This is a genomic window from Burkholderia sp. BCC1985 (genome assembly GCF_905339915.1).
In the GTDB taxonomy this organism is placed as follows: Bacteria; Pseudomonadota; Gammaproteobacteria; order Burkholderiales; family Burkholderiaceae; genus Burkholderia.
Genome location: NZ_CAJPGY010000028.1, coordinates 1 through 56,757 on the forward strand (window position 1 = coordinate 1; position 56,757 = coordinate 56,757).

Annotated in this window: 49 protein-coding genes and 2 pseudogenes (1 of these 51 only partly in view); 38 read left to right on the plus strand and 13 right to left on the minus strand. The window is 68.6% G+C overall.

Annotated elements, in window-relative coordinates; genetic code table 11:
* The first annotated feature begins 296 nt into the window (after positions 1-296).
* Both U4Z31_RS25245 and U4Z31_RS25250 read left to right on the plus strand, forming a co-directional pair.
* Positions 297-1,190, plus strand: a complete 894-nt coding sequence (locus U4Z31_RS25245) for a LysR substrate-binding domain-containing protein (RefSeq protein WP_044843906.1) — start codon at positions 297-299, stop codon at positions 1,188-1,190.
* Positions 1,191-1,454: 264 nt separating this feature from the next.
* Positions 1,455-3,704: a putative bifunctional diguanylate cyclase/phosphodiesterase gene (locus U4Z31_RS25250; protein WP_044843907.1), complete on the plus strand. Its 2,250-nt coding sequence runs from the start codon at positions 1,455-1,457 to the stop codon at positions 3,702-3,704.
* 4 nt (positions 3,705-3,708) lie between these two features.
* On the opposite strand, the gene U4Z31_RS25255 is transcribed toward U4Z31_RS25250, so the two are convergent.
* The 3 genes from U4Z31_RS25255 to U4Z31_RS25265 all read right to left on the minus strand — a co-directional run bounded on the left by U4Z31_RS25255 (position 3,709) and on the right by U4Z31_RS25265 (position 6,468).
* The gene (locus tag U4Z31_RS25255; RefSeq protein WP_124488875.1) at positions 3,709-4,800 is read right to left on the minus strand and encodes a diguanylate cyclase domain-containing protein; all 1,092 of its coding nucleotides are present in this window, start codon (positions 4,798-4,800) and stop codon (positions 3,709-3,711) included.
* Between the two features lie 55 nt (positions 4,801-4,855).
* Positions 4,856-5,860, minus strand: coding sequence for a chemotaxis response regulator protein-glutamate methylesterase (locus tag U4Z31_RS25260; protein ID WP_044843909.1), 1,005 nt, complete (start codon positions 5,858-5,860; stop codon positions 4,856-4,858).
* A gap of 383 nt (positions 5,861-6,243) precedes the next feature.
* Entirely contained in the window at positions 6,244-6,468 is a 225-nt protein-coding gene (locus tag U4Z31_RS25265) for a hypothetical protein (RefSeq protein ID WP_039357299.1), read from the minus strand.
* Positions 6,469-6,876: 408 nt separating this feature from the next.
* On the opposite strand from U4Z31_RS25265, the pseudogene U4Z31_RS25270 reads away from it, so the two are divergent.
* The 4 genes and pseudogenes from U4Z31_RS25270 to U4Z31_RS25285 form a co-directional block, all read left to right on the plus strand.
* Positions 6,877-6,987 (plus strand): annotated as a pseudogene (locus U4Z31_RS25270) (5-oxoproline transporter, DUF969 family subunit); the annotation flags it as partial.
* Positions 6,978-7,187: pseudogene (locus U4Z31_RS25275) on the plus strand (5-oxoproline transporter, DUF979 family subunit); the annotation flags it as partial. The pseudogenes U4Z31_RS25270 and U4Z31_RS25275, both read left to right, overlap by 10 nt.
* A 10-nt stretch (positions 7,188-7,197) precedes the next feature.
* The gene (locus tag U4Z31_RS25280; RefSeq protein WP_321811688.1) at positions 7,198-8,229 is read left to right on the plus strand and encodes a DUF2891 domain-containing protein; all 1,032 of its coding nucleotides are present in this window, start codon (positions 7,198-7,200) and stop codon (positions 8,227-8,229) included.
* Positions 8,230-8,383: 154 nt separating this feature from the next.
* Positions 8,384-9,448 (plus strand): asparaginase, encoded by a 1,065-nt coding sequence (locus U4Z31_RS25285; protein ID WP_321811689.1) that lies wholly within the window; start codon positions 8,384-8,386, stop codon positions 9,446-9,448.
* Between the two features lie 82 nt (positions 9,449-9,530).
* Here the strand turns inward: U4Z31_RS25285 and U4Z31_RS25290 are convergent, their stop codons facing one another.
* A complete protein-coding gene (locus tag U4Z31_RS25290) occupies positions 9,531-10,505 on the minus strand; it encodes a LysR family transcriptional regulator (protein ID WP_321811690.1) in 975 nt (324 codons plus the stop codon).
* A 156-nt stretch (positions 10,506-10,661) separates the two neighbouring features.
* On the opposite strand from U4Z31_RS25290, the gene aspA reads away from it, so the two are divergent.
* Both aspA and U4Z31_RS25300 read left to right on the plus strand, forming a co-directional pair.
* Entirely contained in the window at positions 10,662-12,068 is a 1,407-nt protein-coding gene (aspA, locus tag U4Z31_RS25295; RefSeq protein WP_321811691.1) for an aspartate ammonia-lyase, read from the plus strand.
* A 101-nt stretch (positions 12,069-12,169) separates the two neighbouring features.
* Positions 12,170-13,669, plus strand: coding sequence for an amino acid permease (locus U4Z31_RS25300; RefSeq protein WP_321811692.1), 1,500 nt, complete (start codon positions 12,170-12,172; stop codon positions 13,667-13,669).
* A gap of 33 nt (positions 13,670-13,702) precedes the next feature.
* Here U4Z31_RS25300 and U4Z31_RS25305 read toward each other — a convergent pair whose 3' ends face one another.
* Positions 13,703-14,392 carry a phospholipase gene (locus U4Z31_RS25305; protein ID WP_321811693.1) on the minus strand — a complete coding sequence of 230 codons (690 nt, stop codon included), beginning with the start codon at positions 14,390-14,392 and terminating at the stop codon, positions 13,703-13,705.
* A gap of 262 nt (positions 14,393-14,654) precedes the next feature.
* On the opposite strand from U4Z31_RS25305, the gene U4Z31_RS25310 reads away from it, so the two are divergent.
* A complete protein-coding gene (locus tag U4Z31_RS25310; protein WP_321811694.1) occupies positions 14,655-14,897 on the plus strand; it encodes an AbrB/MazE/SpoVT family DNA-binding domain-containing protein in 243 nt (80 codons plus the stop codon).
* Positions 14,898-14,912: 15 nt separating this feature from the next.
* Here the strand turns inward: U4Z31_RS25310 and U4Z31_RS25315 are convergent, their stop codons facing one another.
* Positions 14,913-16,400, minus strand: a complete 1,488-nt coding sequence (locus U4Z31_RS25315; RefSeq protein ID WP_044843918.1) for an aldehyde dehydrogenase — start codon at positions 16,398-16,400, stop codon at positions 14,913-14,915.
* Between the two features lie 28 nt (positions 16,401-16,428).
* Positions 16,429-17,025, minus strand: a complete 597-nt coding sequence (locus tag U4Z31_RS25320; RefSeq protein WP_321811695.1) for a thioesterase family protein — start codon at positions 17,023-17,025, stop codon at positions 16,429-16,431.
* 261 nt (positions 17,026-17,286) lie between these two features.
* On the opposite strand from U4Z31_RS25320, the gene U4Z31_RS25325 reads away from it, so the two are divergent.
* Together U4Z31_RS25325 and U4Z31_RS25330 are read left to right on the plus strand one after the other, a co-directional pair.
* Entirely contained in the window at positions 17,287-18,417 is a 1,131-nt protein-coding gene (locus U4Z31_RS25325; RefSeq protein ID WP_321811696.1) for a porin, read from the plus strand.
* A 43-nt stretch (positions 18,418-18,460) separates the two neighbouring features.
* Positions 18,461-19,852: an FAD-binding oxidoreductase gene (locus U4Z31_RS25330; protein WP_321811697.1), complete on the plus strand. Its 1,392-nt coding sequence runs from the start codon at positions 18,461-18,463 to the stop codon at positions 19,850-19,852.
* A gap of 97 nt (positions 19,853-19,949) precedes the next feature.
* Here U4Z31_RS25330 and U4Z31_RS25335 read toward each other — a convergent pair whose 3' ends face one another.
* Genes U4Z31_RS25335 through U4Z31_RS25345 form a run of 3 tightly spaced genes read right to left on the minus strand, consistent with a single transcriptional unit; the run spans position 19,950 to position 24,079 of the window.
* Entirely contained in the window at positions 19,950-22,079 is a 2,130-nt protein-coding gene (locus tag U4Z31_RS25335) for an acetate--CoA ligase family protein (RefSeq protein WP_321811698.1), read from the minus strand.
* 50 nt (positions 22,080-22,129) lie between these two features.
* Positions 22,130-23,287 carry an acyl-CoA dehydrogenase family protein gene (locus U4Z31_RS25340; protein ID WP_044843923.1) on the minus strand — a complete coding sequence of 386 codons (1,158 nt, stop codon included), beginning with the start codon at positions 23,285-23,287 and terminating at the stop codon, positions 22,130-22,132.
* A 3-nt stretch (positions 23,288-23,290) separates the two neighbouring features.
* Positions 23,291-24,079 (minus strand): enoyl-CoA hydratase/isomerase family protein, encoded by a 789-nt coding sequence (locus U4Z31_RS25345; protein ID WP_321811699.1) that lies wholly within the window; start codon positions 24,077-24,079, stop codon positions 23,291-23,293.
* A gap of 146 nt (positions 24,080-24,225) precedes the next feature.
* On the opposite strand from U4Z31_RS25345, the gene U4Z31_RS25350 reads away from it, so the two are divergent.
* The 7 genes from U4Z31_RS25350 (at position 24,226) to U4Z31_RS25380 (ending at position 31,486) form a co-directional block, all read left to right on the plus strand.
* Positions 24,226-25,392 carry an ABC transporter ATP-binding protein gene (locus U4Z31_RS25350; protein ID WP_321811700.1) on the plus strand — a complete coding sequence of 389 codons (1,167 nt, stop codon included), beginning with the start codon at positions 24,226-24,228 and terminating at the stop codon, positions 25,390-25,392.
* 138 nt (positions 25,393-25,530) lie between these two features.
* Positions 25,531-26,640 carry an ABC transporter substrate-binding protein gene (locus U4Z31_RS25355; RefSeq protein ID WP_044843926.1) on the plus strand — a complete coding sequence of 370 codons (1,110 nt, stop codon included), beginning with the start codon at positions 25,531-25,533 and terminating at the stop codon, positions 26,638-26,640.
* Positions 26,641-26,662: 22 nt separating this feature from the next.
* The gene (locus tag U4Z31_RS25360; protein ID WP_321811701.1) at positions 26,663-27,538 is read left to right on the plus strand and encodes an ABC transporter permease; all 876 of its coding nucleotides are present in this window, start codon (positions 26,663-26,665) and stop codon (positions 27,536-27,538) included.
* Between the two features lie 20 nt (positions 27,539-27,558).
* On the plus strand, positions 27,559-28,353 hold the full coding sequence (locus tag U4Z31_RS25365; protein WP_124488859.1) for an ABC transporter permease: 795 nt from the start codon (positions 27,559-27,561) through the stop codon (positions 28,351-28,353).
* Positions 28,354-28,394: 41 nt separating this feature from the next.
* Positions 28,395-29,123: an NAD(P)H-dependent oxidoreductase gene (locus U4Z31_RS25370; protein WP_321811702.1), complete on the plus strand. Its 729-nt coding sequence runs from the start codon at positions 28,395-28,397 to the stop codon at positions 29,121-29,123.
* A gap of 61 nt (positions 29,124-29,184) precedes the next feature.
* Positions 29,185-29,823, plus strand: a complete 639-nt coding sequence (locus tag U4Z31_RS25375; protein ID WP_124523801.1) for a MarC family protein — start codon at positions 29,185-29,187, stop codon at positions 29,821-29,823.
* Between the two features lie 55 nt (positions 29,824-29,878).
* Complete coding sequence (locus U4Z31_RS25380; protein ID WP_321811703.1) at positions 29,879-31,486, plus strand: 5-guanidino-2-oxopentanoate decarboxylase; 1,608 nt, start codon at positions 29,879-29,881, stop codon at positions 31,484-31,486.
* A gap of 84 nt (positions 31,487-31,570) precedes the next feature.
* Here the strand turns inward: U4Z31_RS25380 and U4Z31_RS25385 are convergent, their stop codons facing one another.
* The gene (locus U4Z31_RS25385) at positions 31,571-32,227 is read right to left on the minus strand and encodes a TetR family transcriptional regulator C-terminal domain-containing protein (protein WP_321803863.1); all 657 of its coding nucleotides are present in this window, start codon (positions 32,225-32,227) and stop codon (positions 31,571-31,573) included.
* 227 nt (positions 32,228-32,454) lie between these two features.
* On the opposite strand from U4Z31_RS25385, the gene U4Z31_RS25390 reads away from it, so the two are divergent.
* The 12 genes from U4Z31_RS25390 to U4Z31_RS25445 all read left to right on the plus strand — a co-directional run bounded on the left by U4Z31_RS25390 (position 32,455) and on the right by U4Z31_RS25445 (position 44,666).
* The gene (locus tag U4Z31_RS25390; protein WP_044843932.1) at positions 32,455-33,261 is read left to right on the plus strand and encodes an ABC transporter ATP-binding protein; all 807 of its coding nucleotides are present in this window, start codon (positions 32,455-32,457) and stop codon (positions 33,259-33,261) included.
* A gap of 109 nt (positions 33,262-33,370) precedes the next feature.
* Positions 33,371-34,168, plus strand: a complete 798-nt coding sequence (locus U4Z31_RS25395) for a transporter substrate-binding domain-containing protein (RefSeq protein ID WP_321811704.1) — start codon at positions 33,371-33,373, stop codon at positions 34,166-34,168.
* A gap of 48 nt (positions 34,169-34,216) precedes the next feature.
* The gene (locus U4Z31_RS25400) at positions 34,217-34,933 is read left to right on the plus strand and encodes an ABC transporter permease (RefSeq protein ID WP_044843934.1); all 717 of its coding nucleotides are present in this window, start codon (positions 34,217-34,219) and stop codon (positions 34,931-34,933) included.
* Between the two features lie 49 nt (positions 34,934-34,982).
* On the plus strand, positions 34,983-35,678 hold the full coding sequence (locus tag U4Z31_RS25405) for an ABC transporter permease (protein ID WP_044843935.1): 696 nt from the start codon (positions 34,983-34,985) through the stop codon (positions 35,676-35,678).
* A gap of 52 nt (positions 35,679-35,730) precedes the next feature.
* On the plus strand, positions 35,731-36,924 hold the full coding sequence (locus U4Z31_RS25410; protein ID WP_321811705.1) for a pyridoxal phosphate-dependent aminotransferase: 1,194 nt from the start codon (positions 35,731-35,733) through the stop codon (positions 36,922-36,924).
* Positions 36,925-36,955: 31 nt separating this feature from the next.
* On the plus strand, positions 36,956-37,966 hold the full coding sequence (locus tag U4Z31_RS25415; RefSeq protein ID WP_321811706.1) for a succinylglutamate desuccinylase/aspartoacylase domain-containing protein: 1,011 nt from the start codon (positions 36,956-36,958) through the stop codon (positions 37,964-37,966).
* Between the two features lie 398 nt (positions 37,967-38,364).
* Positions 38,365-40,773 carry an ATP-binding protein gene (locus U4Z31_RS25420; protein ID WP_321811707.1) on the plus strand — a complete coding sequence of 803 codons (2,409 nt, stop codon included), beginning with the start codon at positions 38,365-38,367 and terminating at the stop codon, positions 40,771-40,773.
* A gap of 2 nt (positions 40,774-40,775) precedes the next feature.
* Positions 40,776-41,516 carry a methyl-accepting chemotaxis protein gene (locus U4Z31_RS25425; protein WP_321811708.1) on the plus strand — a complete coding sequence of 247 codons (741 nt, stop codon included), beginning with the start codon at positions 40,776-40,778 and terminating at the stop codon, positions 41,514-41,516.
* On the plus strand, positions 41,513-42,097 hold the full coding sequence (locus U4Z31_RS25430) for a hypothetical protein (protein WP_321811709.1): 585 nt from the start codon (positions 41,513-41,515) through the stop codon (positions 42,095-42,097). Before U4Z31_RS25425 ends, U4Z31_RS25430 begins: the two co-directional genes overlap by 4 nt.
* 22 nt (positions 42,098-42,119) lie before the next feature.
* Entirely contained in the window at positions 42,120-43,088 is a 969-nt protein-coding gene (locus U4Z31_RS25435; RefSeq protein WP_321811710.1) for a chemotaxis protein CheX, read from the plus strand.
* A 36-nt stretch (positions 43,089-43,124) separates the two neighbouring features.
* A complete protein-coding gene (locus tag U4Z31_RS25440) occupies positions 43,125-43,490 on the plus strand; it encodes a response regulator (RefSeq protein ID WP_006765703.1) in 366 nt (121 codons plus the stop codon).
* 381 nt (positions 43,491-43,871) lie between these two features.
* Positions 43,872-44,666: an enoyl-CoA hydratase gene (locus tag U4Z31_RS25445; RefSeq protein ID WP_321811711.1), complete on the plus strand. Its 795-nt coding sequence runs from the start codon at positions 43,872-43,874 to the stop codon at positions 44,664-44,666.
* A gap of 202 nt (positions 44,667-44,868) precedes the next feature.
* Here U4Z31_RS25445 and alr read toward each other — a convergent pair whose 3' ends face one another.
* A complete protein-coding gene (gene alr, locus U4Z31_RS25450; RefSeq protein WP_257775344.1) occupies positions 44,869-45,990 on the minus strand; it encodes an alanine racemase in 1,122 nt (373 codons plus the stop codon).
* A gap of 299 nt (positions 45,991-46,289) precedes the next feature.
* Between alr and U4Z31_RS25455 the strand changes: the two genes are divergently transcribed.
* Positions 46,290-46,661: an MAPEG family protein gene (locus tag U4Z31_RS25455; protein WP_044843943.1), complete on the plus strand. Its 372-nt coding sequence runs from the start codon at positions 46,290-46,292 to the stop codon at positions 46,659-46,661.
* Positions 46,662-46,709: 48 nt separating this feature from the next.
* On the opposite strand, the gene U4Z31_RS25460 is transcribed toward U4Z31_RS25455, so the two are convergent.
* Positions 46,710-47,663, minus strand: a complete 954-nt coding sequence (locus U4Z31_RS25460) for a LysR family transcriptional regulator (RefSeq protein ID WP_321811712.1) — start codon at positions 47,661-47,663, stop codon at positions 46,710-46,712.
* A gap of 120 nt (positions 47,664-47,783) precedes the next feature.
* Here U4Z31_RS25460 and U4Z31_RS25465 point away from each other — a divergent pair, with 120 nt between their 5' ends.
* From U4Z31_RS25465 to U4Z31_RS25495, 7 genes are all read left to right on the plus strand, one after another.
* The gene (locus U4Z31_RS25465) at positions 47,784-51,326 is read left to right on the plus strand and encodes an ABC transporter ATP-binding protein (RefSeq protein WP_321811713.1); all 3,543 of its coding nucleotides are present in this window, start codon (positions 47,784-47,786) and stop codon (positions 51,324-51,326) included.
* Between the two features lie 355 nt (positions 51,327-51,681).
* Positions 51,682-52,434, plus strand: a complete 753-nt coding sequence (gene glnH / locus U4Z31_RS25470) for a glutamine ABC transporter substrate-binding protein GlnH (RefSeq protein WP_044843946.1) — start codon at positions 51,682-51,684, stop codon at positions 52,432-52,434.
* A gap of 66 nt (positions 52,435-52,500) precedes the next feature.
* On the plus strand, positions 52,501-53,157 hold the full coding sequence (gene glnP / locus U4Z31_RS25475; protein ID WP_044843947.1) for a glutamine ABC transporter permease GlnP: 657 nt from the start codon (positions 52,501-52,503) through the stop codon (positions 53,155-53,157).
* Complete coding sequence (gene glnQ, locus U4Z31_RS25480; RefSeq protein ID WP_014899691.1) at positions 53,154-53,882, plus strand: glutamine ABC transporter ATP-binding protein GlnQ; 729 nt, start codon at positions 53,154-53,156, stop codon at positions 53,880-53,882. Before glnP ends, glnQ begins: the two co-directional genes overlap by 4 nt.
* Positions 53,883-53,902: 20 nt before the next feature.
* Complete coding sequence (locus U4Z31_RS25485) at positions 53,903-54,952, plus strand: C45 family peptidase (protein ID WP_321811714.1); 1,050 nt, start codon at positions 53,903-53,905, stop codon at positions 54,950-54,952.
* A gap of 14 nt (positions 54,953-54,966) precedes the next feature.
* The gene (locus U4Z31_RS25490; protein ID WP_044844010.1) at positions 54,967-56,301 is read left to right on the plus strand and encodes an aspartate aminotransferase family protein; all 1,335 of its coding nucleotides are present in this window, start codon (positions 54,967-54,969) and stop codon (positions 56,299-56,301) included.
* A 25-nt stretch (positions 56,302-56,326) separates the two neighbouring features.
* Positions 56,327-56,757 carry the 5' portion of a carboxymuconolactone decarboxylase family protein gene (locus U4Z31_RS25495; protein WP_044843949.1) on the plus strand. The gene runs 124 nt beyond the window's last position, so 431 of the gene's 555 nt are visible here — the first part of the coding sequence; the start codon lies at positions 56,327-56,329; the stop codon falls past the right edge of the window.

Below are 56,757 nucleotides of genomic sequence, written 5' to 3' on the forward strand. Positions count from 1 at the left end.
GCCTCCAGAAACAGGACAGGAAGTGAGAGAAATCCCGAGGATCCAGGGTGGGCGGGCGCGGCGTCGGGATCGTCGTCGCGGCGGGGCGCCCGTGCTGTCGCACACGTCCGATACGGTGCGCGCGGCGGGCGAATGCTCCAAGCTTAGTCAATCGATTCGGCGCGCGAGGCACCCGTCAGGGAAAATCTCCGGTCGCGTTCGCGCAATCGATCCCCATCGAAGAACGATGCTATGCGCGCAACAACCGGGTTTCCAGTCCCGTAGAATGCCGTCAGTGTTCTATGGGTGGAACAATCATGGATGACCTGAACGACCTCTACTATTTCGTGAAGGTGGTCGAGCACGGCGGCTTCACGCAAGCGGGGCGGGCGCTGGATGTCCCGAAGTCGACGCTGAGCCGGCGCATCGCCGCGCTGGAAGCGCACTACGACGTGCGGCTGCTGCAGCGGACGACGCGTCATTTCACGGTCACGGAAACCGGCCGCGAATTCTACGAACGCTGCCTCGCGGTGCTGGTCGAGGCCGACGCGGCGCGCGAGGTGATCGAGCGCCGGCACGCGGAGCCGCGCGGGATCGTCCGCGTGAGCTGCCCGACCGCGCTGCTCGAATATCGCGTGAGCGAGCTCGTCGCGCGCTTCATGGCGATCCATCCGGCGGTACACGTGCATCTCGAAGCGACGAACCGCCGGGTCGACCTGCTGAGCGAAGGCTTCGACCTGGCGCTGCGCGTGCGTTTCCCGCCACTGGAGGACAGCGACCTCGTGATGCGGATTCTCGGCGACAGCCCGCAGCGGCTGGTGGCCGCGCCGCAGTGGCTGGCCGGACGCACGGTCCCGGCCGACCCGGCCGAGCTGGCCGGCGAGCCGAGCCTCGACTGGGGGCCGCCGCGGCAGCACGTGTGGCAGCTGGTCGGGCCGAACGGCGAGCAGGCGCAGCTGCGCCATCATCCGCGCTACATCTCCGACGACATGCACGCGTTGCGCGACGCGGCGATTCATGGCGTCGGCATCGTGCAGTTGCCGTGCATGGTCATCGAGGACGACCTGCGCGACGGCACGCTGATCGACGTGCTGCCGGGGTGGGCGCCGAAGGGCGGCGTGATTCACGCGGTGTTCCCGTCCCGGCGCGGGCTCCTGCCGCGCGTGCGGCTGCTGATCGACTTCCTCGCCGAACATATTCGCAAGGACTGACGGCGGCCGGCGGGGGCGGTGCGCTATAAGTAATCGTCTGACAAATAGCGGCGGCGTCCCGCCGGCCGCGACCACGCGTATACCCTCGATGCGCGCGGGTACGCCAGCGGGCGCGGATTGGTGTTAAATATATTTTGGCGCGCCGTGACCGGCGTGCAATGGGGGCGCACCGGGGGGGCGAGTCGACTCGGGGCGATATACGGCACGAAGAATCGCTACGAATCGGGCGCATCAGACCCGGTCGAACTGACGGCAGGATTCATCTTGAATACCGAACCGCAAAGTTCTCGCTACAGTCTCGGCCTCGCAGCGGAAGTGCTCGCATCCGAGCAAAGCGTGCTGAGGCTGATCACACGCAATACACCACTGCCGGAACTGCTCGTCGAGGTCTGCCGGCGCGCCGAGGCGCTGCTCGGCGACGGCGCGTCGTGCACGATCCTGCTGCTCGACGCGGACGGCGTGCACGTGCACGTCGGTGCCGCGCCGTCGCTGCCCGTGCAGTACAGCGCGGCGATCGACGGCGCATCGATCGGGCCCGCCGCGGGCTCGTGCGGCACGGCGATGTTCGAGCGCCGGATGATCGCCGTCGAAGACATCGAAACCGATCCGCTGTGGGCTGCCTACCGTTCGTTCGCGTTGCCGCACGGCCTGCGCGCGTGCTGGTCGGTGCCGTTCCTGGACGATACGGGCACCGTGCTCGGCGCATTCGCCGTCTATCACCGTACGCCGCGGCGGCCCACCGACACCGAAACCGACCTGCTGCGCGATATCGGCAACAGCGTCGGCCTCGCGGTGCACCAGGACTGGATCGCGCGGCAGCTCGCGCGCAGCGAGGAACATCACCGCCTGGTCGTCAACAGCCTGAACGAAGGGATTCTCGTCGTGTCGCGCGACGGCATCGTGATCGCGAGCAATCCGAGCGCGAACCGGATGATGCGTGCGAAGGGCGACCTCGTCGGCCGCCGGCTGTCGACGGTGATCCTGTACAAGCTGCGCGAGGACGGCACACCGCTCGCCCCCGACGACTGGCCGAGCCGGCTCGCGTTCACCACGGCCATGCCGCAGCTCGACTACTCGGTCGGCTTCGGGCTCGCCGACGGCGACGTCATCTGGGTGCGCGGCAACGCGGTGCCGATCGTGAAACCGGGCGAGACGCAGCCCGAATCGGTGCTCGTGTCGTTTCACGACATCGGCCCCGTGCGCGAAGCGCAGCAGCAACTGCGCTACCTGGCGACGCGCGACGCGCTGACGGGCCTCTACAACCGGCGCTGGCTCTCCGAACGGATGCGCGAGCTGTTCGGCGCGCGCGAGGCGGCGGCCGGGCCTGCGCATGTCGCGATCCTGTTCCTCGATCTCGTCGGCTTCAAGAAGGTCAACGACACGGCTGGCCACGAGGCCGGCGACGCGCTCTTGCGCAGCGTCGCGGCGCGCCTCGCGGCCTGCGCGGGCGGGCGCCACGCGCTCACGCGCGTCGGCGGCGACGAGTTCGTGATCCTCGTCGACCACTGCGACGATCCCGACGAGCTGGCCGTGCTCGCGCGCGAGGTGATCGACACGATCGCGCAGCCGTTCGAGATCGCGAACAACGAATACTGGCTCGGCGTGTCGATCGGCATCAGCGTCGCGCCGCGCGATGGAGACGATTCGGTCACGCTGATGCGCAACGCCGACTCCGCGATGTACGACGCGAAGCAGCGCGGCCGCAACCACTTCACGTTCTTCACCGCGCAGCTGAACCAGCGCCTCCAACGCCGCTTCGCGATCGAGCAGTCGCTGCGGCGCGCGTTCTCGTCGGACATGCTGCGGCTCGCGTACCAGCCGGTCGTCGACGCGCGCAGCGGCCGCACGGTCGGCGCCGAAGCGTTGCTGCGCTGGACGAGCCCCGAACTCGGGCCGATGTCGCCGGCGGAATTCATTCCGGTCGCGGAAGATACCGGGCTGATCGTCGCGATCGGCCAGTGGGTGCTCGAAACGGCCTGCCGGCAGGCCGCCGAATGGCGCCGCACGATCGCGCCCGACCTGACGCTCGCGGTCAACCTGTCGCCGCGGCAGTTCCACGAGGGGCTCGTCGAGTCGGTCTACCACTGCCTCGCGCAGACGCAGCTCGATCCGGGGGCGCTCGAACTGGAGATTACCGAAGGACTACTGATGAACGACACGGACACCGTGCTGCCGATGCTCGAAGCGCTCACGGACATGAACGTGCGGATCTCGGTCGACGATTTCGGCACCGGCTACTCGTCGCTCGCCTACCTGAAGCGTTTCCCGCTGCACAACCTGAAGGTCGACCGTTCGTTCGTATCGGGCGTGCCCGATCATCGCGACTCGGTCGCGATCACGCAGGCCGTCGTCGCGATGGCGCATTCCCTCGGGATGAAGGTCACCGCGGAAGGCGTCGAGACCCAGGCGCAGTCGTGGTTCCTGCAGCAGATCGGCTGCGACATGCAGCAGGGCTACCTGTTCGGCCGGCCGCTCGATCCGACCGATTACGCGCGCCGGCTCGTCACCGTGTAGGCGTTCAGGCGAAACCGCCGCCGGCGGGCGGAACCGGGGGCGCCGGCGGCGCGTCGATCTCGACGCGATTCTTGCCGTCGTGCTTCGCGCGATACAGCGCGCGATCGGCCGCCTCGATCAGAGCGGTGGTCGGCAGGCCGGGGGCCGGCACGATGCTCGCGCCGCCGATGCTGATCGTCACGTAGCGACCCGTCGACGCGTGCACATGCTCGAGCCGCAGCGACTCGACCGCGAGGCGGATCTTCTCGCCGAGCAGCCGCGCGGCGCCCGGCGACGTGGCCGGCATCACGACCGCGAACTCCTCGCCGCCGAAACGCGCGGCGAGATCGCCGGACTGCCCGAGACAGCGTTCGATGGTCGTCGCGACCTGCTTGAGCACGCTGTCGCCCGACACGTGGCCGTACGTGTCGTTGTACAGCTTGAAGTTGTCGACGTCGATCATCAGCAGCGACAGCTCGCTGCGCTCGCGCGTGCCGCGCCGCCATTCGGCGGCCAGGTATTCGTCGAGATAGCGGCGGTTCGACAGCCCGGTCAGGCCGTCCGAATGCGTGAGGCGCCGCAGTTCGAGATTGGCCTCGAGCAGTTGCTGCTGCGATTGCCGCAGCGCGCGGTAGGCCTCGTCGCGCTGCAGCAGGTTCATGTACGAGCGCGAGTGATAGCGGATCCGCGCGACCAGCTCGATGCGGTCGGGCAGTTTCACGAGATAGTCGTTCGCGCCGGCCGCGAACGCGGCGCTCTTGATCACCGGCTCTTCCTGCGTCGACAGCACGATGATCGGCACGTCACGCGTCGCCGGATTCGCGCGGTATGCCTTCACGAGGCTCAGCCCGTCGATGCCGGGCATCACGAGATCCTGCAGGATCACGGTCGGCCGCGTCTCGATCGCGGTCGCCAGCGCGTCGTCCGAGCGCGGGCAGTAGTGGAAGTCGATGCCGTCCTCGTCGACGAGCGCGCGCCGGATGGCTTCCGCGACGATCGTCTGGTCGTCGACGAGCAGGACCATCGCGGGGGTGTCGGCGTGCGGCGTGGGCGGCACGTGCAAGGCGTCGAACGCCGCCTGCAGGCTGCCGGGCGGGCGGGTGAGGTCGCTGGTCATGATTGATGCAGGGTCGCGCCATGGCTGCGACGGGTGTGACAGGGTTTCATTGGGTTCAGATTCGCGCGAGTGCCGCCAGCTCGCCCGCGATGCGCTCGAGCGGCAGGATCGCGCGGGCCGCGCCGAGCGTCGCGGCCGCCTTCGGCATGCCGTAGACGGCGCTGGTCGCCTCGTCCTGCGCGATCGTGTGATAGCCCTTCATCCGCAGGGCCTTCAGGCCGATCGCGCCGTCGCGTCCCATGCCGGTCAGCAGCACGCCGATCACGCGGCCCGGCCAGTGCTCGGTCAGGCTGTTGAAGAACACGTCGACCGACGGCCGGTACGGCGTGGCGGCCGGTTCGCGCGTGTATTCGAGCGTGCCGGTGCGCGTGATGCGCAGGTGATCGTCGGTCGCCGCGAGCAGCGCGACGCCCGGCTGCGGGCGGTCGCCTTCGTGCGCGACGCGCACGGTCAGCGGCGTCTGGCCGTCGAGCCATTGCGCCATGCCTTCGGCGAACGCGCGATCGACGTGCTGGACGATCACGATCGGCGCGCTGAAGTCGGCCGGCAGGCTGCCGAGGATCGACGCGAGCGCGCCGGGGCCGCCGGCGGACGCGCCGATCGCGATCAGCGGGCCGCCGCCCGTGCGCGAGGCCGTGCCGGCCGCGCGGACACCGCCGGGCGCGTCGAGCAGGCGGCCGATCTGGTCGATCTTGGCGAGCAGCAGCCGCGCGGTGTCGCCGGCCGCGTCTTCGCCGAGGCGAGGCGTATCGACCGCGTCGAGCGCGCCGGCACCCATCGCTTCGAACACGCGCCATGCGTTCGCGCCGATGCAGCTCGTCACGATCAGGATCGCGCACGGGCGGGCGGAACGCATGATCCGCCGCGTCGCCTCGATCCCGTCGCACTTCGGCATGACCAGGTCCATCAGCACGACATCGGGCGGTTGCGCGGCGCACAGTTCGACGGCTTGCGCGCCGTCGGTCGCGACCCACAGCACGCGATGCTCGGGCCGGCGCGCGAGCGCGCGGCGCATCGCCTCGACGGCAAGCGGGAGGTCGTTGACGATGCCGATATTCACAAGCGGGATGCTCCGGTCGGTTCGTAGTGTTGGGTATGGGCCGGGTTCATGAAAGGCAGTGCCGGTTCGGCGCCGCCGAACGGCATCGGCGGGCGCGCGGCACGGAATTCTTTTCGATTGGCGACGTCCGCATGCTGTCATGCGGCGCGAGCGGCGGCAATCGAAAAAATTGCGCATTGCGTCGTTTCAGCCCCTTTTCTCTATTCCGGGGCGACATTTTTTGCCGCCCGCGAAGGCGGACGGCCATCTGCGGGACGATGCGGCAGTGCGGAAACCCGTTGCCGGCGCGTTCGTTTCGGCGGGAAACGGGCGGGCGCATGCGCGGGCGTCGGCGAGCCGGCCGCGCAGGCCGGCGCACCGCGCCCGGGGGCGCGTTCAGTCGATCAATGGCTGCGCGCGTACCCCTGGATCAGCGCGCGCATCATCCCTTCGACGGTTGCGTCGAGCAGGTCGGCCTCCTGCTCCGATTCCTCGACGAGCGCGGCATAGGCGGTCGCGAGCGTCACGCGGTCGACTTCGTGGCGTTGTTCCATCAGCGTCACCATCCCGTCCTTCGCCAGATGAGCGGAGAACGCGCGGCTGCCGATGGTCTGGAATACGTCAATCATGGCGGCTCTCCCGAACGTTGCCGATGCCTTCCAGTTTAGTCGGCGCACCGGCGCTCCGCCATGCGCGGCGGCCGCGCGGGCCGCCCGCGGTTCGCGCGGCGCAAGCGTGCATGCCGCGCGCGCCGCCGTTGCCGCCCGCTGCCGCCCGCTGCCGCCCGCTGCCGCCCGCTGCCGCCCGCTCGGGCCGCACACGGTCGAAACACCGCTGACACACGGCTGGCACACGGCTGACATACGGCAGGCACAAGGCCGGCGCACGGTAGTACAGGTTTCAAGGTTTAGTCGAAGCCTTAAATTGTCGACTTTTTATCGATAAAATCTGGTGTTGGATTTTGCGGCCTGAACCCGGTCGAAACCGGGCGGACAGCACGTCGTCACGGCGCCGCGCATCCAACACAAGGAGGAGCAATGCTGGTGCTGATTGGCGTGCCGATCGTCGTGATCGGTTTCGCGCTGCGCTTCAACGCGCTGCTGGTGGCGACGATCGCGGGCCTCGCGACGGGGCTGGCGGGCGGGATGCGATCCTCGGCGCGATCGGGATGCCGAGCGGCTTCTGCGATACGCTGATGACGCCGATGGCCGCGAACTTCAACATCGTGCCGGCCGCGCTGCTCGAACTGAAGGACAAGAACGGCGTGATCAAGGCGCAGTGGCCGACCGCCGTGCTGCTGCTGGCCGTCAACACGCTGCTGATGTACGCGTTCGTATTCCGCTTCTGACGAGATGCCCATGACCGACCGACTGACCCCCGAACTCGCCTCGAAATTCGCGTCGCTCGCGCTCGCGCACCTGACCCGCGAATATCCGAACAGGCTCACTCATTCGCTCGAAGGCCCGCACGACGTGCAGGGGCCGCGCGCATTGCACCCGATCTTCTACGGCAGCTACGACTGGCATTCGTGCGTGCACGGCTACTGGCTCGTGCTGCGCGTGCTCGAACGCTATCCGGCGCTGGCGGAAGCCGAGCGGATCATCGCCGTCGTCGACGCGCATTTCACCGACGCGAACGTCGCCGGCGAACGCGCGTATCTCGCGCTGCCGCACAACAGCGGCTTCGAGCGGCCGTACGGATGGGCGTGGCTGCTGGCGCTGTCCGCGCAGCTGGAGCGGCTCGCGCTGAAGGGCGTGGTGCCGCAGGCCGCCCGCTGGGCGAAGACGATCGCGCCGCTCGCCGACCTGTTCGTCGCGCGCTTCGAGACCTTCCTGCCGAAGGCGACCTATCCGCTGCGGGTCGGCACGCACTTCAACACCGCGTTCGCACTGGCGCTCGCACTCGACTTCGCGCGCGCGACGCAGCGCGACGGGCTCGCGGCGCTGATCGTCGATACCGCGAAACGCTGGCACCTGAACGATGTCGCGTGCCAGGCGTGGGAGCCGTCGGGCGACGAGTTCCTGTCGCCCGCGCTGATGGAGGCGGAGCTGATGCGGCGCGTGCTGCCGGCCGCCGAATTCGACGGCTGGTTCGCGCGTTTCCTGCCGGATCTCGCGCGCGGCGAGCCGGCGACGCTGTTCGTGCCGGCGACGGTCAGCGACCGCAGCGACGGCAAGATCGCGCATCTGGACGGCTTGAACCTGAGCCGCGCGTGGTGCCAGCGCGCGCTGGCCGGCGCGCTGCCGGACGGCGATGCGCGGCGCGCGAGGCTGCTCGATGCGGCCGACCGGCATCTCGCGAGCGCGCTCGCGCACGTGGCCGGCGATTACATGGGCGAGCACTGGCTCGCGACGTTCGCGCTGCTGGCGATCGAAGGCTCCGTGTACTGAATCCATCAGGTTTTCGTAGGGGCCGACGGCTTTGCATCCGGCGCAATACCACTTTCCACCGGCCGACCGGCTCGACCCGGCGGCAGACTCGATACACTGCCGTACCGGTTGCACGGGCCCCGGCATTCAGGCCCCGACGAAGGAGACAAGACAGATGGACACCCAACGCGCAGCGGTCGTGACGTACCGCGGCAAGGCGATCGAGAATGAACACGTCGCCGACGTGGCGGTGGTGGATGCCGGCGGCAAGCTGCTGTTCCGGCTCGGCGATCCGTACCGGATGACGCTCGCGCGCTCGGCGGCGAAGCCGGCCCAGGCGCTGTCCGTGATCGAGACGGGCGCGCCTGAGCGGTTCGGTTTCGACGACGCGGACATCGCGTTGATGTGCGCGTCGCACAGCAGCGAGGAGCGGCACATCGCGCGCACGCGGGCGATGCTGGAGAAGGTCGACGCGCAGGAGTCGGATCTGCGGTGCGGCGGGCATGCGCCGCTGTCGGACGCGGTGTACCGGTCGTGGATCAAGCGCGACTACACGCCGACCGGCGTCTGCAGCAACTGTTCGGGCAAGCATGTCGGGATGCTGGCCGGTGCGCGGGCGATCGGCGCCGCGATCGCCGACTATCATCTGCCGGAGCATCCGATGCAGGTGCGCGTGAAGCAGGTGGTCGCCAACGCGTGCGGCCTGCCCGACGACGAGGTCGACTGGGCGATCGACGGCTGCAACCTGCCGACGCCGGCGTTCCCGCTCGATCGCCTCGCGCGTCTTTACGCGTCGCTGGCCGACGGCGCGGATACGGTGGCAGCCGGCGGCGCCGCGGCGAGCGGTCGCGTGCGCGCGCTGGCGCGCATTCATCATGCGATGACGGCCCATCCGGAGCTGGTCGCCGGAGAAGGGCGCTACTGCACGGTGCTGATGGATGCGTTCGACGGGCAGGTCGTCGGCAAGCTCGGTGCGGATGCGTGCTACGGGATCGGCGTGCGCGCATCGGCGCGCACGCGGGCGCTCGGCGCCGACGGCGCGCTCGGCCTCTCGGTGAAGATCGAGGACGGCAACATCGACGTGCTGTACATGATGGTCAGCGAACTGCTCGAGCGTCTGCAGATCGGCACGGACGCGCAGCGCGCGCGGCTCGCCGCGTTCCACCGGCCGCAGATGCTGAACACGCAGGGTGTCGAGATCGGGCACGCGACGTTCCCGTTCGAATTGCAGCCGGCCTGACGGGCGTCGGCGCACCGGTGCCGCGGGCCGCGGGCCGCGGTGCGCAGCGGCGCCGCGTTGCCGGCCGGCGCGACGGCAGCCGCTACGCGCCCGCGTTGCGAATCTTCGCCAGCTCGACTTCCGACAGCTCGCCGATGTGCGCGAGATGCTCCATGAGGAAGTCCTTCAGCACGCGCAGCTTCGCCGAGCTGCGCCGGTTCGACAGATACGCGATGTAGATGTAGTCGCCCGTCAGCTTGTTCTGCAGCCGGTAGCGCGGCAGCACGGCTTCGAGCCGGCCGCTCGCGAGCAGGTCGCGCACCAGCCAGATCTCGAATTCGGCGATGCCGAGCCCCGCGCAGGTCGCATCCAGCAGCAGTTCCGAGTGATCGGTGACGAGGTTGCCGGCCGGCAGCACGCTGTGCCGCGCGTCGCCGCGCACGAGCTCCCAGCGCGGATCGCCTTCCGGGTGCACGTAGCGCAGGCAGTTGTGATGCCGCAGGTCGTCCGGCGTCGCGGGGCGCCCGCAGCGGTTGAGATAGCCGGGCGTCGCGCACAGGATGCTGTCGTTGCGCGACAACCGGTGGACGACCAGGTTGTCCAGGTAGTTCTCGCCCTCGTGAATGTCGAGGTCGAAGCCGCCGGCGACGAGGTCGTTGTGGTTGTCGGTGAGCCGCACGTCGAGCTGGATCGTCGGGTAGCGTGCGAGAAACGGCGCGATCAGCGGCGCGAGGTGGCGGCGGCCGAATGCGACCGGCGCGGTGAGCTTCAGCGGGCCGCTCGGCTGCGAATTGAGCTCGGCGACGACGCGCAGCGTGTCGTCGAGATCGGCGATCAGCGTGACCGCGCGTTCCAGGTAGATGTGGCCGGCCTCGGTCAGCGTCACGCTGTGCGTCGAGCGATGCAGCAGCGCGACGCCCAGTGCGTCCTCGATCGCCGTGATCTTGCGCGCGACGGTGGACGTCGACACGTGCATCTCCTTCGCGACCGCGGAAAAACTCCCCATTTCGACGACCCGCACGAACGCGCGCATCGCGCCGAGGTGATCGATGCCGGTGTCTCTTGCCATTGTTTTCATTCGTCTCTCGTTGTTGCATCCCACGCAAAACCGCTTTCGATAATACAGAGGCGAGCTTCTTTATGCAAAGGCATAGAATGCGATCCCGTCGCACGGGGAAGCGGTGAACGCAGCCGCCTGGCCGCGGCGGCACGAGACATTTCAGGAGGGGCACCCATGACGGAAAACGGCTTCCGCGTCGAAGCGGATCTCTTAGGGAAACGAAGCATTCCGGAGTCGGCGTACTACGGCGTCCATACGCTGCGCGCGAAGGAGAACTTCGACATTTCGGGGCGCACGATCGCGTCGCTGCCGTACCTCGTCATGGCGCTCGCGGCGGTGAAGGAAGCCGCGGCCGACGCGAACTGCGAGCTCGGGCTGCTGCCGCACGCGTATCGCGACGCGATCGCCGCCGCCTGTGTCGAGATCCGCGAAGGCCGCCTGCACGACCAGTTCGTGGTCGACATCATCCAGGGCGGGGCCGGCACGTCGACCAACATGAACGCCAACGAGGTGATCTGCAACCGCGCGCTCGAGATCATGGGGCACGCACGCGGGCAGTACGAATACCTGCATCCCAACGAGCACGTCAATCTCGCGCAGAGCACGAACGACGTCTATCCGACCGCGATCCGGATCGCGACCTGCTTCGCGGTCGAGCATCTGCTCGACGCGATGGCGCGCCTGCGCGATGCGTTCGCGGAGAAGGCCGACGCGTTCTCGGATCTGTTGAAGCTCGGCCGCACGCAGTTGCAGGACGCCGTGCCGATGACGCTCGGCCAGGAGTTCTCGACCTACGCGGTGATGGTGACGGAAGACATCGCGCGCCTGCAGGAAGCCGGCTTGCTGATGCGCGAGATCAATCTCGGCGCGACCGCGATCGGCACCGGCATCACCGCCCATCCGCAGTACGCGGAGAAGGCGCTGGCCGCGCTGCGCCGCATCACCGGCCTGGACCTGAGCACCGCGCCGAACCTGATCGAGGCGACGCAGGACTGCGGCGCGTTCGTGCAGGTCTCCGGCGTGCTGAAGCGGATCGCGGTCAAGCTGTCGAAGATCTGCAACGACCTGCGGCTGCTGTCGAGCGGCCCGCGTGCCGGCTTCGGCGAAATCAACCTGCCGCCGGTGCAGGCCGGCTCGTCGATCATGCCGGGCAAGGTGAACCCGGTGATTCCGGAAGTCGTGAACCAGGTCGCGTTCGAAGTGTTCGGCAACGACCTGACTGTGACCTTCGCCGCCGAGGCCGGCCAGCTTCAGCTCAACGCGTTCGAGCCGGTGATCGCGAGCGCGCTGTTCCGCAGCTTCGGCCATCTGACGGCCGCCTGCACGACGCTCGCGGACCGCTGCGTGAGCGGAATCACCGCGAACCCCGAGCGCTTGCGCGAAACGATGGAGCGGTCGGTCGCGCTCGCGACCGCGCTGAACCCGTACATCGGCTACAAGCGCGCGACCGCCGTGGCCGCCGAGGCGCACGCGAGCGGCAAGTCGATCCGCGAAGTCGTGCTCGATCGCGAGCTGATGACCGCCGCGCAACTGGACGAGGCGCTGCAGCCCGAAGCGCTGATCCGTCCGCGCGCGTACTGATTCCGGCCGCGCGGCGCCGGCGCCTGCCGCCGGCGGCCCGCGCGCGGCCGTTCCCGAGCGCCCGTCGACGGGCGCGACACATCAAGAAACGGAGACACACCATGAAGCACGCCAGCGAGCGCGCGGCCGACCCGGCCGGCGGCGCGGACCCCCGTCACGCCGATCGCGATGCGATGTTCGCGTCGCACGAAGCCGGCTATGCGCAGCACCTGAAGCCCCGACACGTGCAGATGATCGCGATGGGCGGTGCGATCGGCACCGGCCTCTTTCTCGGCGCGGGCGGCCGCCTGCAGAGCGCGGGGCCCGCGCTGGCCGTCGTGTATCTCGTGTGCGGCGCATTCGCCTTCCTGATCATGCGCGCACTCGGCGAGCTCGTGATGCACCGGCCGACCAGCGGCTCGTTCGTGTCGTACGCACGGGAGTTCATGGGCGAGCGCGCGTCGTTCGTCGCGGGCTGGATGTACTACCTGAACTGGGCGACCACCGGCATCGTCGACATCACCGCGGTGGCGATCTACATGAAGTACTGGGCCGTGTTCACCGACGTGCCGCAGTGGGTGTTCGCGCTCGGCGCGCTGGGGATCGTGTCGGTGATGAACATGATCGGCGTGAAGGTGTTCGGCGAGATGGAGTTCTGGTTCTCGATCGTCAAGGTGGGGACGCTCGCGCTGTTCCTCGCGGTCGGCGCCGTGTTTCTCGCGAGCGGCCATCCGGTTGCCGGGCAGATGCCGGGGCTGCACCTGATCGCGGATCACGGCGGGATCTTCCCGCACGGGATCCTGCCGGCGGTGCTGATCGTGCAGGGCGTCGTGTTCGCGTATGCGAGCATCGAGCTCGTCGGCGTCGCGGCCGGCGAGACCGCCGATGCGCGCAAGGTGCTGCCGAAGGCGATCAACAGCGTGATGTGGCGCATCGCGCTGTTCTACGTCGGCTCCGTCGTGCTGCTGACGATGCTGCTGCCGTGGACCGCGTACAGCGCGCACGAAAGCCCGTTCGTCACGTTCTTCAGCAAGCTCGGCGTGCCGTACGTCGGCACGGTGATGAACATCGTGGTGCTGACCGCCGCGCTGTCGAGCCTGAACTCCGGCCTCTATTCGACCGGGCGCGTGCTGCGTTCGCTCGCGATGGGCGGCTCGGCGCCGCGCTTCGTGTCGCGGATGAACGCGCGCGGCGTGCCGTACGGCGGGATCCTGGTCACGGTCGCGGTCAATGCGATCGGCGTGCCGCTGAATTACATCGTGCCGGCGCAGGCGTTCGAGATCGTGCTGAACATGGCGTCGCTCGGGATCATCACGACCTGGGGCTTCATCGTGATGTGCCAGATCCTGTTCCGCCGTGCGGTCAATCGCGGCGAACTGAGCCCCGTGTCGTTCCGGATGCCCGGCGCGCCGTTCACGTCGTGGCTCACGCTCGGGTTCCTGGTCAGCGTGCTGGTGCTGATGGCGTTCGATTACCCGGGCGGCACGTGGACCGTCGCGATGATTCCGGTGGTCGTGCTCGCGCTGGTGGTCGGCTGGAAGCTGGCAAAACGCGGTGCCGCGCGAGAGGCTGCTGCCGAGGCTGGCGTGCCGATCGTTGCCGATCCGGCGAGCAACGTCTGACGGCAGGCCCGGGCGGGCGACCGCCCGGTGCGATCAGTTCAACCCGGCGCGTGCGCCGACCCAGCGGCTGAAGTCGCCGGCCATCTGCGCGGTCAGCTCGTGGCCGGCGTCATAGAGCTGCGTGTCGTGCGCGACGCCGAGCGCCGTCAGTTTCGCGTCGGCCGTGTTCGCCCACGCGACCGGCAGCTTGTCGTCGAAGCGGCCGTGCATCACCAGCGCGTGCAGCGGGCTCAATGCATCGCGCGACGGGATCAGCGGATCGATCTCCGGCAGGATGCGCCCGCACAGCACCGCGAACGCGGCGACGTCGGCCGGCGAGGTGAGACCGACGCTCGCGCTCATGATGCCGCCCTGGCTGAAGCCGGCGATCACGGTCGGCAAGGCGGCGGGTTCGTTCCCGGTGTCCCGCGCGCGCAACGCGCGCAGCAGCGCGATCAACTGCACACGGCTCGCCTCCGCGCGGGCCGCATCGATTTCCGGGCCGTTCGGGCCGAAGCGCACCGGAAACCACGCGTGCTGGCCGGGGCCGAACGTCAGCGGCCCGCGCACGAACGCGATTTCGACGCGCGGATCGATCGTGGCGGCCAGGTTCAGCAGGTTGGTTTCGTTGCCGCCGACGCCGTGCAGCAGCAACAGGCGGCCCGCGGGGCGGCCGGCGGCCGGGCGCAGCCGGTACTGGAGGCCGGATTCGGGGTCGGTGGTCAGCGGCAGGACATCGGTCATTGCGTGGGTCCGGTGGGGGAGTGATCCGATAGTCTAGAACGCGCGGACGGGGAGATGAATCGCCGGATGGTGATTGATTGTTTCCTGTTGGGAATGAATGTGGAGCCGGAATGTCCGATATTGGGTACGGCTACGTGTGTCCCGTCGCGAGCAGATTTGCCGAGAGGCGACCGTTCATCACCAATATGTCGACCGCACGACCCGCCGCCGCGACCCACAGTCGGCAAAATATCCACGCTTTGTCGATGCATGGAGTGCCGAGATGGAGACCGCCAGGATTTTCGAGCATGATGGATCGCAGGCTGTTTGCTTGCCGAAGGATTTCCGCGTCGATACCACGGAGGTCCGGATTCGGCGGCACGGCGCGTCTGTCATCCTCGAGCCCGTGCCGCAAGGCTGGGCGTGGTTGACGCCACTGATCGGCCCGGTTGATGCCGATTTCGAGGAAGCTGCGACAACCGAGCCCGCCGCTCATGAACGCTCCGGGCCGGACGTGTTCGAATGAAGATTCTGCTGGATATCACCGCAACCGGATCACCGTCGACTTCAACTCCGTGTACTTCTCCAGCGCGTGCAATGAGTTGTCGCGCCCGTTGCCCGATTCCTTGAAGCCGCCGAACGGGAAGTTCATGTCGTCGGTTTCCTCGTAGCCGTTCACCCACACCGTGCCGGCCCGCAGCCGCCGCGCGGTTTCGTGCGCGGTCGTCAGGTTCGCGGTCCACACCGACGCCGCGAGCCCATAACGCGTGTCGTTCGCGAGCGCGACGGCCGTATCGAGATCGTCGAACGCCGTCACCGCCAGCACCGGCCCGAAAATCTCCTCGCGCACGATCCGCGCATCGGCCCGCGGACAGTCGAACACGGTCGGCTCGACGTACTGGCCGCCGCTCGCGGCGCGCGCGCGCCGGCCGCCCGCGAGCAGCGTCGCCTCGTCGCGGCCGGCGTCGACGTAGCCGAGCACGCGCTCGACCTGGGCGGCGTCGATCAGGCTGCCCATCCGCGTGTCGGGCGACAGCGGATCGCCGGGCGCATACTCGGGCGCGATCGCGAGCACGCGCGCGACCAGTTCGTCGCGGATCGCGCGATGGACGAGCAGGCGCGAACCCGCCGTGCACATCTGCCCGGTGTTGTAGAACACCGCATGCGCGACGGTGCGCGCCGCGCGTTCGAGATCGGGGCAATCGGGCAGCACGATCTGCGGCGACTTGCCGCCGAGTTCGAGCCATACGCGCTTCAGGTTCGAATCGGCCGCGCAGCGCGCGACTTTATGGCCGACCGCGGTCGAGCCGGTAAACGCGATGCAGTCGACGTCCGGATGCCGCGCGAGCGCTTCGCCTGCATCGCCGAACCCCGGCAGCACGTTCAGCACGCCGGCCGGCAGCCCGGCCTGCACGGCCAGCGCGGCGAGCCGCAGCGCGCTCAGCGGCGACTTCTCGGACGGCTTGAGCACGACGCTGTTGCCCGCCGCGAGCGCGGGCGCGCATTTCCACATCGCGATCATCGCGGGGAAATTCCACGGCACGACAGCCGCGACCACGCCGATCGGCTCGCGCGTGACGAGCCCGACGAGATGCGCGTCGGCCGGAGCGACTTCGCCGCCGGTCTTGTCGATCGCCTCGGCGAACCACTCGGCGCAATACGCGGTGGACGGGATGTCGATCGTGGTCGTATCGCCGATCGGCTTGCCGGTGTCGAGCGTTTCGAGCAGCGCGAGATCGTTCGCGTGCTCGCGGATCAACGCGGCCCAGCGCAGCAGCACGCGCTTGCGTTCGCGCGGCGATGCGTCGCGCCAGATGCCGCTTTCGAACGCGCGCCGCGCGGCGGCGACCGCGAGGTCGGCGTCGGCCGCGCGGCAATGCGCGACCTGCGCGAGCACGCGGCCGTCGATCGGGCTCGTGCATGTGAAGGTGGCGCCGTCGTGCGCGTCGCGGAACGTGCCGTCCACGAACGCGCGGGAAGCGATGTCGAGCTGGCCGGCGCGGCTGCGCCAGGCGTCGTGCGTCTGCATGGGAAAACTCCGTCGTGGTTCGGCTTGGTCAGCTGGAAGTGGAAGCAGCGGAAGCAGCAGGGGCCGCGCGGCGGATCGCGATCGCACGGCCCGCGTGCGGCTCGCGCGGCGCGCGCGCATGCTCGGCGTGAATCGCGTCGAGATGCCGGCGGATCGCGTCCGGAAACGGCGCCGAGCGTTTCGCGCGCATGTCCACGTGCGTGAGCAGCTGTTCGCCGGTCGCGAGTTGCGCGCCGGTCGTCGCGTGATGCATCGAATGGAACACGTGCAGCCGGCGATCGTCGAGGTCGAGCAGCCGCACCGTGAGCCGCAGCGGCTCGCCGAGCATCGCTTCGCGCAGGTGGCGGATGTGCGTTTCCGCGGAATAGATCGAGCAGCCGGCGTCGCGATAGTCGTCGTCGATGCCGAAGTAGCGGAAGAACGCATCGCTGCTGTCGCCGAACACGAGCAGGTAGCACGACTCGCTCATGTGGCCGTTGTAGTCGACCCACTCGGGCTGCACGATGCAGCGATGCAGTTCGAGCGGCGTCGCGATCGGCGCGGCCGGGTCGTACGGGCGCGACTTCTGTCCTTCGTAGGCCGAGCGCAGGCGCGGCTCGGCGGCGGGGCTGAGGGTGGTCGTCATCCAGTGCACTCCGAGGTTCGGAACGGGCCCGCACGTCGTCCGCGGGGCTGCCGGTCGATGTTATGACGGGTTGAACGTTTTTTCAATAATGAAATCGCCGATGGGTGTAAACACCGGTGCATCCGATCTCGTCAATCGATTGAACATTCATTCAGCAAAACCTATACTCGCCAGCGCCGCGGTGCCGAAGCGAAGCAGGCGGGCGGCGTTCACGCACAACGAAAATCGAGCCGCCGTGCGCGGCAACCGGAGACACCGAAAATGAAGAAGCGCTTCCTGCTGGCCGGCATGATGTCGGTGATGGTCCACGGCTACGCCCATGCCCAGAGCAGCGTGTCGCTGTACGGGATCATCGACGGCGGCATCACCTACGTGAACAACACGGGCGGCGCGCATGCGTACCTGTTCGACGACGGCGTGTCGTACGGCAACCGCGTCGGCCTGATGGGCACCGAGGATCTCGGCGGCGGCAACAAGGCGGTGTTCAAGCTCGAGAGCGGCTTCCGGCTCGGCACCGGCAGGCTGAACCAGGGTGGCGCGATGTTCGGGCGGCAAGCGTACGTCGGGCTCGGCAACGACTGGGGCACGCTGACGTTCGGTAATCAGTACGACTTCGCATTCGACTTCACGGCCGCGTACAACGTCAGCGCGTTCGGCAGCGGCTACGGCGTGCATCTCGGCGATTTCGACCGCCAGAGCGGGGACCGGCTGCAGAACGCGGTGAAATTCGTCAGCAACAGCTTCCACGGGCTCGTGGTCGGCGGCATGTATTCGTTCAGCAACGACGCGGGCAGCTTCCATGACGGGAGCGCATGGAGCGTGGGCGCGAGCTACACGCACGGCGATTTCTCGGCGGGCGGCAACTACACGCGGCTCAACGCGCCACGCCGGCTTGCCGCGCTCGATCCGTATGCGCAGATGGGCGTACGGACGATGCTCGGGCAGACGGTCGCGACGGTCGACCCGGCGACGGGCGCCGTCACCGACCTGCACGATTCGACGCCGTTCTCGATCGATTCGCAATCGATCTTCGGTGTCGGCGCGTCGTACATGTTCGGCAAGCTGACGCTGAACGCGGACTTCAGCAACACGACGTTCAAGGGCTACGGACAATCGTCGACGATGCGCGTGTACGAAGCGGGCGGCCTGTACCAGGCGACCGTGCCGCTGTCGCTCGTCGCCGGCTATCAGTACACGACGTTCGAAGGTCATCACTGGCACGAAGTCGCGCTCGGTGCGCATTACGCGCTGTCGAAGCGCACCGACGTGTATGCGGCGGTCGACTGGATGCGTGCATCGAACGGCGTCGACGCGGTGATCGGCTACAGCTTCACGCCGTCGACGAGCCGCACGCAGGCCGCCGCGCGCATCGGCATGCGGCACAATTTCTGATCCTCACTCGTTCCCGGGCCGGGTTCGGCCGGCCCCGTCGATCATGTCCGATCCTTCCTTGAACGGCGACGTCGTCGCCGCATTGCGCGACGCACTCGGCGCCGATTGCATCGGCGTGGGCGACGCGATCGGCGCGCGTCATTTCACGAACTACGGCGAAGCGGCCGGCCCGCGGCCGCGTGCGTTGGTGCGGCCGCGCAGCGTCGACGACGTGAGCCGCGCGCTCGCGATCTGCACCGCGTATCGTCAGACGGTCGTGCCGCAGGGCGGAATGACGGGGCTCGCGGCAGGCGCCGGACCCGGTGAGCAGGACGTCGTGCTGTCGCTCGAACGCATGAAGGGGATCGTCGAGATCGATGCGGACGCGGCCACCGTCACCGCATGGGCCGGCACAACGCTGCAGGAGCTGCAGCAGGCAGTGGACGACGCGGGATTCGCACTCGGTATCGATCTCGGCGCGCGCGGCTCGTGCCAGATCGGCGGCAACGTCGCGACCAATGCGGGCGGCAATCGCGTGATCCGCTACGGTACGACCCGCGAGCAGGTACTCGGCCTCGAGGTCGTGCTGGCCGACGGCACCGTGCTCAGTTCGCTGAACAAGATGCTGAAGAACAACGCGGGTTACGACCTGCGGCAGATTTTCGTCGGCAGCGAAGGCACGCTCGGCGTCATCACGCGCGTCGTGCTGCGGCTCCATCCGCGGCTCGCCGCGCCGTCCACCGCGTTGTGCGCGGTGCGCGATACGGCCGCGGCGCTCGCGCTGCTGCGCGACGCGCGTGCCGCATGCGCGGACTTGCTGAGCTTCGAGGCGATGTGGCCGGCGTTCTACGGCTACGTGTGCGCGCATACGCCCGGCACGCGCGCGCCGCTGCCGGCGGACGGCGGCGTCAAGGTGCTGATCGAATGCGCGAGCGGCGATGCCGCGCAGACGGCCGAACGGTTCGAAGCGGTGCTGGCCGACTGGCTCGAACGCGGGCTGATCGACGATGCGGCGCTCGCGCAGACCGCGGCCGATGCGCAGGCATTCTGGACGGTGCGCGAAGGGCTCGCGATCGACGATCTCCCTGGTCTCGTCAATTTCGACGTCGGCATTCCGCCGCGCGCGACGGAGAAGTTCATCGACGCGTGCGAGCGCGCGCTGAACGCACGCTGGCCCGGGGCGCACGTGTTCTTCTTCGGCCACCTCGGCGACAGCAACCTGCATGTGTGCGTTTCCACGCCGTATGCGACGGGCGAGGGCGCGCACGACGTCGACGCGGTGTTGTATCCGCTCGTGCGCGATGCGGGCGGCTCGGTGTCGGCCGAGCACGGGATTGGCCGCTACAAGCGCGACTGGCTCGGTTGTTCGCGCAGCGACGCCGAGATCGTCGCGATGCGACATCTCAAGCATGCATTCGATCCGTTCGGACTTCTGAATCCCGGCAAGGTGATCTGAACGGCAGGGCGTTCTTCGTTTTCGATGGGCGACTCGACAATCAGGCAGCGGCCCGCTCGCGCATCACGCGAGCGGGCCGCCGCGTTTCAGGCCGGCATCACGCGTCGAGCCGCACCAGCGCATCGACGGCCACCGCGCCGCGTTCCATCACCAGCAGCGGATTGACGTCGAGTTCGACGAGCGTGTCGGCATGCGCCTGTGCGAAGCGTGCGATCGCCATCACGTTCGCGACGACCGCATCGAGATCGGCCTTCGGCCGCCCGCGATAGCCGGTCAGCAGCGGGCCGAGCTTCAACCCGAGCAGTGCGTCGCGCACGTCGCTTTCGCGCACCGGCAGCAGCAGCGTCGCGGTGTCGCGGATCAGTTCGACCAGCACGCCGCCGGTGCCGAGCACCAGCGCGAGACCGAAATTCGGCTCGCGCTTCACGCCGACGATCAGCTCGAGCAGCGGTGCGTCGGCCATCTTCTCGACGAGGATGCGTTCGACGTGCACATCCGGCGCATAACGCGCGACCTGTTCGGTCATTCGCACGACGGCCGCGGCGACGGCTTCGGGCGAGCCGAGCTTCAGCGCGACCGCGCCGGCCTCGGTCTTGTGCGGCAGGCGATCGCTGACCACTTTCACGCAGACCGGAAAGCCGAGCCGCTGCGCGGCGGCCGGCGCATCGGCGGGCGCGACGCATTCGGCCGGCGGCACGTCGAGCCCGTGCGCGGCCAGCATCCGCTTGCTCGCCCATTCGTCGTGCAGCGTCGCGGTGCCGTGGCCGCCGTCGCCCGCGCGCAGCACCGGCAGCGCGTTCAGCGCGTCGGCGTCGAGCACGCGGCGGCGCGTGTCGCCGTAGGTCATCGCCGCGCCGATCGCAGCGATCCCGTCGGCCAGCCCCTGCAGCAGCGCGATCCCGGCGGCGGCCATGCGGGCCGCGTGATCGGGCGGCGTCAGGTCCGGAAACACCGAGATCACCGCGCCGACCACGCCGTGCTGGCGTGCGGACGCCGCGAACGCGTCCGCGGCGATATCGCACAGCGGCCGCTCGCCGGTCGCTTCCTGCGGATAGTCGAGGATCATCGCGGCGGCGCCCGGGCGATCGGCGAGCAGCGCGTCGCAGCACGCGCGCATCTTGTCGGGGTCGCCCCACGGCGTGGTCGTGAAGTCGAGCGGGTTCGCGATCGTCGCGTACGCGGGCAGCACGTTGCCGAGCGCGTCGCGGCCGGCATCGCCGACCGGCGGAAAAGCGATGCCGCGCGCTTCGCCGAGATCGGCGACGAGCCCCGCATCGCCGCCGGACGTCGCCAGCGCGGCGAGCGTGCGGCGCTCGGGCACGCCTGCGATCGCGAGCAGCTTCAACGTCTCGACGAGGCCGACCGGGTCCTTCACGCGAATCACGCCGAGCCGCCGGAACAGCGCGTCGTACAGCGCGTCCGAGCCCGCGAGCGAACTCGTGTGGCTCATCGCGAGCTGCGCGCCGAGCGTCGACGTGCCGCTCTTCAGCGCGACGATCGGCACGCCGCGCGCGAGCGCGCGGGCCGCGGCCTCGCTGAACGCGCGCACGTCCTTCAGCCCTTCGAGATGCACGCCGATCGCGCGGATGCGCGGATCGTCGACGAACGCATCGACGAGACGCGCGATATCGACCGACGCCTGGTTGCCGACGCTCGCGAGATACGCGAACGGCACCGAGCGCGCGCTCATCGACAGGTTGTATGCGAGGTTGCCGCTCTGCGTGATCACCGCGACGCCCGATTCGACGCGCGGCGCGCAATGCGCGACCGGCCACAGCGCGCTGCCGTTCAGCCCGTTGATCAGGCCGTAGCAATTCGGGCCGAGCACGGCCATGTCGCCGGCCGCGTCGACCAGCGCCTGCTGCAGCGCGGCGCCGTCGGCGCCCGTTTCGGAGAAACCCGACGCGTAGACGATCGCGCCGCCGGCGCCGCGTGCGGCGAGCGCGCGCACGACGTCGATCGCCTGGCGCGCGGGCACCGCGACGAACACGGCGTCCGGCGCGGCGGGCAGGTCGGCGACGCTCGCATGGCAGCGCACGCCGTCGATCTCCGCATGATTCGGATTGACGAGCCGGATATCGCCGGCATAGCCGTAATCGCGACAGCGCTGCACGGCGCCCGCGATGCCGCGTCCGCCGACGAACGCGATGCTGCCCGGGTCGAGCAGCCGGCGCAGATTGGCCGCGGCGGCCGCGCGGCGATCCCTGACTGCGGGAGAGGAAGTCATGAAAGGTCCTTTCGGAAGTCGCGCCGGACGCGCCGGCGCGACGATTCGCGTCAGCTGTAGCGTCGGAGGATTTCCTTGGACAGGATATGGCGCTGGATCTCGGACGTGCCTTCCCAGATGCGCTCGATGCGCGCATCGCGCCAGAAGCGCTCGATCGGCAGTTCGTCCATCAGCCCCATGCCGCCGTAGATCTGCACCGCGTGATCGGTCACGCGGCCGAGCGTCTCGGTCGCGAGCAGCTTCGCGAGTGCGGCGTCGCCGTCGGTCATCGTGCCCTGGTCGAGTTTCTGCGCGGTGTACAGCGTGACGAGTTCCGCCGCGCGGATCTCGGTCTGCATGTCCGCGAGCTTGAACGACGTGCCCTGGAAGTCGCCGATGCGCTTGCCGAACTGATGACGCGTCGCGGCCCATTCGGCGGCCATCTCGAATGCGCGCTGCGCGCGGCCGATGTTGTTCGCGGCGACCATCACGCGGCCGGCGGTCAGCCAGTCGTTCGCGAGCTCGAAGCCGCGATGCTCTTCGCCGAGGATCTGCGCGGCGCTCACGCGGCAGTCGGAGAGGAAGATCTCCGACTGGTGATAGCCGCGCAGGCTCGTGCAGTGCGGGCCGCGCCGTACGGTCATGCCCGGCGTGTCCTTGTCGATCAGGAAGCAGGTCACGCGCTTGCGCTTCTGGCCGCGCACTTCCTCCTCGCCGGTGACGGCGAACAGGATCACGAAGTCGGCCGTGTCCGCGTGACTGATGAAGTGCTTGCTGCCGTTGATCACGTAGTCGTCACCGTCGCGCACCGCGCGCGTGCGGATGCCCATCGCGTCGGAGCCGGCCCCCGGCTCGGTCAGCGCGAAGCAGTCGACGCGCTCGCCGCGCACGGCCGGCTTCAGGTAGCGCTCGACCTGGTCGCCCTTGCACGCCATCAGGATCTTGCTCGGCCGCGCGACGAACACGTGCAGCGCCCAGCTCGTGCGGCCGAGCTCGCGTTCGACGAGCGCCTGCGTCACGTAGTCGAGCCCCGGTCCGCCGGCGCTCTCGGGCATGTTGAACGCATAGAAGCCGAGCTCGAGCGACTTGCGGCGGATCGAGTCGGCGAGTTCGGGCGGCACGTCGTCCGCGCGATCGACCGCGAATTCATGAGGCTGCAGTTCCTTCTCGACGAACTGACGCAGCGACGTCACCAGCATTTCCTGCTCTTGGGTCAGCGAAAAATCCATCGATCATCTCCCGACAAAATGAGGTGCGCGACCTTCGACCGACGCGCGAAGCGCTTCCTGGCCGTCCTCGCTGTGACCGCACGCGACGCCGGCCGCCAGCTCGCCGCGCAGTTGCTCGGCGAGGGTGTGCGTGAGCGATTGCGCGAGCAGCGCCTTGGTGTGGCCGAACGCGACGCTCGGCCCTTGCGCCAGACGCGCGGCGAACGCGGCGACGTGCGTCGCGAAATCATCGGCGTCGACGACTTCGGACACGAGCCCCGCGGCAAGCGCATCCTGCGCGTTCCAGCGTTCGTTCAGAAAGATGAAGCGGCGTGCGACGTCCGGGCGCGCGATGCGCGGCAGGAACCAGCTTCCGCCCATGTCGGGGCTGTAGCCCATGCCCGTATACCCGCAGCGCAGCGTCGCAGCGGCGCTCGCGATGCGGAAGTCGCACGCGAAGCCGATGTCGGTGCCGGCGCCGACCGTCGAGCCGTTCAGCGCGGCGATCGTCGGACGCGGAAATGCGGCGAGCGTCTGCACGAAACGGTGCGCACGCTCGGTCCAGCCGTAGGTGTCGAGTTCGCCGTTGCGCTCGGCCTCGGCCCATTCGTCGACGTCCGCGCCCGCACAGAACGCGCTGCCGGTGCCGGTCAGTACGACGCAGCGCACGCCCGGATCGTTCGCGAGCGCGTCGAGCGTCTCGCGAAGAAAGTCGAGATGCGGCCGCGCGAGCGAATTGCGTTTCGCCGGGCGGTTCAGGCGAAGGGTCACGACGCCGTCGTGCCGTTCGATTCGAATGTCCTCGATGCTCATGCTGATCACTGTCTCCTGGTTGTTGTGTGTCGGGGTGGTGTCAGAGCCGGCAAGGGTCGCCGCTACTTGCGGACCGCATTTCGGCATAGTATAAGTTCTGTTAAATGAACGTTCAACCCAATTGTGAGTCGACCAGGAGACACACGATGAGCGCGGTGATGGAGACGTCGGCAGGTGTGGAGGACGGCAGGACCGGGGCGCATGCGGCACGCGCGGCAGCGGCGCGGCATGCGGCGGGCGGCGCGGGCCTGCAGATCGATCGCGTGTCGAAGCGCTACGGCAGCGTGCACGCGCTGCGCGAAACGACGATCGACATTCCGCGCGGCGAATTCCTGACGATCCTCGGGCCGTCGGGTTCGGGCAAGACGACGCTGCTGACGATCGTCGCGGGCTTCGAGCATCCGAGCAGCGGGGACCTGCGCGTCGGCGGCCGCAGCATCGTCGCGTTGCCGCCCGAGAAGCGCAACTTCGGGATGGTGTTCCAGGGCTATGCGCTGTTTCCGCACATGACGGTCGAACAGAACGTCGCGTATCCGCTGATGGTGCGCAAGCAGAAGGGGCCCGACGCGGTGAAGCGCGTGAAGGCCGCGCTCGATCTCGTGCGGCTCGGCCATCTCGCCGATCGCCTGCCGCGCCAGTTGTCGGGCGGCCAGCAGCAGCGCGTCGCGATCGCGCGCGCGCTGGTGTTCGATCCCGATCTCGTGCTGCTCGACGAGCCGCTCGGCGCGCTCGACCGCAAGCTGCGCGGGGAGGTGCAGGTCGAGCTGAAGGCGCTGCACGAGCGGCTCGGCGCGACGTTCCTGTTCGTCACGCACGACCAGGAGGAAGCGCTGTCGATGTCGGACCGGATCGCGATCATGCGCGACGGCCGGCTCGAACAGATCGGCACGCCGGACGGGCTCTACGAGCAGCCGGCCAACCGCTTCGTCGCGGACTTCCTCGGCAAGAGCAATTTCATCGAAGGTGTCGCGCTCGGCGGCGATGCTTCGACGACGCATTACCGCGTCGGCGATGCGCGCTTCGTCGCGCCTGCGTGCGGTGCGCGGCCCGACGAGCCGCTGCTGTTCGCGCTGCGCCCGGAGAAGGTCGCGGTGTCGGCGACGTCGTGCGGCGGTGCGCACAACGAAGTTGCGGGCCGCATTCGCCACTGGAGCTATTTCGGTTCGTCGTACCGCTTCGAGATCGAGACGCCGGCGCTCGGCTGCGTGACGGCGGACGTGCCCGCATGGCGCGGGCTCGCGTCACCACGCAGCGGCATGGACGTGTTCGTGCAGTGGGAGCGCGACGCGACGTGTCGGATCGCGGCCGACTGACGCGGTGCACGTTGCATCCCGCACGACGCGGCACGAGCCGCCGTCGCCGCCGACTCACCGACTGACGGATTCACTGATTCACCGATGCCCGAAAACGACGAGACGCGTGCGGGCGCTGACCAGCCTGGAGGAGACACCATGACGAACCGCCATCTGCAGGACCTGCTCGACCAAGCACGCGAACTTCAACCGGCGACGTCGCAGCGCCGCCGCGATTTTCTGCGGTTGTGCGCGGCGGCCGGCATCGCGCCGACGCTGCTGTCGCTCGGCGCGAAGGACGCACTCGCGTCGAACCCGAAGGAAATCGTGCTCAGCGCATGGGGCGGCGAAGCGCGTTCGGCGTTCCGCTCCGCGTACATGGACCCGTTCACGAAGGCGAGCGGCATCCGGATGGGCTACGACTCGTCGCCGGAGGACGGCAAGATCAAGGCGATGGTCGAGAACCGGAACGTGATCTGGGACGTGATGGATCTCGACGGCTTCGCGGCGATCAAGCTCGGCAAGCAGGGCTTCCTGCGGCCGATCGACTATTCGGTCGTCGGCCGCAACACGCTGCCGGGGCTCGCATCGGACTTCGGCGTGCCGTCGTACCTGCTGAGCTACGTGCTCGTCTACGACGCGCGCAAGTTCGGCGCGAATCCGCCGAAGAACTGGGCCGATTTCTGGAACGTCGGCAAGTTTCCGGGCAAGCGCGGGCTGTGGAAATGGATGGGCGGCGCGCTCGAAGCCGCGCTGATGGCCGACGGCGTCGACAAGGACAAGGTCTATCCGATCGACGTGCCGCGCGCGCTGAAAAAGCTGAAGGAACTGCGCTCGAACGTGCTGCTGTGGGATTCGGGCGCGGACAGCCTGCAGTTGCTGCGCAACGGCGAAGTCAGCATGGCGTGCATCTGGCATACGCGCGCGAACGTGATCCAGCGCGAGAGCAATGGCCGGTTCCGCTATACGTGGGAGCAGGGGCTCGCGTCGTGCGACGTGTGGGGCGTGCCGAAGAACAATCCGTCGGGCGATGCCGTCTGGCAGTTCATCAAGTTCGTGCAGGGTGTCGAGCCGCAGGTGCGCCTGCTGTCGCTGCTCGGCAACGGGCCGGTGACGCCGGCCGCGACCGCCGCGGTGCCGCAGGCGCTACGCGCCGACAACCCGGGCACGCCGGAGAACTGGGCAAAGCAGTGCAAGGTGAATCCCGAGTGGTGGGCGCAGCACTACGAAGCGACGCTCGCGCAGTACACCGACCTGATGTCGTCCTGAGCCGCCTCGCGAGCGTGACGCCATGAATACCCTGTCTACTCCCGTCGCGGGCGCGGTCCCGCTCGGCCGCGCGAAGGCCGATCGTTACTGGCTGCTCGTCGTGCCGCTGCTCGCGGTGCTGATCGTGCTGTACGTGTATCCGCTCGTGCGCGTGCTGTGGCTCGGTTTCACGGTGCCGGAGCCGGGCCTGCACAACTATGCGCGGCTGCTCGGCAATCATGGCGTGCATCGCGTGCTGTGGACCACGCTGCGCGTGTGCGCGGTCACGACCGCGTGTTCGGTCGCGCTCGGCTATGCAATTGCGTATGCGATGGCGCACGTCGGCCCGCGGCAACGGATGGCGCTGATGTTCGGGCTGCTCGTGCCGTTCTGGGCGTCGGTGCTGGTGCGCGCGTTCTCGTGGCTGTTCCTGCTCGGCGAGCAGGGGCTCGTCAACACGCTGCTGCTGCGCATCGGGCTGATCGACGCGCCGCTGCCGCTGATGCGCAACGAGGTCGGCGTCGTGATCGGGATGATCCACTTCATGATTCCGTACGCGGTGCTGCCGCTGTACGCGAACATGAAGGGCATCGATCCGCAGCTCGCGCGTGCCTCGCAGGGGCTCGGCGCGGGCGCGTTCGTCACGTTCCGCAAGGTGTATTTCCCGCAGACGCGACCGGGCATCGTCGGCGCGGCGATCCTCGTGTTCATCTTCTCGCTCGGCTTCTACGTGACGCCGGTGATACTCGGCGGCGGCCGCACCGTGATGATCGCCGAATACATCAGCACGCAGATCCTGCAGCTCGTGAACTGGGGCAGCGGGGCGGCGCTCGCGTCGCTGCTGCTGGCGTCGATCCTGGCCGCGCTCGCGCTGCTCGCGCGTTTCGTCGACCTGCGCGAGCTGTTCGGCGCGCGCTGACCCGAACGGAGGAGGTTCCGATGAACACCCGAATGACCGCAGGACGCGCGCTCGTGGTCGGCATCGCGTGGGCCGCGATCCTGTTCCTGATGCTGCCGCTGCTCGTGTCGGTGCCCGTCTCGCTGACGCCGAGCGACTACCTGTCGATGCCGGACGGCGCGCTGTCGCTGCGGCACTACCGCGTGCTGCTCGACGACGATGGCTGGGTGTCGAGCTTCCTGCAAAGCGGGCTGATCGCGCTGGTGTCGTCGGCGATCTCGGTCGCGCTCGGCACGCTGTGCGCGATCGGGCTGTGGAAAGTCGCGTCGCGGCGCGGCGAGTTCGTGCGCGGCGTGATCCTGTTCCCGCTGATCGTGCCGCCGATCGTGTCGGCGCTCGCGTTCTACCGGCTGTGGGGCGAACTCGGGATGCTCGACAGCTATCCCGCCGCGATCCTGTCGCACGTCGTGCTGTCGGTGCCTTACGTCGTGGTGGCGGTTTCGGCATCGCTCGCGACCGTCGGGCTGCGCATCGAGCAGGCATCGCGCAGCCTCGGTGCGAACGTCGCGCAGACGCTGCGCTACGTGATCCTGCCGTCGATCCGGCCGGGCGTGCTGTCGGCCGCGGTGTTCGCGTTCATCCTGTCGTGGGACGAGCTCGTCGTCACGCTGTTCATCTCGAGCCGGAACGTCTATACGCTGCCGCGCCGCATGTGGGACGGGATGCGCGAGAACGTCGATCCGGCGATCGCGTCGGTATCCACGCTTTTGCTCGTCGCGACCTGCGTCGCGATCGGCCTGTCGCTGCTGCGCAAGCGTGCGGCCGGGTCCGTCTGAATCCAGCAGTTCAACGTTACGTCGCGGAGAAAACTCGCACCATGAAAGTCCTGATCGTTCACGCCCATCCCGAACCGCAGTCGTTCACGACGTCGATGCTGCACCGCGCGGTGAGCACGCTCGAAGCGCAGGGGCATACCGTGACGGTGTCCGACCTGTACGCGATGCAGTGGAATCCGGTCGCGAGCGCGGCCGATTTCGGCGTGCGCAAGAACCCCGACTATCTCGTCTACGCGCTGGAGCAGCGCGAGAACGTCGCCGCGCACGCGATCGCGCCCGACATTGCCGCGGAACTCGACAAGCTCGCCGCGTGCGACCTGCTGATCCTGAGCTTTCCGCTGTTCTGGTGCTCGGTGCCGGCGATCATGAAAGGCTGGATCGACCGCGTGCTCGTGTCGGGCAAGGTGTACGGCGGCGTGCGCTTCTACGATCGCGGCGGGATGCGCGGCAAGCGCGCGCTGCTCGCCTATACGTGCGGCGGCCGCGACTACATGTTCGGTGCAGACGGCGTGCACGGCGAAATGGACCTGATGCTGCGCCACGTGTTGCGCGGCACGCTCGGCTACGCAGGCTTCGACGTGCTGCCGTCGTTCGTCGGCTATCACGTGCCGTACATCGGCGACGCGGAGCGCGCGGCCGTGCTCGCACGCTACGACGCCTATCTCGCAGAGCTCGACCGGCACGAACCGATGGCGTTTCCGACGCTCGACGATTTCGACGGCGACATGCGGCCGCGCGAACGCGCGCCGCAGGACGCCACGCAGGATTGATCACGCCCGGCCGCGTCGCCGCCGCGCCGCTTATCCACCCGACCGCATGTGAGTTCGAGCGATGACCCTGACGTCGAGCGACGTGCTGCTGTTCCTGACCGGGCTCCTGACGCTGTTCTGTCCGCCCGTCGCGATCCCGATGTATGCGGCCGTCACCGGGCATTTTCCCGACGTGACACAGCGGCAGATCGCGTTCAGGCTGTTCGCGTGGATCGCGGCGCTGATGATCGGCGCGGTGTGGGGCGGCCAGTTCCTGCTGCGCATGCTCGGCCTCACGCTCGGCGCGCTGACGCTGACGGGCGGCCTCGTGCTGTGCCTGTGGTCGATCCCGATGATGCGCGGCACGGCGAACGACGAGCGCAGCGGCGGCGACACGCGGCTCGAATATGCGCAATGGCGCAGCTACATCGCGGTGCCGCTGATCTTCCCGCTGTCGATCGGCAGCGCGGTGATGTCGCTCGTGATCACGACCGCGACGCGCTTTCATACGCCGGCCGACCTGCTGGCGCTGAGCGCGGCGTGCGTGCTGCACGCGGGCGTGATCGGGCTCACGTATGCGTGCTCGGCGTCGTGGTGCCGGCGGCTCGGCGAGATCGGCAGGACGCTGGTCGAGCGGCTGTCGGGCATCGTGCTGACCGCGATCGCGTTCCAGATGCTCGCGCAGGGCGTGCGGGAACTGTTGCCGGGGCTCGCGCATTGACGGCCTCGCGGGGCCGCGCGCGATCCACCTCCTTACCCTGAACGATGGAAATCACATGAAAACAGTAGGCATGTACCTGGTCGACCTGCTCGCCGCCTACGGCGTCGACACGGTGTTCGGCATTCCCGGCGTGCATACGATCGAGCTGTACCGCGGGCTCGCCGGCAGCGCGCTGCGCCACGTGAGCGCACGCCACGAGCAGGGCCTCGGCTTCATGGCGGACGGCTATGCGCGCGCGACCGGCAAGCCCGGCGTGTGTTTCGTGATCACCGGCCCCGGCATGACGAACATCGCGACGTCGATGGCGCAGGCGTATGCGGATTCGATTCCGATGCTGGTGATTTCGAGCGTCAACGCGTCCGGCGACATCGGCTCCGGCAACGGCCATCTGCACGAACTGCCGGACCAGCATGCGTTCGCGGAGAACATCGCCGCGTTCAGCTACACGGTGCCGCGCGCCGACGCGCTGCCGCAGGCGATCGCGCGCGCGTTCGCGGTGTTCTCGGGCGGCCGGCCGCGCCCCGTGCATCTGCAGATTCCGCTCGACGTGCTCGCGGCGCCGGCCGACACGTTGCCGTCGGTGCCGGCCGTGCCGCCGCGCATCACGCCCGGCCCCGCATCGGCCGACGGCATCGACGCACTGCGTGCGAAGGCCGCCGCCGCGCGCGCGCCATTGATTCTCGCGGGCGGCGGCGCGCTCGACGCGGCCGCCGACGTGCGCTGGCTCGCGGAGACGCTCGACGCGCCGGTCGTGATGACGATCAACGGGCGCGGCGTGTTGCCGAGCGCGCATCCGCTCGGCGTGTCGTGGTCGGCGTCGAGCGACGCGGTGCGCGCGCTGATGCGCGACAGCGACCTGATCGTCGCGCTCGGCACCGAGCTCGGCCCGACCGATTACGACCTGTATGCGACGCGCAGCTTCTCGATGCCCGCGCCGCTCGTGCGGATCGACATCGATCCGCAGCAGCTGTGCCGCAACGCGGTGCCCGCGCTGCCGCTGCTCGGCGACGTCGGCGAAACGCTGCGCGCGCTGCGGCGCGTGTGGCCGGGCGATGCGCGGGCGCACAGCGAAGGCCGCGGCGATGGCGTCGAGCGCGCGGCCGTGTGCCGTGCGGCCGCGCGGCAGGAACTGAACGACGAAATGCGGCGCGATCTCGCGCTGCTCGACAGCGTGCGCGACGCGCTGCCCGATGCGGCGCTGGTCGGCGATTCGACGCGGATCGTCTATGCGGGCAACGTCGGCTTCGCGGCGTCGCGTCCGCGCAGCTGGTTCAACGCGTCGGTCGGCTTCGGCTCGCTCGGCTACGGGCTGCCGGCCGCGGTCGGCGCGAGCCTCGGCGATGCATCGCGGCCGGTGGTCTGCCTCGCCGGCGACGGCGGGTTCCAGTACACGCTCGCCGAACTCGGCACCGCGGTGCAGCATCGCGCGCGCGTGATCGTCGTACTGCTGAACAACGGCGGTTACGGAGAGATCAAGCGTGCGATGGTCGACGGCGGCGTCGAGCCGGTCGGCGTGGATCTGCATACGCCCGATTTCGTCGCGCTTGCGCGCGCGTATGGATGGGGCGCGCAGCGCGTCGAAGAGGGTGCGTCGCTGGCCGGTGCGCTCGGCGAAGCGGCCGCGCACGATGCGCCGTACCTGATCGAGATTCGTGCGGCCTGAAAATGCGACGGCCTCGCAATGCGAGGCCGTCGTGCCGGTTGTGGCGCGAGTGCGCCGGCTTGCCGGCGCGGCGCGTTGTGTGCGTTACGCGCGCTTGCGCGCCGTCTTCGACGGCGGCAGGAACGAATCGACGACGCGCAGGCAGCTCGTCAGCGCGTCTTCCGCGGTGAACGACGTCGGGTCGCGCGCGAGTTCGAGCCAGAAGCCGTCGATCACGGCCGTCAGCGTCAGCGCAGCGAGTTCGCTGTCGACGGTGCCGCCGCGCACTTCCGCGATCTGGTCGAACAGCTTCTTCAACGCCTGCCGGTAGCCGGCATACAGCTCCTTGTGCGCCTTGCGGATCACCGGATCGCTGTGCGCGACGCTCCAGAAGCCGAGCCAGACCTTCACGTTCTTCGGCGCGAACACCGGCGCGGCGAAACACACCTTGATGATCGCGTCGAGCTTGTCCTCGGGGCCCGTCGCGTTCGCGGCGGCCGCGCGCGACACGTCGAGCAGGTCGGCCGCGAGCCGCTTGTAGGTCTGCGCCATCAGCTCATCTTTCGACTGGAAGTGATGGTTGATCAGCCCGCGCGACACCTTCGCTTCCGCGCAGATGCGGTCGATCGTGGTTTCCGAATAGCTGTAGCGCGCGATGCAGCGCATCGTCGCGTCGATGATCGATTGCTGCCGCACCGCGGGCGTTTCTCGGATGCCGCGGCTGCGGGTCTGAACCGGTGCGCTGCCAGAAGTCTTTTTCACGGGGTGACCTTACGGAATCGTCATGGCACCGATTATAGGGGAGTGTCGGACGCTTGTTCAATTACAGCGATGGAACCCGCGAAAACCCTTGCTTCCGGATTATTGAAATCTGTTGAACCCTTGTTCAACAGAGCCTATACTCGACTCCGCATGAGGTTGGTCGGCCATTCAACAAGACGCTGCGATCCCGCGCGGGACGGGCGTGAGAATTCGACACAGGAGACAGCATGTTGGCGCGGGTGGAGAGCGTGAAGACGGCGGTCGAGGAGCGCGTGCAGGTGACGGACCTGCACAAGCGGTTCGGCGAGCTGGAGGTGTTGAAGGGCGTGTCGCTGAGCGCGCGCGAAGGCGAAGTGATCTCGCTGATCGGCGCGAGCGGCTCGGGCAAGAGCACGCTGCTTCGCTGCATCAACCTGCTCGAGACGCCGACCCGCGGGCGCATCGTCGTCGACGGCGAGGAGATCGGGCTGAAGCTCGATCGCAAGGGCCGCACCGTGCCGACCGATCCGCGCCAGGTCGAACGCATTCGCACGCGACTCGGCATGGTGTTCCAGAGCTTCAATCTGTGGGCGCACCGCACGGTGCTCGAGAACGTGATCGAGATGCCCGTGCACGTGCTGCGCGAACCGCGCGCCGAAGCGCTCGCGCGCGCCGAGCAACTGCTCGAACGCGTCGGCCTCGCCGACAAGCGCAACGTCTATCCGGCGTTCCTGTCCGGCGGCCAGCAGCAGCGTGTCGCGATCGCGCGCGCGCTCGCGATGCGGCCGAAAGTGATGCTGTTCGACGAGCCGACTTCCGCGCTCGATCCCGAACGCGTCGGCGAAGTGCTGAAGGTGATCCGCGATCTCGCGTGCGAAGGCCGCACGATGATCCTCGTCACGCACGAGATGGCATTCGCGCGCGACGTGTCGAACAAGGTGCTGTTCCTGCACGAGGGACGCGTCGAGGAGAGCGGCACGCCGGCCGAGATCTTCGATGCGCCGCAGAGCGAACGCTGCCGCCAGTTCGTCAACGCGCACCGGCAACGTCACTGAACCGATGGCCCGGCCCGCGCGTGCCTGCCTGCGCGGCCGGCCGCACCGATGCCGGCCACACCGATACCGGCCGTACCGATTTCGTATCTTTCCAGCCAGGAGTCCGACCATGAAGCGTGTCGTTCGCAGTCTGCTGTGCCTGTTGAGTCTCGTTCTCGCGGCGCTTGCGCCGTTCGGTTCCGCGCATGCGTCGTCGGGCGTGCTGCGCTTCGGCGTCGCCGCCGAGCCGTATCCGCCGTTCCTGATGAAGAGCCCGACCGGGCAGTGGAGCGGCTTCGAGGCCGACCTGATCCGCGCGGTGTGCGAGCAGATGAAGGCGAAGTGCGAGATCAAGGAAGTCGCGTGGGACGGCATCATCCCGGCGCTGCTCAGCGACAAGATCGACGTGATCTTCAACTCGATGTCGATCACGCCGGAGCGCCAGAAGGTGATCGCGTTCTCGCGACCGTACTACGAGACGCCGGGCACCTTCGTCGGCGCGAAGAACCAGAAGCTCGCGCTGACGCCGGACGGCCTGAAGGGCAAGGTGATCGGCGTGCAGGGTTCGACCGCGAACGCCGAGTTCATCAAGATGGCGTACGGCAAGACCGCGACGGTGCGGCTCTACAACACGCAGGACGATTGCAACTCGGACCTCGTCGCGGGCCGCATCGACACGATGTATCTCGACCAGCTCGGCATTCTCGATTTCCTGAAGTCGAAGGACGGTGCGACGTTCGAGCTGAAAGGCCCCGGCAGCGTGAAGATGGATCCGGCGATCTTCGGCTACGGCGTCGGCGCGGGGATGCGCAAGGCCGATGCGCCGCTCAAGCAGCAGATGGACCAGGCGCTCGAGCAGCTGCATGCGTCGGGCAAGTACGCGCAGATCGCGAAGAAGTATTTCCCGATCGACCTCTGGCCGCACTGATCGCACGATTTCGCGCCGACGGGCGCCACGCACGGACGAGGAGGCGGCATGGACGGTTGGGGATGGGTGAGCTACCTGGGCATGGACCCGGACGGCTGGGGCGTCGCGCTGCTGCAGGGCGCGGGCGTGACGCTCGAGATTTCGCTCGGCGCGTTCGTCGTCGGCATCGTGCTCGGGCTCCTGGGCGCGGTCGCGAAGCTGTCCGGCGTGCGCGCGTTCGAGCGGCTCGCGCAGGGCTACACGACGCTGTGCCGCGCGGTGCCCGAGCTGCTGCTGATCCTGCTGCTCTACTACGCGGGCACCGACGCGATCAACCTGCTGATGACGGCGATCGGCGTCGGGCCGGTCGCGGTCAACGGCTTCGCGGCCGCGGTGATCGTGCTCGGCATCGTGCAGGGCGCGTATGCGGCCGAGATCATCCGCGGTGCGATCCTCGCGATCCCGTACGGGCAGATCGAAGCCGCGCGCGCGTTCGGCGCACCGCCCGCGCTCGTGTTCCGCCGCGTGACGCTGCCCGCGATGGCGCCGTATGCACTGGCCGGCTTCACGAACCTGTGGCTGATCCTCGTGAAGGACAGCGCGCTGATCAGCGTGGTCGGCTACAGCGAGCTGCTCTACACCGCGAAGCAGGCGGCCGGTTCGACGCGCGAGTACCTGCACTACTACCTGATGGTCGCGGCCGTGTATTTCGCGATCACGTCGCTGTCGGGCATGCTGTTCCGCGAGATCGAGCGGCGCTTCGGCCGCTGGATGCCGGCATCGTGACCCACGTCCCGCCTTTCCACGCATCTTTCGACCGAACCGGATCAATGTCATGGATCTGAGCGTACTGTCTTCCTACGGGTCGCTGCTGCTGCTCGGCGTGCTGACCACCGTCAAGCTGCTCGTCGTGTCGGCCGTATTCGGCTTCGGGCTCGCGATCGCCGTCGCGTTCGCGCGGCTGTCGGGCAATGCAGTCGTCGCGCGCGTGAGCAAGGCGTTCACCGAAGTGATCCGCGGCACGCCGCTGCTCGTGCAGATCTACCTGATCTACTATGGCGTCGGCTCGCTGTTCGCCGGCTGGCCCGCGCTGCGCGACAGCGTGCTGTGGCCGTTCCTGCGCGACGGCTTCTGGTATGTCGCGTTCGCGCTGGTGATCAGCGTCGGCGCGTACGTCGGCGAAGTGCTGCGCGCTGGGCTGCGCGGTGTGCCGAAGGGCGAGATCGAGGCCGCGCGCGCGATGGGGATGCGCCCGTCGATGATCGCGCGGCGCGTGTGGCTGCCGCGCGCGATCCAGATCCTGCTGCCGACGCTCGCGGGCGAGACGGTGATGCTGCTGAAATCGACCGCGCTCGCATCGACGGTCGCGGTGATGGACGTGCTCGGCGCTGCGAACTACATCCGCGCGCAGACCTTGCGGACCTACGAGCCGCTGCTGGCGATCGCGGTGATCTACGTCGTGCTCGCGTTCGCGATCGAGCGCGCGTTCGGCCGGCTCGAGCGGCGTGTGCCGGTGCGCATGCCGCGTTGAACGAACCCTTGATGGCGCGGCGGCCGGGCGGGCGCCGCGCGACGGAGAACACATGAACTATTCGAAGCTGGTCGAGCGCCTGCAGGGCAAGCGCACGACCGCCTGGGACATTCATTACGCGGCGCAGGCTGCCGTCGCAGCGGGCGAGCCGGCGATCGTGCTGAGCGTCGGCGATCCGGATTTCCCGACCCCCGACGTGATCGTCGAACGCGCGGTGACCGCGCTGCGCGGCGGCGATACGCACTACAGCGAAGTGCGCGGGCGTGCCGAGCTGCGCGCGGCGATCGCGCGCGAGCATGCGAAGGCGTGCGGGCAGGCGGTCGGCGCCGAGCACGTGATCGTGACGGCCGGCGCGCAGAACGCGCTGTTCGCGATGGCGCTGTGCCTGTGCGAGGCCGGCGACGAGGTGCTCGTGCCGGAGCCGATGTACCTCACGTACGAAGCGAGCGTGCGCGCGTCGGGCGCGACGCTCGTGCCGGTGCCGGTCGATGCGGCGCGCGGCTTTCATCTCGACGTCGACGCGCTCGCAGCGGCCGTGACGCCGCGCACGAAGGCGATCTTCTTCGCGACGCCGTGCAATCCGACCGGCGTCGTGATGCCGCGCGCCGATCTCGAACGGATCGCGCGGCTCGCATGCGAGCGCGACCTGTGGGTCGTGTCCGACGAGGTCTACGCGGAGCTGACGTTCGAGCGCGACATGGTCAGCATCGCGTCGCTGCCGGGGATGGCCGCGCGCACGGTGACGATCGGCAGCCTGTCGAAATCGCATGCGATGCCGGGCTGGCGGGTCGGCTGGGCGATCGGCCCGACCGAGCTGATCGAGCATGCGGAACGGCTCGCGCTGTGCATGCTGTACGGACTGCCCGGCTTCGTCCAGCAGGCGGCCGTCACCGCGCTCGACAACAAGGCCGCGATCGTCGCCGACATGCGCGACCTGTATCGGCGCCGCCGCGACCTCGCGTACGCGCGCCTGCGCGACGTCCCGGGGCTGCGCTGCCTGCTGCCGGAAGCCGGGATGTTCATGATGGTCGACGTGCGCGGCACGGGGCTGGATACGCACGCTTTCACGTGGGGGCTGTTCCGCGCAAAGCAGGTCGCGCTGCTCGATGCGAGCGCGTTCGGCGAGACGGCGTCGGGTTTCGTGCGCTTCGGCTTCGTCGTCGACGATGCGAAGCTCGCCGACGCGTGCGAGCGCATCGCGGCATTCGTCGCGAGCCTCGGCGGGAACGCGCGCGCGGCGTCGTGATGCATATCCGGAACCGAAAGGAGGAGCGACGATGATCGAAACGCTGACGTGGCAGGTGCCGGGCGACGGCGGCCAGCCGCTCGCGATCCGCGCGTGGCGGCTGTCGGGCGGCGACGGGCCGCGCGTACACCTGCAGGCCGGCGTGCATGCGGACGAGATCGCCGGCATGCTCGTGCTGCACCGGTTGCTGCCGCAACTTTGCACGGCCCACGATCGCGGCGTGCTGCGCGGCACGGTGACGGTCGTGCCGCAGGCGAATCCGCTCGGGCTCGCGCAGTTCCGGCAAGGGCGGCTGCTCGGCCGCTTCCACGACGCGACGCATCGCAATTTCAACCGGCATTTCCACGAATCGGCTGCGGCGCGCCGGCCCGCGACGACGTTCGCCGCGTGGCAGCGCACGGTGTTCGACGCCGCGTGCGACGCCGACATCGTGCTCGATCTGCACACCGATTCCGAGGCGCTGCCGTACGTATACCTGCATCGCGATCTGTGGCCGGCCGGCCGCGATCTCGCGGCCGCGCTCGGCGTGGACGTCGCGATCCTGTGGGACGAGGACGACGACGGCGCGTTCGAAGGCGCGATCGCCGCGCACTGGGCGCGCAACGGCGGTTTGCGCGAGCGACTCGTCGCGACGATCGAACTGCGCGGCCAATCCGACGTGTCCGACACGCTCGCCGAACGCGATGCCGACGGCGTTCTTGCGTTCCTGCGCGGCCGCGGCGTGATCGCGGAACCGGCCGGCGCGCGCGACTGGCATGGCGACGCCGTGCCGATCGCGCACATGGAAACCGTGCTCGCGCCGGTGTCGGGCGTGCTCGTGTACGAACGCGAACTCGGCGCGACGGTCGATGCCGGCGAGCGCATCGCGCGGATCGTCGCGCAGCCGGGCGTGCCCGGCAGCGAGCACGTGCTGGTGGCGCCGCAAGCCGGGCGCATCGTCACGCGCAATCGCGAGCGGCTGGTCGCGCAGGGCGACGTCGCGTTGAAGCTGACCGGGTCGCGGCCGTCGGCAGGCTGGTCGGGCGGTGCGCTCGATCCGTGAGCGGCAATGACGCGACCCGCCGACCCGGCTCGCGCATGATCTCCGTCATCGCGCGGAATGACTGCGTGAGCGATTCGATTCACGGATAATGCGCAAACGTTTCACCGGTATTCGACCGGATTGAATTGCCGAATCGAGAATCGAAGAATAAATTTCCGGATGCGATTATTCCGAGCTGCACGGCAAGCGTGCCAGCGCCTCGAGGCGCCGAAGGTTAACGGCTCATTCGCGGAAAACTTTAGGATTTTCCCGTCGCAATTAATCATTGCGATTTCCTCAACGGCCGATTGATTTTCAGTCATCGGACGGTCATACACCATCCCCGATAATTCGCCGCTCACATTCTTTCAATAGGCCAGAGCGCGATCGAAGCCGAATCGCTGCGGGGAGCTGTACTCATGACCATCCGTCATCGCATTACGCTGCTAGTCGTCCTGACGTTTTTCGCGTTGTCCGCGATCGGCGTGTACGCCGTGTACCAGACGCGCAAGAGCGCGTCCGAGGTGCGTCAGGTTACCCAGGGAATCGTGCCGAGCGCGCTCGCGTCGGCGGATCTCGTCGCCGACGTGAAGAACATCCAGATCGCGACGATGACGCTGGTGTACGCGCCCGACGCGAACACCGCCGCGCAGGCGCGCGACGAGCTGAAGGCGAAGCAGGGTGCGCTGCGCGCCGCGCTCGACGCCCAGGCGAAATCGGCGGTCGGCCGCGCGCAGGAGGGCCTCGTCGCGCAGGCGAAGGACAGTGCCGCGAACTACTTCGCCGCGATCGACGACACCGTGAAGATGAAGACCGACGGCAAGCCCGAGATGGCGCAGGCGTACCTGTTCGCGAACGTCGCGCAGTATCGCGACGAACTGGAAAGCATCGTCGACACGCTGCGCGTCGAGAAGAACCGCCAGAAGGACGACGCGATCCGTGCGCTGAACGGCATGCTCGCGACGACGGCCACCGCGATCGCGGGGGTGGCGGGCACGGTGGTCGTGCTGCTGACCGCGCTCGGCTTCGTGCTGTATCGCCAGATCACGCGTCCGCTGATCGGGATGCAGACGGCGATGAGCGAGATCGCGACGAGCCAGGACTTCACGCGCCGCGTGCCGGTGGGCCGGATGGACGAGATCGGCCATTCGATCGTCGCGTTCAACGGGATGATCGAGAAGATCCAGGAGAATGCCGCGCAACTGAAGCAGAAGACGGCCGACATCCAGGCGATGCTGCAGAACATGCAGCAGGGGATCCTGACCGTCGTCGAAGGCGGGGTCGTGCATGCGGAGTATTCGGCTTACCTCGAAACCATCTTCGAAACGAACGACATCGCCGGCCGCGACCTGATGGCACTCGTGTTCGACGATTCGGGCATCGGTTCCGACGCGCGCTCGCAGGTCGACGCGGCCGTGCATGCGTGCCTCGGCGAGGACAGCATGAACTTCGCGTTCAACGAGCACCTGCTCGTCAACGAAGTCGCGAAGCGGATGCCGGACGGCCGCGAGAAATGGCTCGACCTGAGCTGGTCGGCGATCACCGACGAGACCGACACGGTCGTGCGGCTGATGCTGTGCGTGCGCGACGTGACGGAGATCCGCGAGCTGACCGCGCAGGCCGGCGAGCAGCAGCGCCGCCTCGAGATGATCGGCGAGATCCTGTCGATCAGCCAGGACAAGTTCCACGACTTCGTGCACAGCGCGAAGGGTTTCCTCAGCGAGAACGAGCGGATGATCCGCCAGCACGAACGCGCGGATCACTCGATCGTCGCGGCGCTGTTCCGCAACATGCACACGATCAAGGGCAATGCGCGCACGTACAGCCTGCAGCACCTGACCAACATCGTGCACGAAGCGGAGCAGGCGTACGAATCGCTGCGCCGCGCCGACGGCGGCCCCGAGTGGAACCGCGATGCGCTGATGGACGACCTCGCCCGCGTGCGCGAGGCGGTCGACCGCTACGCGACGATCAACGCGGTCACGCTCGGCCGCCACGGCGAGGCGGCGCAGCATGGCGGCGCCGACTACCTGATGGTCGAGCGCGCGCATATCAGCGAGAGCCTGCGCATGCTCGACGGCGCCGATCCGGCGAACGCGGGCGACTGGCACGCGGCGCGCGATTCGGTGCGCCGCCTGTTGAGCCAGTTCGGCACGCAGGGCATCGGCGATGCGCTGGGCGGCGTGATCGAATCGCTGCCGTCGCTCGCGGCCGAACTCGGCAAGCCGGCGCCCGTCGTGCATATCGACAGCAACGGCCATCGCGTGCGCAGCGAGATCGGCGCGACGCTTGCGAACGTGTTCATGCACCTGCTGCGCAACGCGATCGACCACGGCATCGAAACGTCGGACGAGCGTCGCGCGGCCGGCAAGGCGCCGGCCGGCAAGATCGACATCGCGGTCGACGTCGACGGCGATGCACTGCGCTTCGTGCTCGCCGACGACGGCCGCGGCCTCGCGCTCGACCGGATTCGCGGGATCGCGCGCGAGCGCGGCTGGATCGACGCCGGCAACGAAGCCGGGTTGACCGACGACGCCGTGGCCGAACTGATCTTCCGCCCGGGCTTCTCGACCGCGCGCGCGGTGACCGAAGTATCGGGGCGCGGCGTCGGGATGGACGCGGTGCGCAACTTCCTGAAGCGCGACGGCGGCGATATCGCGCTGCGCTTTACCGACGATCGCGTCGGCGCGTCGTATCGCGCGTTCGAGACGATCGTGTCGCTGCCGGCGCGTTTCGCGGCGGACGGTGCGGTCAACGGCGTGGCCAACGCTGCGGCGCGCGAAGCCGGGCAGCCGGCGCACGCCGTGAACGTCGACGCAACGGAGTGATCGTGCAAGCGTGGATGATCCCGATCGGTGCCGCGCTGGCGGGCGGCCTCGTGGTCGCGGCGATCGCCGCGTTCGCGTGGCGCATCGCACGCGCGCGGCTCGTTGCCGCGCTGACGCGCGAAGCGGACGTGTTGCGCGCCGCGCTCGGCGCGGCCGATGCGCGGGCCGACGAAGCCGCGGCCGCACATGTGGAAGCCGCACAGGCATGGACGCGCCGCGAAACGGAACTCGAGGAAACGCGGGCGCGCGAGGCGGCCGGCACCGGCGAGCAGCGCGACGCGCTGCAGGCGCTCGCGGCCGAGCGCGCCGCGCTGTCGCAGCACGCGGCGAAGCTCGCCGGCGAAGCCGCGCGCCTGCGCGGGCTGGCCGGCACGTTCGAGCGCTGGCACGAGCAGATGATCTCGCTGACCACGCAGAACCAGGACATGCGCACGAAGAACCAGGAGCTGTCGGCGATCGTCGCGCACGTGTCGATCGTCTCGCTGAACGCATCGATCGAGGCCGCGCGCGCGGGTGCCGCGGGACGCGGCTTCTCGATCGTCGCGAGCGAGGTGCGCGGGCTTGCCGCGCGCTCGCAGCAACTGTCGAACAGCTATCGCGACAGCCTGAACCGCAACGATCTCGTGACGGCCGCGACGTTCCAGGACATCCAGGCCGGCGGCAAGATGATCACGGCCGCGCTTGCGACGGTCGAGACGCTGGCCGGGCAGCTGCATGCGCGGCTCGAAGGAGCGGCGGCGTGATCAGTGCGCAGGCCCGCGCCGGTTTCGAGCGGATCTTCTTCGATGCGGCGCGCACGCGGCTCGCGTCCGGCGGCGTGTGCGAGATCCGGCCGGCTGTCGACGACGCACACGGCGCGTCGCATGACCCATCCCGCACGAAGTCGCGCGCGATGCCGAAGATCGCGGAACACGTCGCAGTGCTGACGATCTCGGCGCTGCATTTCCGGCTGCTGCTCGCGCTGCATTTTCGCGACGACGAACCGACGCGCCGCCATTTCGCTGCGGCGGCGCCCGGCGCGAGCGCGCAGCGGCCGCTGCCCGAAGCGTTCATGGAAGTCGCGAACCTGTGCTGCGGCGCGATCAACCAGGCGCTGACCGTGCCGTTCCCCGATCTCGGGATGTCGACGCCTTACCTGCTGAGCGGCGCGAGCATCGACTACCTGCAGGCGCTGAATCCCGGCCATGTGGCCGCGTACGACGTGACGCTCGACGGCGACGTGCGGATCGGCGCGACGCTGTGCGTGTGCGCGAACGCGCCGGTCGATTTCCACGTGTCGGAAGCGGCGAGCGTGGACACGGGCGGCGAGCTCGAACTGTTTTGACCGATTGCGAGGACTCCGCGACATGACCGTAGATCAACCCGTCAGCAAGGTGCTCGTGCTCGACGACAGCCGCGCGCATGCGGCGACGCTCAAGCGCTTCTGCGACGAGCACAACCTGGTCGGCCTGACCGTGCGGCGCAACCGGCTGCTGAAGGTGCTGCGCTCGAACATCGATCTCGGCGCGATCCTGCTCGCCGAGGACTACGGCGGCTCGCCGGACGAAAGCGCGATCGTCGCGACACAGATCGATGCGCTGCGACCCGAGCTGCCGATCATCCTGCGCCGCATGTCGACTGCAGGAGACGCGTCGCGCGACGGGCTGCCCGATGCGCTCGCGCGCGTCGCGTGCGCGGCCTACGTCGCCGACGACCTGACGCCGCTCAAGCGCGCGATCCACGAATACCTGTTCGGCCGCGACTACCCGAACGCACTGGTGCGCGGCATCGCCGAGATCACCGAGGCGCGGCTTGACAGCCTGTTCCCCGGCATGACGATCGAGCGCGACACGCCGTGCATCGTGCGCGACCAGATCATCTTCGGCGAGGTGTTCAGCCTGATCGCGCTGGAAAGCGCATGGTGCCGCGGCTACATGCTGCTGCAGACGAGCGAGCAGCCGCTGCTCGACATGATCGGCGGCACGCGCGACGACGGCCGCGCACCTGATTTCCGCGACGTGAACAGCGTGCTCGGCGAGCTGACCAACCTCGTGTGGGGCGCGTTCAAGAACCGCTATCTCGGCGACGCGGAGGCCCTTGCGCGCCATCCGGTGCAGGTGCCGCTCGTCGTCAATCACAAGCAGAAGTTCATTTCGTTCGGCGGCGACTGTCCGCAGCTCTGTTTCAAGTACCGGATGACCGACCCCGCATCGGGGCGGTCGGTGCGGCTCGACCAGCGTTTCGTGTTCAGCCTGAGCTGGTCGCCGGAGGATTTCCGCGAATCCGTGCAGGACGTGGGGCCGATGGTGGAAGCGGGCGAACTCGAACTGTTTTGAATGTTGAAGTCGGCAACGACGAAAGGGGAAGACGGCATGGCAAAGATTCTGGTGGTCGACGATTCGGGCACGGTGCGCGACGAGGTCGCGGGTTTCCTGCGCAATCACGGGCTCGACGTCGCGACGGCGGTGGACGGCAAGGACGGGCTCGCGAAGCTCAAGGCGACGCCCGGCGTGCGTCTCGTGATCAGCGACGTGAACATGCCGAACATGGACGGCCTGACGATGGTCGAGAAGATCCGCGGCGAGCTGGCGAACACGTCGGTCAACGTGGTGATGCTGACGACCGAAAGCAGCCCGGCGATGAAGGAGCGCGGCAAGGCCGCCGGCGTGAAGGGCTGGATCGTGAAGCCGTTCAAGGGCGATGCGGTGCTCGACGCGCTGAAGAAGCTCGCGGGCTGAGCCGATATTCGGCGGGAGCGGGCTCGGTACCGCTTGAGCGTTCAACGTTGCGGTTCGGGACGCGCGACCGCTGCGTCGCCGGTTGTAACGGGGTGTTCGCAAGCGAGTATGCCGAGTACGCGCAAGGCCGTGCGATCCGCAATCAGGACGGCGCGACGGTCGAAATTCGTGATGTGCGCTCCTGCACGCGGCCCTGACCACGCACGCGAGTGGCGCGCCGCCCGATTACCGCGAACGTCTGCTGCGCCGGCGGTCCGTCCGCTTCGCTGGACGTCTCGCGCAAACTGGAGGACGATTCGTGATCATGTCGATCGCGAATCCGGACGCGTGTTGCCCGTGCCGCCGGTTCGCGTCCGATCGAACCCCATCGAGCGGAGCATCATGGAACCCATTCACGAGACAGCCGAGCCGATCCTGCTGCGCGAGGCCCACGACGGTGTCGTCACGCTGCGGCTGAACCGGCCGCAACAGTTCAACGCGTTGTCGGAGGCGATGCTGGCGAGCCTGCAGGACGCGTTCGATTCGCTGGCCGCCGATCCGCACGTGCGCTGTGTCGTGCTCGCCGCGCAGGGCAAGGCGTTCTGCGCGGGCCACGACCTGCGGCAGATGCGCGGCAAGCCCGAACTCGATTATTACCGCACGCTGTTCGCGCAATGCAGCCGCGTGATGCTCGCGATGCGCGCGCTGCCGGTGCCGGTAATCGCGCGCGTGCAGGGCATCGCGACGGCGGCCGGCTGCCAGCTCGTCGCCGCGTGCGACCTTGCCGTGGCGGCCGACACCGCGCGCTTCGCGGTGTCGGGCATCAATGTCGGGCTGTTCTGTTCGACGCCCGCCGTTGCGTTGAGCCGCAACGTGTCGGCGAAGCGCGCGTTCGACATGCTCGTCACCGGGCGTTTCATCGATGCGGCGACGGCCGCCGCGTGGGGGCTCGTCAACGAGGCCGTGCCCGAGGATGCGCTCGACGCGGCCGTCGCGCGCAAGGTCGCGGAGATCGTCGCGAAGAGCCCGGCGGCGGTGCGCTACGGCAAGCAGATGTTCTACCGGCAGCGAGAGCTGCCGCTCGACGACGCATACGCTTTTGCGGGCGACGTGATGGCGCGCAACATGATGGAAGAGGACGCCGGCGAGGGGATCGATGCGTTCCTCGAGAAGCGCAAGCCGACGTGGAGTGAGTAGTTCGTAGTTCGTAGTGTGTGGCGCCCGTGGACCGGTTGCGCGCTGCGTCCCGCCTGTGCTTCGCCGTCGGTACATGCGGCAAAAGCAGGCCGCAAAAGCAGACCGCACAAAACAAGCGGACCGCCCGACGCGGCCCGCAAGCGGATTCCGAGCGTCCGGATGCGCAGCGACCCGCGAGCGTGCCGCCGCATCCGCGCCCCGGTTATCGCCCGTAGCTGCCCGTGCGCGGCGCCGGCTGCACCGTCGACGCGCCGGACGGCACGACCACGACCGGCACGCGGCGCGCGAGCGCGCACATCAGCTCGTAGCCGATCGTGCCGCTGGCTTCCGCGACGTCGTCGACCTTCACCTGATCGCCCCACAGCTCGACGCTCGAGCCGATGCCGGCATCCGGGCACGGCGTCAGGTCGACGGTCAGCATGTCCATCGACACGCGGCCGACGACGCGCGTCATCACGCCGTCCACCGCGATCGGCGTGCCGGTCGGCGCGTGGCGCGGATAGCCGTCCGCATAGCCGCACGCGACGACGCCGATCCGCATCGGCTGGTCGGCGGTGAAGCGGCGGCCGTAGCCGACCGTTTCTTCCGGCGCGAGCGTCTGCACGCCGATGATCTTGCTGGTCAGCGTCATCGCGGCCATCAGCGGCGTGTCGGCGATGTGCCGCGACGCGCCGGTCGGCGACGCGCCATACAGGATCGTGCCCGGCCGGACCCAGTCGCGATGCGCGCGCGGATGCCACAGCACGGCCGCGGAATTCGATGTCGAGCGCTCGCCCGGAATCCCGGCGGTGGCCGCATCGAACTGCTCGAGCTGCCAGTCGACTTCGCCTTCGTCGGCGTTTGCGAAATGCATCATCAGCGTGATCTTGCCGATCGACGGCGCGGCCGCCGCGCGCTCCCACGCGGCACGGAATGCGTGGGGCCGGTAGCCGAGCCGGTTCATCCCGGAGTTCATCTTCAGCTGGATGTCGATCGGTTGCCGAGGCTTCGCGGCGATCAGCAGGTCGAGCTGCGCGTCGCAGTGCACGGCCACCGTCAGCCGGTAACGATCGGCCAGTTCGACGTCGGCCGGCTCGAAGATGCCTTCGAGCAGCAGCACCGGCTTGTCCCAGCCGAGTTCCCGCACGCGCACGGCTTCGTCGAGATCGAGCAGCGCGATGCCGTCGGCGGCCGCGAGGCCCGGATAGATCCGCTCGATCCCGTGACCGTAGGCGTTGGCCTTGATCACAGCCCATACGCGCGATTGCGCGGCGGTGCGGCGGATGAAGTCGAGGTTGTGGCGGACGGCGTCGGGACGGATATGGGCGACGATGGGACGGGGCATGGGCGGGCTCGGGTCGAAAGTCGTTCGGTACGCGCGCGGCGGCGCGGGTCAGTGGCTGGTGCGATTGCGCACCCAGCCAGTGTTGGGCGCTATCTTATTGGTGTTCGACCAGTTTTAATTAACGTATTTGTCGGCGATTTGGTGGAATTTTTTGTGCCGGACCCATGTCGACACGGCCTTCGCCAGCCTGCCTTGCCGAGTCTCCCGTCTAGAAAACCGGTGCGCGAACAGCGCGACGCAATGCTAAGCTCTGCGCGACCATGTCATTGATCAATGTAATCATAAAGGAGGGGACTTTGATGACGACGTCCCAGCTGTGCCTGTTCATCGCGGCGCTGTTGCCGTTCCCGATGACGTTCCTGGCCAAGGCCCGCAAGGGTTACGACAACCACACGCCGCGCGAGTACCTCGCGAAGCTCGAAGGCTGGCGCGCGCGGGCGCAGGCCGCGCACCAGAATGCGTGGGAAGCGCTGGCGCTGTTTACGGCCGGGTTGGTCGTCGCATGGCACAACGGCGCGAATGCGCACCACGTCGACCAGCTCGCGATGGGGTTCGTCGCGATTCGCGTCGTCTATGCGCTGATGTACCTGCTGAACTGGGCGTCGCTGCGTTCGCTCGTGTGGTCCGGCGGGATGGCGTGCGTCGTCGCGCTGTTCTTCGCGACGCCGTGACGCGGTAGCGAACCGGCGATGCCTGCGCCCGCTGTGCGCGCGGGCGCGCTACGCACCGCCCGCGTCGCGCGCGTGACTGTCGTTGGATGCGGGCGCAACGATCTTCGCGCGCTGGAGCGGCGGGGCATCGGCTTCGCGGCGCAGGAACCCGATCAACGGATCGAGCAGCCGGTGCCGTGCCGACGGATTGCGGCGCAGCACGAAGCGCCACGACGCATCGCGCTCGAGGCCCGGCACCAGCGGCACCAGGCGACCGCTGCGCAGTTCGGGCTCGATCAGCGGCACACGGCCGAGCGCGATGCCCGCGCCGCCCACGGCCGCGCCGATCACCTGGCTGAAACTGCTGTAACGGACGATCTTCGTCTCGAAGTCGTCCGGCAGGCCGAAGTGCACGGCCCAGTTGCGCCAGTCGATCTCGGGGCTGTCCTCGTGCATCTCCTGCAGCAGCCGCGAGCGGCACACGTACCCGGATGCGTACGGGAACAGCTCGGGGCTGCACACCGGAAACACGGTTTCCCGCATCAGGATGTCGTCGTCGGCGCGCAGCCGGTGCGCGGGCACGTGCACGATAGCGAGATCGACGCCGCTGCGCGCGAAATCCGGTTCGTCGTCGACCACGACGGCGTGCAGCGGCGTGTCGGGATGAAGCGACGAGAATTCCGCGAGGCGGCGTGCGAGCCACATCGACGAAAACGGCGCGTTGGCGGACACGGTCAGCCGTTGCGCGGTGGTGCCGCGAATCTCGGCGCACGCGTCGGTCAGCTTCGACAGCGCATCGCTGACGGCCGGCAGCAGGCGGGCGCCCGCTTGCGTGAGGCCGATGCCGCCGAGCCCCGTGCTGCGTTCGAGCAGGCGGGCACCCAGCGATTCCTCGAGCGCGCGGATCTGGTGACTGATCGCGCTCGTCGACACGTTCAGCTCGGCCGCCGCGCGCGCGAACCCGCCGAGGCGGACGGCCGCCTCGAAAGCACGCAGCGCGCTGAGGGGAGGGAGGTGCGACATGCGGGGTATTGTAGTTGACTCAACACCCGTTGAAAAATCATCTTTTGCCGCGCGTCGGGGGCGCGGGTAGCCTTGGTCCGGTCAATCGAACCGCAACGAAAAAACCGACCGGAGGGCTTCATGTATTTCGACCGACGACTATGGGCGATGATGGCGGGATTGCGCTGGCGGGTCGCCGCCGCTGTCGCGCTCGGGCTGCTCGCGATGGGTGTCGGCATCCTCCGGTTCGTGTTTCTCGGCCGCGTGCTGGCGCTCGTCTTCACCGGCGCGCCTGCGCGCGATATCGCCGAAACCGTCGTTGCAACCGCGGCCTGCGTGCTGCTGCGCGCATGGCTCGACCATCGCCGCACGGTGCTCGCGCAGCAGACGGCCGGGCGCGTGCAGTCCGCGCTGCGCGCGCGGCTGTTCGACCGGATCGCGGCGCTCGGCCCCGCATGGTTCAGCGGCGAGCGCACGGGCGGCGTGATGCTGGCCGTCGTCGACGGCGTCGAGCAGCTGCAGACCTTCTTCGGCGTCTACCTGCCGCAGCTCGTGATCGCCGCGTGCGCGCCGGTAATGATCTTCGCGGTGCTCGCATGGTGGGACGTGCCGACGGCCGCGATCCTGCTGGTCGCGGCGCTCGTCACGCTCGCGCTGCCGCAACTCGTGCATCGCGCCGACCGGCGCGCGGCGCTCGCCCGCTCGGCCGCGTTCAAGGCGTTCGGCGAGGAGTTTCTCGACGCGGTGCAGGGCCTGCCGACGCTGAAGGCGTTCGGGCAGAGCGGCGCGTTCGGCGCGAAGCTGGCGGCGAAGGCGCGCGCGCTGTCCGACAGCACGTTCTGGGTGCTCGCGCTCGGGCTGCTGACGCGGCTCTTCACCGATCTCGGCACCGGCCTCGGCGCGGCGGCGGCGATCGCGGTCGGCGCATGGCGCGTGCGCCACGGCGACATGAGCCTCGAGGCGCTGCTGATCGTGCTGATGGCCGGCAGCGAAATCTTCCGGCCGCTGCGCGACCTGCGCGGCGTGCTGCACCAGGGGATGATCGGCCAGTCGGCGGCGAACGCGATTCACGCGCTGCTCGATGCGGGCAGCGACACGCCGGCTGCCGCGGCGCCGCGCGTGCCGCACCTGCGGCCGGAGATCGTGTTCGACGGCGTCAGCTTCGCGTATCCGGGGCGTCGCGCGGATGCCCATGCGGCGCTGGGCTTCACGGTGCGCGAAGGCGAGACGGTCGCGATCGTCGGCCCGAGCGGCGCGGGCAAGTCGACCATCGTGCGCCTGCTGCTGCGCCAGCACGATGCGCAGGGCGGCACGATCCGCATCGGCGGGCACGACGTGCGCACGCTCGACGCCGATCAGGTGCGCGAGATGATCGCGGTGGTCGCGCAGGACGCGACGCTGTTCGACGGCAGCGTCGCCGACAACCTGCGGCTCGGCCGTCCCGACGCGAGCGACGCGGACATGATCGCGGCCGCGCGAGCCGCCAACGCGCACGATTTCATCTCGGCGCTGCCCGACGGCTATGCGACGCGCATCGGCGAACGGGGGCTGATGCTGTCGGGCGGCCAGCGCCAGCGGATCGCGATCGCGCGCGCACTGTTGCGCGATGCGCCGATCCTGCTGCTCGACGAGGCGCTGTCGTCGGTCGATGCGGAGAACGAAGCGCTGATCCAGCAGGCGCTCGACCGGCTCACGCGCGGGCGTACGACGCTCGTGCTCGCGCACCGGCTGTCCAGCGTGATCGGCGCCGATCGCATCCTGGTGCTCGACCAGGGGCGGGTGGTCGACGCGGGCACGCACGCGGAACTGATCGCGCGCGACGGCCCGTATCGCCAGCTGATGGGGCCGCAGCTGGAGGCAGCCGCCGAAGCCGTCGGCACGGCCGCGATGGCCGGCGGCGCGGGCGTGCGTGCTGCATCGGGCCCGCAGGTCAGGCCGCTGAACGACGACGCGGCGACGATCGGCTGGCCCGAAACGTTGCGCGCGCTGCTGCGCTTCGTCGGTCCGTGGAAGGGCAAGGTCCTGTTGACCGTGCTGTTCGGGATCGGTCGCGTGCTCGCGTTCATCGGCGTCGGCGTGATCGGTGCGCGGGTGGTCGGCGGCGTGTCGGACGGACACGCGAACGGCGCGCTCGTCGCGGCGCTGCTGGTCGTCGCGCCGGTCGCGGCGGTGCTGCACTGGCTCGAATCGTGGCTCGCGCACGACGTCGCGTACCGGCTGCTCGCCGAGATGCGCATCGCGCTGTTCGCGACGCTCGAACGGCTCGCGCCGGCCGGTTTGCTGCGGCGCCGTTCCGGCGATCTGGTCGCGCTCGCGACGCAGGACGTCGAGACCGTCGAATACTTCTATGCGCATACGCTCGCGCCCGCGTTCGTCGCGGTGCTGGTGCCGGCCGGCGTGCTGGTGCTGCTCGCGTCGGTCGCATGGCCGCTCGCGCTGGTGTTGCTGCCGTTCCTGCTGTGGGCCGGGCTGGCGCCCGTGCTGGCGCGGCGCGACGTCGACCGGCTCGGCACCGGCGCACGCGAGGCGCTCGGCCTGCTCGGCGCGCACCTGACCGAAACGATCCAGGGGCTCGCGGAACTGACCGCGTTCCAGGCGCTCGCGCGCCGGCGTGCCGCGTTCGTCGCGCAAGCCGACGCGTACCGGCAGCAGCGCGCGAAGCTGCTCGACGATCTGTCGGCGCAGAGCGCCGCGCTCGAAGTCGCGAGCGGGCTCGGCGGGCTGGCCGTCGCGGCGCTCGGTGCGCTGCTGTGCGCGCGCGGCTGGTTCGCGCATGAAGCGTTGCCGCTGCTGGTGCTGGTCGCGGTGGCCGCGTTCATGCCGGTGGCCGAGATCGGCCAGGTCGCGCGACAGCTGGCCGACACGATTGCATCGACGCGGCGCTTGCGCGCGCTCGAGAAGGAGCCGGTGACCGTCGTCGACGGCGCGCATGCGCTGTCCGGCGACGCGACCGTGCGGTTCGAGGACGCGGGCTTCACGTACCCGGGCCGCGGCGTGCCGGCGATCGATCGCGTGAGTTTCGAGGTGCCGCCCGGCAGCACGGTCGCGCTGGTGGGCGCATCGGGCGCCGGCAAGTCGACCGTCGCGAGCCTGCTGCTGCGCTTCTGGGATCCGCAGCACGGGCGCGTGACGCTCGGCGGCGTCGACCTGCGCGATCTGCGGCTCGACGATCTGCGCCGGCACATCGCGCTGGTTGCGCAGGATACCTATCTGTTCAACGACACGCTCGAAGCGAATATCCGGCTCGCGGCGCACGATGCATCGGACGAGGACGTCCGGCGCGCGATCGACCACGCGGCGCTGGGCGCATTCGTCGCGCGGCTGCCCGACGGGCTCGCGACGCGGGTCGGCGAGCGCGGCGTGCAGCTGTCCGGCGGACAGCGCCAGCGCGTCGCGATCGCCCGTGCGTTCCTGAAGGATGCGCCGGTGCTGATCCTCGACGAAGCGACGTCCCACCTCGACACGATCAGCGAGCAGCAGATCCGCGCGGCGCTGGAGGATCTGATGGCACAGCGGACGTCGATCATCATCGCGCATCGGCTGTCGACCGTGCGCAACGCGGACACGATCCTCGTGCTCGAGCACGGCAGGATCATCGAGGCGGGAACGCATGCGGCGCTGATCGCGCGGCAGGGTGCGTATGCGCGGCTGGTTTCGCATCAGGCGAGCGGGGTGGCGGCGTAACGGATGTCGTGTTGAAGTCATGCCGGGCGGCGTTGCCGCTCGCGATTCGTTCCGTTCGTTGAGCGGCGGCGGTTGCCGGCAAATACCGCTCGCCCGCCCCATTCCCGAGTCCAGGCCCCGCCGCGCGCTCCCGCCGTCATTCCCCCGCCTTTTCCTCTGACCAATCCCGCCCGTCCCGCGCGGGTTTGTCTCGATGCAATTACTTGTTGCGCGTTTTTTTGTTGTCGTAGTATCCGTGTTGACAACACTTGTTGCACTAAGGTCTAATTCAACATCGCATGTTGCGGTGCGGCTTGATGTCGTCGTTCCCCGGCCAGCCGGCCGGTTACATCGCTCAACCATGCGGAGAAAAGCCATGAGTCGTCGTTCCTTCCTGAAAGCCGTCGCGGTGGTCGCCGCGCTCGGCGCCAGCATCGCGCACGCGGATACCAAGACGCTCGTCGTCGGGACCGATACGTCGTTCATGCCGTTCGAGTTCAAGCAGGGCGACAAGTACGTCGGCTTCGATCTCGACCTGTGGGCGGAGATCGCGAAGGACCAGGGCTGGAAATACACGATCCAGCCGATGGATTTCGCGGGCCTGATCCCGGCGCTGCAGACGCAGAACATCGACGTCGCGCTGTCGGGGATGACCATCAAGGAAGAGCGCAAGAAGGCGATCGACTTCTCCGCGCCGTACTACGACAGCGGGCTCGCGGCGATGGTGCAGGCCGACAACACGTCGATCAAGTCGATCGACGACCTGAACGGCAAGGTGATCGCCGCGAAGACGGGCACCGCGACGATCGACTGGATCAAGGCGCACCTGAAGCCGAAGGAGATCCGCCAGTTCCCGAACATCGACCAGGCGTATCTCGCGCTCGAGGCCGGCCGCGTCGACGCGGCGATGCACGACACGCCGAACGTGCTGTTCTTCGTGAACAACGAAGGCAAGGGCAAGGTGAAGGTCGCGGGCCAGCCGGTGAGCGGCGACAAGTACGGGATCGGCTTCCCGAAGGGCAGCCCGCTCGTGCCGAAGGTCAACGCGTCGCTCGTGAAGATCAAGTCCGATGGCCGCTACGCGCAGATCTACAAGAAGTGGTTCGGCGCCGAGCCGCCGAAGCTGTGAGCGTGACGGCGCAACAGGGCGCGGCCGGGCGGCCGCGCCGGTCTTGAATCGAACGGGGAGCGACACGTGAATTTCGATTGGTCGGCGATCTGGGCGGCGTTGCCGGACCTGATGGACGGGGTCCGGTTGACGGTGTTCATCGCATTTTTCGGGCTGGTGGGCGGGTTCGTCGTCGGGATGATCGCGGGCATGTTCCGCGCATACGGACCGAAGGCGATGAACGTGCTCGCACAGGTTTATATTGAATTGATCCGCGGCACGCCGATCGTCGTGCAGGTGATGTTCCTGTACTTCGCGCTGCCGCTGCTCGCGCATATCCGCATCGACGGCCTGACGGCCGCGATCATCGCGATCACGGTGAATTCCGGCGCGTATCTCGCGGAAGTGGTGCGCGGCGCGCTGCTGTCGATCCCGAAGGGGCTGACGGAAGCGGGGCTCGCGATGGGCCTGTCGATGCCGCGCGTGCTGCTGAAGGTGGTCGGGCCGCTCGCGTTCCGGCGGCTGATTCCGCCGCTCGGCAACCAGTGCATCGTGAGCCTCAAGGACACGTCGCTGTTCATCGTGATCGGTGTCGGCGAACTGACGCGCAAGGGGCAGGAAATCATTGCCGGCAATTTCCAGGCCGTCGAAATCTGGACCGCGGTGGCCATCATCTACCTGATGCTGACCGGCGCGATGACGCTGACGCTGCGGCTCGTCGAAAAGCGCATGAGGATCCTATGAGCATGATCGAATTCCAGAACGTGTCGAAGAGCTTCGGCCATGTGCCGGTGCTGAAGCACATCGACCTGAAGATCGACGCGGGCGAAGTCGTGGTCGTGATCGGTCCGTCGGGCTCGGGCAAGTCGACGATGTTGCGCTGTATCAACGCGCTCGAGAAAATCACCGGCGGCGAGCTGCTGGTCGACGGCCAGAGCGTGCGCGGCAACGCGTCGACGATTCGCAACATCCGGCTCGAGGCCGGCATGGTGTTCCAGCAGTTCAACCTGTTTCCGCAGATGACCGCGCTCGAGAACGTGATGTTCGGGCCGATCCAGGTGCGCGGCGCGTCGCGCGCCGACGCGCGCGACCAGGCGATGGCGCTGCTCGACAAGGTGGGCCTCGAATCGCGCGCGAATCATTACCCGTCGGAGCTGTCGGGCGGCCAGCAGCAGCGTGTCGCGATCGCGCGTGCGCTCGCGATCCGGCCGCGGCTGATGCTGTTCGACGAGCCCACCTCCGCGCTCGATCCGGAATTGCGCCACGAAGTGCTGAAAGTGATGCAGGATCTCGCCACCGAAGGGATGACGATGATCGTCGTCACGCACGAGATCGGCTTCGCGAAGCGGGTCGGCACGCGGCTCCTGTTCATGGATCAGGGCGGCATCGCCGAGGACGGCCATCCGGTCGATCTGATCGACCGGCCGCCGACACCGCGCCTGAAGGAATTCCTGAAACACGTGTCCTGAACGAAACCGAATTGCCCGACATGCCGCTTTCCCTTTCCCCCGTCATCGCCGGCACGCCGTTCGACATCGGCGTGCGTCTCGGCGAGCTTGCCCGCCCCGTGTTCGATGCGTACATGCAGCAGAGCAGCGCATGGCAGGCCGTGCGCCGCTGGCGCGGCCATCCGTTCGTCGCCGCGCTGCGGCAGGTCGCGCTGGCCGCGTACCCCGACCTCGTCGCGGAACTGGACGGGATCGCGGCGGGCGTCGGCTGGCCGGCGGAGGACATCTTCCTGTGGAACTGCCGCGGCGAACTGATCCACAACGCGCCGGACGGCTGCACGACGCTCGCCGGGCGCGACGCGCACGGCACGCGCTGGATCGCGCACAACGAGGACGGCGATCCGTACCTGCGCGAGCGTTGCCTGCTGGTCGACGTGCAGCCGCAGGGCAAGCCGGGCTTCATCAGCTTCTATTACCCGGGCTCGCTGCCCGGACATACGTTCGCCGCGAACCGCGCGGGCATCGCGCAGGCGATCAACAACCTGCGCATCCGCACGCCCGCGGCCGGCGTGCCGCGGATGATCCTCGCGCGTGCGGTGCTCGATGCGACGTCGCTCGACGCAGCCGCCGACGTGCTGCGCACCCATGCGCGCGCGAGCGGCTTTCACCACACGCTCGGCGCGACCGGCGATACGCGGCTCTTGAGCATCGAGGCGAGCGTCGCGCGCTGTTCGGTCGTCGACGTTTCGCAACTCACCGGCCACGCGAATCATCTCGTGCATTCGGGCTGCGAGGCCGAAGCGCAGATCGTCACGCAATCGTCCGGCGATCGCCAGCGGCGCGTCGATGCGCTGACGCCGGCCATCGATGCGATCGACGAAGCTGCGCTGCTGCGTGTGCTCGGCGATCGCGCACCGGAAGGGCTGCCGATCTATCGCGACGATCCGGCCGATCCCGACGACGAAAACACGCTGGCGACCGCCGTGTTCGCGATTCGCGACACCGCGATCGACTTCACCGTTCATCAACACGGCACGCAGCGCTTCGCGACGCGCATCGTGCCGTCCGCGCACGCACCCAGCGCGCCCTGACCATGAGGCAACGCATGACGACCGTTTTCCATCGCGCTCCGCGCGCCACCTTGCCCGTCGCCGTCGCAGGCGACGGCATCGAGATCATCGATTCGACCGGCAAACGCTATATCGACGCATGCGGCGGCGCAGCCGTGTCGTGTCTCGGGCACAGCAACCAGCGCGTGATCGATGCGATCAAGCGGCAGGCGCAGCAACTGCCGTATGCGCATACGTCGTTCTTCACGACCGAGGTGGCCGAGGAGCTGGCCGACCGGCTCGTCGAGGCCGCGCCGGCCGGCCTCGAACACGTGTATTTCGTGTCGGGCGGATCGGAGGCGGTCGAAGCCGCATTGAAGCTCGCGCGCCAGTATTTCGTCGAGAAGGGCGAGCCGCAACGCCGCCATTTCATCGCACGCCGCCAGAGCTATCACGGCAACACGCTCGGCGCGCTCGCGATCGGCGGCAACGCATGGCGGCGCGAGCCGTTCCTGCCGCTGCTGATCGAAGCGCACCACGTGAGCCCGTGTTATGCGTATCGCGACCAGCAGGCGGGAGAAACCGACGAAGCGTATGCGCAGCGCCTGGCCGACGAACTGGAGCAGAAGATCGTCGAACTCGGCGCGGAAAACGTCGCGGCGTTCGTCGCGGAGACGGTGGTCGGCGCGACGGCCGGCGCGGTGCCGCCGGTGCGTACCTACCTGAAGAAGATCCGCGCGGTGTGCGACAAGTACGGCGTGCTGCTGATTCTCGATGAAATCATGTCGGGGATGGGGCGTACCGGTTACCTGTTCGCATGCGACGAAGACGGAGTCGCGCCCGACCTGCTGACGATCGCGAAAGGGCTCGGCGCGGGTTACCAGCCGATCGGCGCGACACTGGTGAGCGATCGCATCTACCGGACGATCGTCGACGGCTCGGGCTTCTTCCAGCACGGCCACACGTATCTCGGCCACGCAACCGCCTGTGCGGCCGCGCTCGAAGTGCAGCGCGTGATCGCCGAAGAGAAGCTGCTCGACAACGTGAAGGCGCGCGGCGAGCAACTGCGGGCGTCGCTGCGCGAGCAGTACGGTGCGCATCCGCATGTCGGCGACGTGCGCGGCCGCGGGCTGTTCGTCGGCGTCGAGCTCGTGCGCGATCGCGACAGCAAGGCGACGTTCGATCCCGCGCTGAAGCTGCATGCGGCGGTCAAGCGCGAGGCGATGCAGCGCGGCCTGATGGTGTATCCGATGGGCGGCACGATCGACGGCGTACACGGCGATCACATCCTGGTCGCACCGCCGTTCGTCTGCACCGCGCAGCAGATCGACACGATCGTCGAGCGGCTGTCCGGCGCGATCGACGCGGCGCTCGCGTCGGCGGGCGCGTGAATCACGACCTCACCGAACCCTCGCCATGACAGACAGACTGCCTCCCTTCGATCCCGCATCGGCCACCGACGAGCAGAAGGCCGTGCTCGCCGAGATCCTCAGCGGCCCGCGCGGCAACCTGAACGGGCCGTTCCTCGGCTGGATCGCGAGCCCCGAGCTTGCGCAGCACGCGCAGCGGCTCGGCGCGTTCTGCCGCTATCGCACGGGTTTGCCGCTGCGGCTGTCGGAACTCGCGATTCTCGTGACGGCCGCGCGCTGGCGCTCGCAGGCCGAGTGGCACATCCACCATCCGATCGCGCTCGATGCCGGCGTGCCGGCCGCGACGGCCGAAGCGATCCGCCGTGGCGTCGAGCCGGCATTCGAATCGGACGACGATGCGCTGATCCATGCGTTCGCGACCGAGCTGTACGACACGCGGCGCGTGAGCGACGCGACGTTCGCGCGCGCGCAGGCGCG

Excerpts from the sequence above, each read along its gene's own strand:
- U4Z31_RS25375 (WP_124523801.1), top strand. The coding sequence starts at position 29,185 with ATGACCCTGACGTCGAGCGACGTGCTGCTGTTCCTGACCGGGCTCCTG.
- U4Z31_RS25350 (WP_321811700.1), top strand. The coding sequence starts at position 24,226 with ATGAGCGCGGTGATGGAGACGTCGGCAGGTGTGGAGGACGGCAGGACC.
- U4Z31_RS25380 (WP_321811703.1), top strand. The coding sequence starts at position 29,879 with ATGAAAACAGTAGGCATGTACCTGGTCGACCTGCTCGCCGCCTACGGC.
- U4Z31_RS25445 (WP_321811711.1), top strand. The coding sequence starts at position 43,872 with ATGGAACCCATTCACGAGACAGCCGAGCCGATCCTGCTGCGCGAGGCC.
- U4Z31_RS25310 (WP_321811694.1), top strand. The coding sequence starts at position 14,655 with ATGGAGACCGCCAGGATTTTCGAGCATGATGGATCGCAGGCTGTTTGC.
- U4Z31_RS25245 (WP_044843906.1), top strand. The coding sequence starts at position 297 with ATGGATGACCTGAACGACCTCTACTATTTCGTGAAGGTGGTCGAGCAC.
- U4Z31_RS25305 (WP_321811693.1), bottom strand. The coding sequence starts at position 14,392 with ATGACCGATGTCCTGCCGCTGACCACCGACCCCGAATCCGGCCTCCAG.
- U4Z31_RS25320 (WP_321811695.1), bottom strand. The coding sequence starts at position 17,025 with ATGACGACCACCCTCAGCCCCGCCGCCGAGCCGCGCCTGCGCTCGGCC.
- U4Z31_RS25415 (WP_321811706.1), top strand. The coding sequence starts at position 36,956 with ATGATCGAAACGCTGACGTGGCAGGTGCCGGGCGACGGCGGCCAGCCG.
- U4Z31_RS25420 (WP_321811707.1), top strand. The coding sequence starts at position 38,365 with ATGACCATCCGTCATCGCATTACGCTGCTAGTCGTCCTGACGTTTTTC.
- U4Z31_RS25345 (WP_321811699.1), bottom strand. The coding sequence starts at position 24,079 with ATGAGCATCGAGGACATTCGAATCGAACGGCACGACGGCGTCGTGACC.
- U4Z31_RS25325 (WP_321811696.1), top strand. The coding sequence starts at position 17,287 with ATGAAGAAGCGCTTCCTGCTGGCCGGCATGATGTCGGTGATGGTCCAC.
- U4Z31_RS25285 (WP_321811689.1), top strand. The coding sequence starts at position 8,384 with ATGGACACCCAACGCGCAGCGGTCGTGACGTACCGCGGCAAGGCGATC.
- U4Z31_RS25255 (WP_124488875.1), bottom strand. The coding sequence starts at position 4,800 with ATGACCAGCGACCTCACCCGCCCGCCCGGCAGCCTGCAGGCGGCGTTC.
- alr (WP_257775344.1), bottom strand. The coding sequence starts at position 45,990 with ATGCCCCGTCCCATCGTCGCCCATATCCGTCCCGACGCCGTCCGCCAC.
- U4Z31_RS25405 (WP_044843935.1), top strand. The coding sequence starts at position 34,983 with ATGGATCTGAGCGTACTGTCTTCCTACGGGTCGCTGCTGCTGCTCGGC.
- glnH (WP_044843946.1), top strand. The coding sequence starts at position 51,682 with ATGAGTCGTCGTTCCTTCCTGAAAGCCGTCGCGGTGGTCGCCGCGCTC.
- U4Z31_RS25435 (WP_321811710.1), top strand. The coding sequence starts at position 42,120 with ATGACCGTAGATCAACCCGTCAGCAAGGTGCTCGTGCTCGACGACAGC.
- U4Z31_RS25455 (WP_044843943.1), top strand. The coding sequence starts at position 46,290 with ATGACGACGTCCCAGCTGTGCCTGTTCATCGCGGCGCTGTTGCCGTTC.
- U4Z31_RS25265 (WP_039357299.1), bottom strand. The coding sequence starts at position 6,468 with ATGATTGACGTATTCCAGACCATCGGCAGCCGCGCGTTCTCCGCTCAT.
- U4Z31_RS25290 (WP_321811690.1), bottom strand. The coding sequence starts at position 10,505 with ATGAAAACAATGGCAAGAGACACCGGCATCGATCACCTCGGCGCGATG.
- U4Z31_RS25465 (WP_321811713.1), top strand. The coding sequence starts at position 47,784 with ATGTATTTCGACCGACGACTATGGGCGATGATGGCGGGATTGCGCTGG.
- U4Z31_RS25335 (WP_321811698.1), bottom strand. The coding sequence starts at position 22,079 with ATGACTTCCTCTCCCGCAGTCAGGGATCGCCGCGCGGCCGCCGCGGCC.
- U4Z31_RS25460 (WP_321811712.1), bottom strand. The coding sequence starts at position 47,663 with ATGTCGCACCTCCCTCCCCTCAGCGCGCTGCGTGCTTTCGAGGCGGCC.
- U4Z31_RS25365 (WP_124488859.1), top strand. The coding sequence starts at position 27,559 with ATGAACACCCGAATGACCGCAGGACGCGCGCTCGTGGTCGGCATCGCG.
- U4Z31_RS25370 (WP_321811702.1), top strand. The coding sequence starts at position 28,395 with ATGAAAGTCCTGATCGTTCACGCCCATCCCGAACCGCAGTCGTTCACG.
- U4Z31_RS25390 (WP_044843932.1), top strand. The coding sequence starts at position 32,455 with ATGTTGGCGCGGGTGGAGAGCGTGAAGACGGCGGTCGAGGAGCGCGTG.
- glnQ (WP_014899691.1), top strand. The coding sequence starts at position 53,154 with ATGAGCATGATCGAATTCCAGAACGTGTCGAAGAGCTTCGGCCATGTG.
- U4Z31_RS25340 (WP_044843923.1), bottom strand. The coding sequence starts at position 23,287 with ATGGATTTTTCGCTGACCCAAGAGCAGGAAATGCTGGTGACGTCGCTG.
- U4Z31_RS25490 (WP_044844010.1), top strand. The coding sequence starts at position 54,967 with ATGACGACCGTTTTCCATCGCGCTCCGCGCGCCACCTTGCCCGTCGCC.
- U4Z31_RS25355 (WP_044843926.1), top strand. The coding sequence starts at position 25,531 with ATGACGAACCGCCATCTGCAGGACCTGCTCGACCAAGCACGCGAACTT.
- U4Z31_RS25440 (WP_006765703.1), top strand. The coding sequence starts at position 43,125 with ATGGCAAAGATTCTGGTGGTCGACGATTCGGGCACGGTGCGCGACGAG.
- U4Z31_RS25485 (WP_321811714.1), top strand. The coding sequence starts at position 53,903 with ATGCCGCTTTCCCTTTCCCCCGTCATCGCCGGCACGCCGTTCGACATC.
- U4Z31_RS25395 (WP_321811704.1), top strand. The coding sequence starts at position 33,371 with ATGAAGCGTGTCGTTCGCAGTCTGCTGTGCCTGTTGAGTCTCGTTCTC.
- U4Z31_RS25400 (WP_044843934.1), top strand. The coding sequence starts at position 34,217 with ATGGACGGTTGGGGATGGGTGAGCTACCTGGGCATGGACCCGGACGGC.
- aspA (WP_321811691.1), top strand. The coding sequence starts at position 10,662 with ATGACGGAAAACGGCTTCCGCGTCGAAGCGGATCTCTTAGGGAAACGA.
- U4Z31_RS25280 (WP_321811688.1), top strand. The coding sequence starts at position 7,198 with ATGACCGACCGACTGACCCCCGAACTCGCCTCGAAATTCGCGTCGCTC.
- U4Z31_RS25330 (WP_321811697.1), top strand. The coding sequence starts at position 18,461 with ATGTCCGATCCTTCCTTGAACGGCGACGTCGTCGCCGCATTGCGCGAC.
- U4Z31_RS25410 (WP_321811705.1), top strand. The coding sequence starts at position 35,731 with ATGAACTATTCGAAGCTGGTCGAGCGCCTGCAGGGCAAGCGCACGACC.
- U4Z31_RS25360 (WP_321811701.1), top strand. The coding sequence starts at position 26,663 with ATGAATACCCTGTCTACTCCCGTCGCGGGCGCGGTCCCGCTCGGCCGC.
- U4Z31_RS25315 (WP_044843918.1), bottom strand. The coding sequence starts at position 16,400 with ATGCAGACGCACGACGCCTGGCGCAGCCGCGCCGGCCAGCTCGACATC.
- U4Z31_RS25300 (WP_321811692.1), top strand. The coding sequence starts at position 12,170 with ATGAAGCACGCCAGCGAGCGCGCGGCCGACCCGGCCGGCGGCGCGGAC.